The following is a 56941-nucleotide window of genomic DNA, read 5'->3' on the forward strand; positions in this document are numbered from 1 at the left end:
CGCGGGCCATCAGGTCCAGTCCCTGGCCGCCGCACGTGACCGAGCGGCGGCGGGCTCGCTCTGCCGCGCCGCGCTCGGTGCGCCCCGGATCGACAGCATCCAGGAGTCGGTGCGCGTGTTCCTGGAGGCGGCGGGTCGTGCACTTTTCGGCGGCCAGGGCGATCAGCTGCGCTTCCAAGTGTGCGCGCGCCTCGTCGTCGTAGTCGTCGGGCAGGGCGGCCAGGGCGGTGTTGATGATCCTGAGGTGTCCGGCGGACAGGGCGCCGGCGGCGGTGGCGCGCATGCGGGCGGTGTCGGCGATGGCGGAGTCGTCGAGTCGGCCGCGCGCTTCCCCGGGGGCCAGGCCCAGGCCGCCGGTGAGCATCTGTCGCTCGTTGACGAACCCGATCTGCCGGGCGGTACCCGAGGTGCGGGCGGCGGCCAAGACGCGGGCCCGCGTGGCCCGGATGCGGCGTTGGGCCTGTTCGAGGGCGACCAGTTCGGCATGCAGCTCCGCCGGTGACACCTCCGCCCAGTCGCGCTCAAGGTGGGCATCGAGCGCGGACAGCACGACGGCCAGCTCCCTGCTGGCCGTGGCTCCCATCCCGGTGTCGCTCATGTGTTCGATTAGATCACCTGGGTACGACACAAACCCGTCGTCTCAGTTCACGCCGATGAAAGAGGACCGCAGCCGCGACCGTCCCGACCCCGGCGGGCGGTCAGAACTTGCGGAACGTGTGCCCGAGCAGCTTCTTGCCGCCCTCGGTCAGCTTGCCGGCCCTGGCCGCGGTCGGGATCAGCGACAGCGCGTTGAGCCGCGAGGTGACGTGCAGGCGCGCGGCACGCTCGGCGCTCTTCCAGCCGCGGGCGGCGAACGCGTCGGCCTCACCGGCGAAGAAGCGGGCCTCTTCGTCGAACCGCCGACCGTCGAGGGCGCGGACCGACGAGTCCGACGCCGAGTGCCGGCGGTAGAGGAACGCCAGCGTGGGGTCGTAGATCATGTGGCCGCCCCCGGTGATGACGTCGACCAGCAGCGCGAGGTCCTGCACCACGTCCAGACCCTCACGGAACCCGATCCGCTTGACCCACTCGGAGTTCCACGCCAGCGACGGGAAGTAGGTCCAGTTGCCGTGCATGAGCGAGGTCATGAGCTTCTCGCCGTGCAGCACGGTGCGGCCCTGCGCCTTGGGCTGGGTGAACGCCTTCACCGAGTCGGACAGCCCCCGGACGGGCGCGCCGTGCTCGTCGATGACGCTGACCCCCACCTCCATCACGGCGGCATCCGGCACGGCGGCGAACCCGTCTGCCACGACCTGCAGGTAGTTGGGCAGCATGATGTCGTCGGCGCCCATGATCACCACGGTCGGCGCGGTGACCATGTCCACGCATTTGCGGTAGTTGCCGTTCGCGCCGAGGTTGGTCTCGTTCTTCTCGTAGGTCACCCGCTCGTCGCGCGCGGTGATCTCGCCCATGTAGCGGGCCGGCTCCGGATCCGGGTAGCCGTCGTCCACCACGACCAACCGGAAATCGCGGTAGCTCTGCGCCAGGACACTGTCCACGGCCTTCTTGAAGTGGTCGACGTCCCCGTAGTAGGGGAGCATCACGTCGATGGCCATCAGGGGAACCGCCGTCCTTCTCGTCACCGGATTGTCCGTCCGGTCGCATAGTATCGACCTCCGATGAGCAGTGACAGTGAGCAGCACCCAGGCGACGACTCGGCGGGCCGGAACGAGGACGTCCGAAACCACGACGTGTGGCTGATCGTCCCGTGCTTCAACGAGGGCACCGTGATCGAGGAGGTGCTCCGTTCGGCGCGTGGGACGTTCCCCAACATCGTGGCGGTGGACGACGGTTCGGCGGACAATTCGGCCGCGGCGATCCACCGCGCGGGTGCGCACCTGGTCCGCCACCCGGTGAACCTGGGCCAGGGCGCGGCCATCCAGACCGGCGTGGAGTATGCCCGCGCCCAGCCGGGGGCCCGGTACTTCGTCACCTTCGACGCCGACGGGCAGCACCAGGTCAAGGACGTGCTGGCCATGGTGGAGCGGGTGCGCTCCGAGCCGGTGGACATCGTGGTGGGCACGCGCTTCGGTCGCCCCCGCCGCGACGACGACCAGGTGCCGCTGATCAAGCGCCTCGTGCTGCGGACCGTGGTGCTGCTGAGTCCGCGCACCCGGCGGCTGGGTCTGACCGACGCCCACAACGGTCTGCGCGTGTTCAACCGTCGCGTCGCGGAGGACCTCAACCTGCGGATGAACGGGATGAGCCACGCCAGCGAGTTCGTCGAGCTCATGGACAGTCGCGGCTGGCGGGTGGCCGAGCAGCCGGTCGACATCCTCTACACCGAGTACTCGATGTCCAAGGGCCAGTCGCTGCTCAACGGCATCAACATCCTCTCCGACGGGTTCGTGGGAAAGAGGCTGCCCCGATGATCAAGGTCCTGCTCCTGCTGGCCGGCGCCGCGCTGGTCGTGTTCTTCCTGGCCAACCGCCGCAAGGCGCGTGCGAAGGCCGGTGTGAAGATCGGCTTCGTGCTGTTCGTCGTGTTCATGGTCTACGCCGTGATCCGGCCCGACGACCTCACCGTGGTCGCCAACGCGCTCGGGGTCCAGCGCGGCACCGACCTGGTGCTGTACGCGCTGGTCATGGGCTTCGCGTTCGTGACGGTGTCCACCTATGTGCGTTTCCGCGAGCAGGAACTGCGGTACTCGCGCCTGGCGCGAACGATCGCGTTGCGCAGCGCGGTGCGGCCCGACGACAAGGTCGACGCGGTGGTCATGAAGCCGGCCCCGGACGACGACGACCCGATGCGGTCCTGACCGCAGCCGTGGACGAGGGCGCGAACGAGGACGTCCGCGGCGAGGCCGCGCGCCTGCGACGCCGCCTCGGGGTGGCGCGCGGACGACTCGACGCGGTCCTCCATGCCGGTGACGACCCCGGAACGGGCGAGGTGGGTGACGCCGCCGGTGGGGACACCGGGGCGCGCGGGGTCTCAAGGATCGACGACGACGACGAGGTCCGCGCCCTCCTGCGCCCCGCCTCCGATCGGATCGCGCGCCTGCTCGAGCTGGCCGACGGTCTCGCGGAGGGCACGCTGTCCGAGGCGGCTGTCCGGGACGCGGCCCGGGCCGTCGCCGACACCCAGCCGTTCCGGCGGCCGCGGTGACCGGCGCACTGCCGGAGACCCCGCCGCCGGCCCGGGTGATCCGGTTACTCGACCTGGCCGCCGGCCTCGTCTCGGCGAGGGACTCCCTGGCGACCGCCCGCGACGCGCTCCTCACCTCCACGATCCACTCCCCCGCCCTGGACGCGCTGGCCGACGCCGTCGGCGGTGAAGCCCGCGGCCTGACCGAGATCCTGGCGGGCGTGTACCGGCTGGTCGAGCTCGCCGAGGACTCCTGGGACGACCTCGACGGGCCGGACCCGCTTCCCGAGCCCGGGCGCGCGGCCCTGAGGGCGACGCTGGACCGGGCGGCGGACAACGCGCTGGCCGACCTGGCCAGGCTCGCCGGGGTCGCGGCGGTCGGCCCGGGCGCGGCGGGCGGGCCGGGCATGGCGGGTGGGCCGGGCATGGCGGGTGGGCCGGGCGTGGCGAGTGGGCCGGGCGGAATCGGCGGGCTCGACACCGCCGCGATCATCGCCGCCTGGGACCCGGACCCGGCCGAACCCGATCCTGCCGACCCCTCCGATGTGTACGCGACGGTCGAGCACATGCCCGTCGCCGACCGGCGACTCCTCGCACTGGCCGAGCCGGAGGCCGTGGGCGGGACGTACGGCGTGCCCTGGCCGGTGCGGGCCCGCGCCAACGCGGTGGCCGTGCGCGCCGCGCTCCACCGCGAACAGCTGGCGGGTACGCCGTGGAGTCCGCGCATCGGGCGTCTGGAGACGATGGCGCGGCGTGATGCTCGTCGTCGTCGTCGTTCCTTCCCGGCGTTCTCACCGCGCCGCGGTGGGCGGATGATCGAGGTGGTGGGCGAGCTCGGCCCGGACACCGAGGCGGTGGCGGTGTACGTGCCCGGCACCGGCACCAACCTGGACATGTCCCACGTCAACACCGACGTCGCGGTGGACCTCGTCGAGTCCGGCGGCGGGCGACTGGCCGTGGTGACGTTCCTCGACGGCGAGTTCCCGCAGGACATCATGGCCGACGCCGGCGACCCCCGGTTCGCCGACGCCATGGCGCCGCGCCTGGTCCGCTTCTGTCGCGAGGTGGACAGGGTCATGGAGATCGAGTGCCCCGGCGCGGCGCTGACGGTGGTGGGTCACTCGTACGGCGGGCGGATCGTGGGCACCGCCGAACGGCTCGGCCTGCGCGCCGACCGGGTGATCTACGCCGAGTCGCCCGATCTCGGGGTGGGCGTCGCGGGGCCGTCGGACTGGCGCGCCCCCGGCCCGGTGCGCAGGTACTCCCTCACCGCACCGGGCGACCCCGTGGAACTACTGCAGATCCGGTTCGGCCTACGACAGCGCGGGTCGCACTCCGACCTGGGCGGCGGCGCCGTCCGACTCGACACCGGCTACTTCGCCGACGGCACGCCCGTCTACGGCACGCGCGGTCACGGCGGCGTGTTCGACCGGGACTGCGGGGCGTTCCGGGCGATGCTCGCCGTGATGCTCGGCGGGCAGGTGCCCCTGTGGCGTGAACGGCGGATCCGGGCGCGCCACACCGGCGTGGACCGCGGTCAGGAGGGGCGCGTCCTGCCCGTCCTGCGCCGACATGCCGTGGGCCTGTTGCTCCGTCGCGATCAGGACCCCTACGGCGAGGCGGCCGTGCTCTGGGAGGGTCCCGAGCGACTGACGACGGTTCCATCGGCGACGCGCGCGGCGAGGGAAGAGGTTGGCGTTCCCACGGACGCTGTCTGATACTGGGGCCCATGGCTTCGCTCGACACCCGGTTCACCCCACCGTCCCTCACCGCCGTGGGGATGGGCGCCCTGGGCGTCCTGTCGGTCGGGCTGATCTCCGCCGGCCTCTGGTACGACTCGCACCGCAGCGCCGAGGCCGTCGAGCGGGCCCGCGCGCAGGTCGAATCCGCGCAGACCACCGGGCCCACCGCCGAGCCGATCGCGAGCACCGAGTCGAGCACCGGGGAACCCACCAGCGAGGAGTCGACCGAGTCGAGCACCGAGGCCCCCGAGGAGACCGAGCCCGCCGACGATCAGGCCGGACCGGCGGTCGCCCCGGTGGCTCCCGCGACCAGTGTGCCGACCGTGGCGCCGGTTCCGCGGGCCGCCGCCGTCCAGCCGGTCCGTCAGGCGCCGGTCGCCCCGGTCGCGCCTGCAGCCCCCGCGCCGGCGGCCCCTGCGGTGCCCGCTGCGCCGGCCGCTCCGGCCGCTCCCGCTGAGGGCACGGATGGCGCCGGTGACGGAGCCGAGGGCGGCACCGCGGGTGACGCCACGGGCGGCGGCGACGCCGGTCAGGGCGAGGGAGAACTCGAGGTCACCGCGCCCGACGGTGCCCGGCCCGCGCCCGGATTCCCGGACCTGCTCCGCCCGTTCCTGCCCCGGCCGAACTTCGCCCCGCAGCAGGACGCCGTCGGCGCCGCGGCCGTGGGCGCCGACGCGGTCGGGGCCGACGGCGCCGCCGAGGCGGACGGCGACGCGGGTGAGGACGGCACCGCTGACGCTGCCGGCGCGGACGGCGGCGCCGGCGCCGAGGCCGGCGAGAACTAGCGCGTCAGCCGCGGAAGGACGTCATTCGCGGAAGTAGTCGACGGTCCGGGCGACGCCCTCGCGGATCGTCACCCGCGGCGTCCAGCCGAGCACCTCGGCGGCGCGCTCGGCGTCGAGGGCCGAGCGGGCGACATCCCCCAGGCGGGCGGGGGCGTACTCGGGATCATCCGTCGCTCCCGCGGCCTCGGCGACCAGGGTGTGCAGCCCACGGTCGGTGGTCTCCACGCCGGTGCCCACGTTGAAACGCAGCCCCGCCGCGGCCGGGACCTCGGCGGCGCGGACGAAGGCGTCCACCACGTCGTCGACGAACACATAGTCGCGCGTGTTGCCGCCGTCGCCGAACACGCGCGTGGGCTGACCGGCCAGCAGCCGCTGGGAGAAGATCGCCACCACCCCGGCCTCGCCGTGCGGGTCCTGCCGCGGCCCGTACACGTTCGCCGGCGCCACGCCCGCCCACTCGATCCCGTACAGGCGCGAGAACATCTCCAGGTAGATCTCACCGGCTACCTTGCCGGCGGCGTACGGGCTCAGCGGGTCCACCGGTCGGGTCTCGGCGACGGGCAGCTCGGTCACGGGCCCGTAGATGGACCCGCCGGAGGAGGTGAAGACGATCCTGCGCACCCCGACCTTGCGGGCCGCCTCGGCCAGCCGGACGGTGCCGACGACGTTGACCTCGGCGTCGTGGACCGGATCCTCCACCGACAGGCGCACGTCGATCTGCGCGGCCAGGTGGAAGATGACCTCGGGCCGGGCGGCGGCCACCACGTCCTCGATGGCGGGGTCGGTCAGGTCGAGCTCCCGGAACTCGAACCGGTCACCGGCCTCACGGGCCGCCGCCAGGTTCTCGAGCCGCCCCCGGGACAGGTTGTCCACCACGGTCACGTCATGGCCCTCACCCAGCAGCCTGTCCACCAGGGTCGACCCGATGAACCCGGCCCCTCCCGTCACCAACGCGCGCATGTGATGCCCTCCCCTCGTCTGCGACGACACCGCCGCGGCTCCCTCACCTTCAGGCCCGTGCACAGGATACGACCGTGGGACCGGTGGCGAGGTCACTCCGGCCCGTATGTCCCGGTCGCCCGGGTGAGCGGGGACCGTCGCTCGGGCGGGAACGGGGAGTCCTCCACAATCTGCGCCAGTTCGGCGTCGGTGAACGCGTCCCGCACCGCGTAGATCCGTACCTGCGACTCGGCGTACACCTTGGCCAGGCCGGGCGTGCCGTCGAGGCGCAACAGGTGCTCGTTGGGCTTCTGGAACCCCCAGTAGTTGGGCGGGCTCACGTACACGTACGTCACACCGAGCTCCGCCAACGCGCGGTCGACTCGCGGGTTCACCCCGGCCTCGTCCATCTGGGAGAACAGATAGGTCGTCAGCGGGGTCGTGGAACCGGGTTGGAGGTAGTGCCGCGAGGTCGAGGGCAACCCGTCGGTGGCGTACATCCAGCCCGAGCCCTCGTCGGGATTGGTGTAGATGAGACCCGAGTAGGCCTGCGGCTGCTCGGACAGCCACCGGAAGGCGCGCAGGTCGTGCTCGTCGACCATGCGGTTCCACCGCTGGTTCACCCCGGCCGCGACCGCGTACTCGGGCGAGGCCTGCACCACCCAGGACCCCACCCCCACCAGGGCGGCCAGCGCCACGGCCACCCGGGCGAGCCGGACGCCGCCACCGTCCGGGTCGGTGAGGGGATCGACCAGCCTGCCCAACCATCCCGCCAGCGCCTGGACGGTCGCCCCGACGCCCACACCCACCGCCGCGGCCACGACCACGGCCAGCACCACCCCGATCCGGCGGGGGTCGTTGTAGTAGATGCTGCCGATCCCGCGGAGCACACCGCCGGTCCAGTTGCCGAACACGCTCATCGAGTTGACGCACACCACCAACAGCCCGCCCCACAGCAGCAGCGGCCAGAACACCCTGCGGCGCAGCATCACCACCAGGCCCAGCGCGGCCAGGGACAGCAGCACCCACCGCACGCCCCAGTCCTCGACGTGGCGCACCTGCAGTGCTACCGCCTTGCCCCAGGTGGCGGCGCGGTCGGCGTCGATCTGGAACTCGAAGGCCGAGATGTCGTCGGCCTCCTCGGACACCGTGAGCACCTGCGGCAACAGCGTGAGCACCCCGGCGAGCCCGATGCCGGCCAACACCACGAAGTCGCGCACGCGACCGCGGACCGGCCGCCACAGCCCGTCGAACAGCCACCAGAACAGCACGAACACGGCCGCGGTGACCATGGCCGACGGATGGACGCCGCCGATGCCGACCAGCCCGAGCGCGGCGGCGGGGATGAGCCGCCGATCGGCCAGGGCCGCCACCACCACCGCGGCACCGAGGCCGGCCATGCCGTTGGCCACGGCCGACGGGGTCGCAGCGACCATCACCTCGACGAACGGCAGCCCCGGGAACAGCGGCGTGGCCATCGCGGCCACGGCCGCCGAGGTGGCCACCACGGGCCGGGAGAACCGGCGGTGGGTGATCAACCACGCCAAGGCCGCCACGCCCAGCGGGAACACGAGGGCGACACTGCCGATCTGCACGAGGTTGTACGTCTCGACGGCGCCGATCCCGCGCAGGCCCATGACCAGGGCGGCGATCGAGTGCCACGTGCTCGGGTAGTAGAGGGTCGCGCCGTTCTCCGGGTAGCGCAGCTCCCCGGCGAGGTCGGGCGACGCCACGCCGAGGTCATGGATGAAGCGGATGTAGTTGGCGTGCCAGTGGGCATCCCAGCCCTGGAAGATGTTCGCCGTGCCGCCGGGGGTCGCCGAGAGCTCGGTGAGGATCATCTGGCCGATCAGCCAGGCGCTCGTCAGGATCGCCGCGCCCGGCAGCAGCCACCACCACGAGCGCCGCCCGGGCCGACCGTCCACCCGGCCGGGGCGCTCGACCCCGGCGGTTCCGCGAACCCGGCGGAGTCGGCCGACCCGGCCGGTTCGGCGGAGCCGGCGACGGCGTCGCCCGTCCGCCGGCGTGGCGTCGCGACTCCGTCGTCGTCGTCGCCACACCCACGTCGCCCCGGTGATCAGCAGCCCCACCACGCCGACCACCGCGGCGGTCGCGGCCGTGGCGACCACGTACCCGCCGAGCGACCACGGCACCCCGACCCGGCCGTAGACGTAACCGGCGATCGCGGCGATCCCGAACGAGACCGGGATCGACGTGCCCAGCGCGAGACGCAGGGGCAGTTGCGCGGCGGCGCCCACGATCGCGCCGGGCACCACCAGGAGCGCGGTGAGGGTCATCATGACCAACGCGATGTCGATGACCCGCCTCCGTTCCTAGTCCTGTCCGTGTTCTGGCCCTGTCCGTGTCCGTGTCCCTCTCGGCGTCCGTGGGCCCGCCGTCCGACCCGCCCATTATGGTCCACCGGGCCGTGAAACCTCAGCGCGGCACCAGCACGCCGACCGGTCCGCTGCCCACGCACAGCTGGGAGGCGCCCCCGCCCGGGGAGATGGTCAGGCCCGTCCCCCCGCCCTCGAGGCGGACGTACACCGTCCCCGGCCCGGCCTGGACGGGAGCCGTCACCTCGTCGCCGTCGTCGAGGCGGACCGCGACGTGACCGTCCGCGTCCGCGAGGAGGTGGAGCCGCACCACCCAGTCGCGCCCGATCAGCGGCCCGTCCAGGGCGATCCGGGCGCCGTCCGGACCGACCCGGTGGCCGCACCCGGGCACCGGCCCCTGCGGGATGGTGCGGCCCGGGACCACGTCAGCGGGATGCAGGGCCCCGTGCGCGTCGATCGCCACCGGGTCGCGGGTCCACGCCCCCACCGCCGGAACCCCCGGCACCCCGGCGAGCAGCGCGGACAGCCGGTTCGCGGGCGTCGTCAGGGGCAGCAGCACCTCGAGCGGGACCTCCTTGTCGAGCAGGGGCTCGGACCGCTCGCGCAGTGCGGTCAACAGCGGCTCGGTGTAGTCGCGGGACGGCTGCTCGGACCACACTTGGCGGTACGAGACGGTCGAGACGGCGGAGGAGGCGAGCAGCGCGACCAGGCCGACCGCGCCCGCCGCCGGCAGCCACCTGCCCGCGCGGCCGATCCGCGGTGCGGGGTCCCCCTCGGGCGCGGCGTCCGGCCGGCGCGGTGCGGCGATCGCCAGAGCGGCGGCCGCCGCCAGCACCACCGGCAGTTCGGAGTGGTACCGGAGGGTCTGCACGATCTCCGTCGCGGTGTCCGGCCCCGTGCGCCCCACCGCGACCAGGACCACCGTCACCAGCGGGTACAGCGCCGCGGCCGCCCAGATCGCACCGGTGCGCCGCCGGGTGAGGAGGGACCACGCCAGGACCGCCGCGACAGCCAGGGCGCCCACGACCACGGCGAGCGTCGGCGGGTCGGCCATCGGGGGCCCCGGGTGCCAGCGCTCCCAGCTCCACGGTCCCCCGCCCAGCGTCGGCACCACCGCCAGCCGGTAGGTGTGGTCCACCAGGTCGACGAATCCGGGCCCCGGGCTCCCGGCGCCGGTGCCGCCGGTGTCGTCCCCGACCCCGGTGCCGGCCGGGAACCCGGCCGACGACCCCCCGCCCAGACGGCCGACGACGACGAGGAACACCGCCCCCCACACCACCGCGATCGCGGCCAGTGCCGACCAGGCCCAGCGGGTCCGACGCCACAGGGTCCGCAGCTCACCGCGTGTTCCGCCGCCCGTCCACCACGACCCCAGCAGCACCACGGCGGCCACCACCGGGATGATGAGGGCTTTCTCCACGAACAGCAGCCCCAGAGCCGTGGCCACGGTCGCACCCACGGCGTGGCGTCGGCGGCCCGACCGGGCGAGCAGGACCATCGACGCCACCGTCCACGCCATCGCGGCGGCGAGCGGCAGCGCGTTGAGGGCGGCCGCCCACCACGTGGCCGACGGCAGGCCGAGCGGGATCGCGAGCGTGGCCACGAGTGGGACCAGCAGGATCGCCCGGCCCGCCAGCAGGACCCACAGCATCCGGGCGAGGGCGGCACCCGCGACCAGCTGGAGCAGGGCGATCTGCACCAGCGGCACGCGGAAGTCCAGCGGCGCGACGTGCGCCGCGACCCAGGTCAGGGCCATCGCGCCGGGCATGAGGTGGCCGTCGTGGTCCGCGAACAGGAACGCGGGGTCCGGCAGCGGGTGCGCGGCTGCCCTGCCGTGGAGGAGGAGATCGTCCCAGTAGAACCAGCCCGCCGCGGCGACCCAGGTGCGCACCGCCGTGGCCGCCACCACCACCAGCGCGCAGGCCGCCAGGACGAGCCGTCCGCGATCCGTCGGCCGGGCCCGCGCGGGAACGTCGGGCGTGCCCGGGGCGCGGTCGTCGGGCGTGCCCGGGGCGGGTCGGCGGCTGGACGTGGCGGGGGGCATCGCGGGCCACGCTAGTCGGCCCGGCGGGAGCGCACGTGCACTCCCCTGAGTGGCAGGGCGCTCGGGAACGATGGCCGCTACGCCTGCGCCTCGCGCCCCCGCCTACCCGGCATCGCCGCATCCCCGCGCATCCCCGCATCGCCGCGCATCCGCTCGCGCCCCGCGCATCCGCTCCCGCGCCTGGCGTCTCGCTCGCGCGGCTGTACGTGACAGCATGCACGCTCCTGAAGATGGCGTCTCGCCTGCGCATCGGTACACGCGAGACGCCATGTTCGCGTGCGGCTGTGGCAGAACAGGTGAACTCGCGGAGGATCGGGATCGTCTTCACCCGGCCAGTACCCACCCGGCCAGCGCCCACCCGACCTGGCGTTCACCGGGCCCCGGCATCCGCGCGTGCCCATGCAACGACGCCCGCGGTCTCGGCGTCTCGCGTGCGCAGCGGTGCGAGCGAGAGTTCATTTCCGGGAGCGGCTGCGATGCAGGTGAACGGGCGCCACGACGATCAGGGGTACGGGCGCGCCCGCAGATGCGCTCGTACCCGCGTCGATGCTCGGCCGCGGGCGGGGATGTCGGAGGCCCTCGATAGGGTGCCCCGCATGAGTTCCGGAACCCCTCGAGCAATCGGTGCCGTCGTCCTCGGGGTGGCCGTGCTGGCCGGGATCGGCTGGTGCGCCGAACCCGAGGAGGGCGCCCCGGGCACGGTCCGCGCTCCGGGCACGGTCGGCACTCCCCCGACGTCGGCGGTCGCCCCGGAGGGGAACACCTCGCCGTCGTCGCCGGTGGAACCCCCGCCCGTCGACGCGCAGCCGGCGCCCCCCGCCGAGCCCGCGCCCCCGGTCGACCCCGACGCCGGCGAGCCCGTAGATCCCCTGGTCGCGGCAGCCCGCGGGGCCCTGCCGCAACTCGAGGTCAAGGGCCGGGCGCCCAAGACGGGGTACGACCGCGACCTGTTCGGGCAGTCGTGGACCGACGACGTGTCCGTGGAGTTCGGCCGCAACGGCTGCGACACCCGCAACGACATCCTCCAGCGCGACCTCCGGGACATCACCTTCCGGCCCGGCACGCGGGACTGCGTGGTCCTCACCGGCGTCCTGGAAGGGCCGTACACCGGGGAGCGGATCGACTTCGTCCGCGGGCAGGACACGTCATCGGAGGTCCAGATCGACCACGTGGTGGCGATGTCGGACGCGTGGCAGAAGGGCGCACAGCAGCTCACCGAGGAGCAGCGGCGTGACTTCGCCAACGACCCGCTCAACCTGCTGGCCGTGGCCGGGTGGGCGAATCAGCAGAAGGGCGACGGCGACACCGCCACCTGGCTCCCGCCCCGTCGCGAGTTCCGGTGCTCGTACGTCTCGCGCCAGGTGCTGGTCAAGGACCGGTACGGCCTGTGGGTGACGCAGGCCGAGCGCGACGCGATGGACCGAGTCCTGACCGGCTGCTGAGCAGCCGCGGACGGCCCACGGTCAACCGCGGCCCGGTCAGAAGTCGAAGAATCCGCCGCCGTCGCCGCCGAACAGGCCACCGTCGAAGAAACCGCCGCCGCCGTCTCCCCCGCCGTCGCCGCCGAACAGGCCACCGTCGAAGAATCCGCCGCCGTCGCCTCCGCCATCGCCGCCGTCCCCGCCCATCAGTCCGCCGTCGAGGAAACCCTCGCCGCCGTCGCCGCCGCCCATGTCACTGACGTCGGCGCCGCCCTCGCCCACCCCGGACGCGAAGTCCTCACCGGAGTACCCGATGCCCGACATCCCGGCGAACATCATGTTGAACATCATCATCGAGCCCATCATCCACACGCCCGTGGTCAGGGCCGACGCCCACCAGGGCTCCGAGTACCAGCCGGCGGGGACCGGTCGACCGGCCACGACGCCGCCCGGATAGTAGTGCGGGGTCTCGTCGCTCGGATCGGTCGCGGCCTTCATGGTCCGGCCCTCGACCTCGACCTCGCGGTCCTCCGTCACGCGGCCGGCGCGGTCCTGGCCGGGGGTCTTGGGCAGCTCGGGGCCCGGGTCCAGGCCCATCGCCGAGCGGGCGGCACGCACGTAGTACAGACCCTCCAGCGCGGTGTCCTTGGCCAGCTGCGCCTGTACCGGGGTGCGGGCATTCTCCAACTCGGAGACCGCCGCCGTGTAGCGCTCCGACGCGTCGGCCATGGCCTGTTTGGACGCCTCGTCGGTGCCATCCAGGTTGAACACCTGGCCCCCGAGCCGCTCGACCCATCGGGCCGCCTCGGCCCGGTGGTCGGCGAGGTGGTGATTGTGCTGCGCCTCCAGCTGGGTCTGGCCCTTGTTCTGGCTGCGGGAGACCACGGCGACGGCCACCGCGATCACTGCGGCGATGAGGAGGAATTCCACGACACGACCTTTCTCGGTACTGGTGTCGAGGGTACCGAGATCGCGGCCCGTGGCGCGCGGTGCGGCGGGGTCAGGAACGGTCGTCCGCGCCGCTCACCACGTCCGCCTCCCGTAGGCGGGCCACCTCGGCCGGGCCGATCCCGAACCCGGCCAGCACCGCATCGGTGTCCGCTCCGCGGGGGCGCGGTCCGAAGCGTACGGATCCGGGCGTGTCGGACAAGGTGACGGGGATCCCGACACCGCGGTATCCCTCCCGCTCGACCACCATGCCCCGATGCATGACCTGCGGCATCGCGAGCGCCTCCCCCACATCGTTGACCGCGCCGGAGGGAACCCCCGCCGAACGGAGGCGGTCCGCCAGGTCGGCGCGATCGATGCCGCCGACGAGCTCCCCGAGGAGCGACCGGAGTTCTCCGGCGTGCGCGAGACGGTCCGAGTTGGTGAGGAACCGCGGATCCTCGGCCAGTGCGCGTTCACCCAGCGCGACGGCGAGGGAGCGGAACTGCCCGTCGTTGCCCGCGCCGATGAAGAAGGGGCCGTCTGAGCAGGTGAAGGTCTCGTAGGGGCAGATCGTCGGGTGGGCGACGCCTGTCCTGGCCGGGGGCTCGCCCGTGGCGAACCACTTCCCGGCGTGTGGGTGCAGGATCGACACGGCGTTATCGAGCAGGGCGAGGTCGACGAGCTGCCCGCGCCCGGTGGTTTCTCTGACGTGCAACGCCATGAGGATGCCGGTCATCGCGTTGAGGCTGGTGACGATGTCCACCAGGGGGATACCAATGCGCATGGCCGGCCCGTCGGGCTCCCCGTTGATGCTCATGAGCCCCGACAGCGCCTGGAGGACGGCGTCATAACCGGGTGCGCCGCCCAGCGGACCGTCGACGCCGTACCCGGTGATGCGGCAGTGGACCAGGCGGGGGAACCGCACGGCGAGCTCGGCGTCGCCGAATCCCCACGCTTCCAGGGTCCCGGCTTTGAAGTTCTCGATGACGACGTCCGCCTCCGCGAGCATCCTCGCCAGGAGTGACTGCCCCTCCTCACTGCGCAGGTCGATGCTGATGTTCCGCTTGTTGCGGTTCAGACCGTCGAAGTAGGCGCTGTGGTCCTCCCGCACGAACGGCGGACCCCAGCCCCGGGTCTCGTCCCCGCCCGGTGGCTCCACCTTGACGACATCAGCACCGTGGTCGGCGAGCATCTGACCACACAGAGGTCCGGCCAGGACCCGGGACAGGTCCACGACACGGATGTCGGTGAGAGCCCCGGTCCGCGGCGTATCCGCGTACGGCGTGGCGGCCACGACTCAGGGGCCCGTCACACGGTCGAGCCAACCGGCGGCCGCACCCTCGACCCGAGCGCCCTCGACGACCATGGGCCATGCCCCGTCCATCCCGCCCGCGAGTGCGACGTCGGTGAGTCGGCTCTCCCAGAACGCCGCGGAGCCGAACTCACCGCGCCACTGCAGAGCGGGCAGGGTGAGGCGGTGCAAGGTGTGCTCGTGCGTGGTGCCGATGGCGCCGTGCACCTGATGGGTGTTGCGCACGGCGACGGCGACGGTCTGCGAGGCCACGCTGCGGGCCACGGCCACGCGGAATCCCGACAGCGGCCCCCCGAGGTCGGTGTCGAGCGCGTCGGCGACCGCTTGGTCGACCGCCGCGCGGGCGAGGACGGTCTCGGCCGCGATGTCGACGACGAGGTTCTGCACCGACTGGAACTCGGCCAGCGCCCGACCGAACTGGTTGCGCTCGGTGCTGTGGGCGATCGCCGCGTCGAGCATCCCCTCGGCGGCGCCCACGGACTGGACGGCCCGGGCGAGGGCGCCTCGGAGCACCGCCGCTTCGACGGGAGCGGCGTCGACCGGGGTCCACGCGGCGTCGTCGGGCGCGCTGAGGTCGCCCAGTGCCACCGCGGAGGTCCCGTCGACGGGTGTGACCGCCGCCCGGTCGGTCGGGATGTCCGCGACCTCGAAGCGGGGTCGCCCGTCGTCGTCGGCGGCGGACCGGCGTACGAACAGCACGGAATCGGTGGCCCCGGCCCAGGCCACGCGCCGGGCGCGGGAGTCGGACCCGAGGACGGCGAGGGTCGCCGTCCCCGGGGCGGAGTCGTCCAGGCCGACCGCGCGGCGCAGCGGCCCGACGACGAGGTCGGTCTCCGCATACGGGACCGCGACCCCGGCGGCGGCGGCCAATCTCAGCAGCGTGGCGGCCTCCGCCCAGCCCGCCCCGCTGCCCCCGGTCTCCTCCGGGCCGGTGAGCCGACCGATCCCCACCTCGGACAGGGCCCGCCACACCGCAGTCGCGTCGGGGTCGACGGTGGGCCCGGAGAACTGCGCCAGGACACCCGCCATCATCGACTCGAGGTCCTCGTCAACGGCCAGGTCGACGGCCTCGATGGTCCGGTCGGAAGCGGTGCGCCCGTTCATCTCATCCCCATTCCCCGCGCGATCACGCCGCGCAGAATCTCGTTGGTCCCGCCGCGCAGCGTGAAGCCGGGGCGTTGATGGAGTCCGGCACGGAGCAGATCCGTGAGTTCGGACGCGGCCGCGTCCGCCTCGCCCGGCGCGAACTCGTCGCCGAGCCTGGCGGAGACCACGTCGACGATGTCGCCCTCGGTGGTGGTTCCGAGGAGCTTGACCAGTGCCGCGGCGTTGTCGGCGGGCTCGCCGCGCTGCAGCGCCCCGGCGATGTTCTGGCTCAGGGCGTGAAGCCCCGCCATCCGCGCGACCGAGCGGCCGAGGTCGGTGCGGGCGGGCAATGTCCCCTCGGCGATCGCGCCGATCTCGGCGGCGAACAGGCGGAAAGAGGAGAGGAACCGCTCGGGGCCGCTGCGCTCGAAGGCCAGCTCGGAATTGACCTGCTCCCAGCCCCGGCCCAGGGAACCGAACACGCGGGCATCGGGGACGAACACCTCGTCGAGCACGACCTCGTTGAAGTGGTGGTCGCCGGACAGGGAGACGATCGGGCGGATGGTGACGCCCTCGCTGCGCAGGTCGACGATGAACTGGCTCAGCCCCGCGTGCCGGTGGGCGGTGTCCAGCGGCTCGGTGCGGGCGAGGGCGATGAACGCCTCCGCGTGCTGGGCACCGGAGGTCCACACCTTGGTGCCGGAGACGGCCCAGCCGCCGTCGACCCTCACACCCTTCGTCCGCACACTGGCCAGATCGGAACCCGAGTCCGGTTCACTCATCCCGATGCCGAAACAGCACTCTCCCGCCGCGATGCGCGGCAGGTACTCGCGCTTTTGCTCCTCTGTGCCGTACCGCAGGAGCGAGGGGGCGATCTGCCGATCGGCGACCCACTGCGCGGCCACGGGCGCCCCGACAGCGAGGAGTTCCTCGGTGACGACGAAGCGCTCCAGGTGCGTGCGTCCTCGGCCGCCGTACTCGGTGGGGATCGCCATGCCGACCCAGCCGCGCTCGGCGAGACGACGGGTGAAGTCCTCGTCCCACCGGGTCAGCCAGGTGTCGATCCACGGCGTGAGACGGCCGGCGGCGATCTCGCCGCCGAGGAAGTCGCGGACCTCCGCCCGTAGGGCGTCCATGTCCGCCGACGCCAGGGTGGTCGGTGGTGCGAGTGCGGACCTCATCGGGCCTCCTCGAAGGGGATTGGGGTGTCGGCTGCCGGATCGGGGCCGAAGGGTGACCCGGACCACGTGTTCGAGAATCGCACGGTCGGCGCTTTTACGCAATAGGGGATTCCACTACGCTCTCTCGTATTCGCCCGGTCGTCCCGCAGGGGCGGATAGTCTTACCCCATGACGCAAGCGGACGTGGGAGGCGACGGGGCGGTGGACGTGCCCCGCATGGACAAGGTCCCCGAGCGTCCCCGGCACCGGATGGTCGACCGGGTCGCGGCGATCATGGAACTCGTCGCCCGATCGGGATCCGGCCTGACGCTCACCGCGGTGGCAAAAGCGCTCGAGGCCCCGATCAGCTCCACGCAGGGCCTGCTCAACGGGCTCGTGGCGGTGGGATACCTCGACGAGCGCAACCGCGTATACACCCTGGGTACGGCACCGTATCTACTCAACGTCATCGCTGGTCGCCCGCCCGTGACGTCCGTGTCGCGGGACCAGCTCCTGGCCCTGCACGCGGAGACAGGGCTCACCACCGCCCTGTCGACCGATGTCGGTGACGACTTGTTCTACGTGGACCACGTCTCCAACGACCCGCACTATTCGTACATCGCGGAGAACCGCCTGCGGCGTTCACTGCTGCGGACCTCGTCCGGCTGGCTCTTGCTCGCCGACCGCGAGAAGCGCGACATCTGGGCCTACCTCAACGCCCGCCCGTCCGCGGAATCCGAGTTCGTGGACAGGTTTCTCGATTCCCTGGAGGAACTCCGCGAGACCGGGGTGTGTACCGCCCCCGGCGTGGCGGTCGACGGCGGGGACGGCGTCTCAGTCGCCCTGCGCGAGAGGGGCCGCACGATCGCGACCGTGGGGGTCATCGCCGCGCGCGACCTCATCGTCGAACGCAGCGAGGAACTGGCCCGCATCTGCCTCCGCCACGCGACGGAATGGGGCCTGCGCTGAGCCTGGTCGCATGTCGGAGCCAGACCCAGCCCCGGCCCGGCCGAGAGACGGAGATCAGCGACCTGTGTACTCGCCGGCGCGCTTGTCCCCGAACGCCGCGAGCGCCTCGCGGTGATCCTCGGCGTGGTGCGCCAGCGCCTGCATCGCCGCCGACAGCTCGAGGAGCGACTCGAGCGACTGGTGCTGTGACTCGCGGAGCAGCTTCTTGGCCATGCGCACCGAGTGCGGTGGATTCTTGGCCACCCGCGCGGCGAGAGTGTGGGCCGCCTCCAGCAGCTGATCGGGTTCCACGACCTCGTTCACCAGCCCCCACGCGGCGGCCTGCTCGGCCTTGACCCGGTCGCCGGTGAGCGCCATCTCGGCCGCCCGCGCCGGGCCGATCGCCTTGGTCAGCAGCCATGCACCGCCGTCGCCCGGGATGATCCCCAGCTGGACGAAGCTCTCCGCGAACCACGCCCTCGTCGACGCCACCCGCAGGTCGCACATCACGGCGAGGTCGCATCCCGCACCGACGGCCGGCCCGTTCACCGCGGCGACCACCGGCACCTCGCAGTGATACAGGGCGCGCGGGATCCGCTGGATACCCCGGCGGTACCCGTCACGCAGTTCATACGGGCTGCCGCCGAACATCCCCGCTCTGTCCACCATGTCCTTGACGTTCCCGCCGGCGGAGAACGCGGAACCGGCACCCGTCAGGACCACGGCCCGGACGTCATGATCCCCGTTGACCGTGGCGACCTGATCACACAGCGCGTCGACGATCGCCGGATCGGAGATGGGATTCCGGGAGTCCGGCAGGTTCATCGTCCACGTCTCGATGTGGTCCGCTCGCTCGACGAGCAGGGGCGCAGTGGTCATGGGAGTCCTTTGATCGAGGGGCGAACAGCCGACGATATGCAACTACGTAAACTGTTACCTGACAGTAGCGAGTGATCGTCGTCACCGTCAATGATCGCGAGCGCAGGACATTCGGGCGGGACCCGGGAGCCAGGCATCATGTCGCCCCCGGGAAGCGGACCGGACGACAGAAAACCCCGGACCTGGGAGGGCGGGGGTTGACAGCGTTCGGCGTTCCGATGGAGCCGCGTGTCGGAATCGAACCGACGACCTTTTCATTACGAGTGAAATGCTCTACCGACTGAGCTAACGCGGCGAGCCCTTGTGGGGCGACGCAACTATATCCGACGGACCCCCGTCGCCGGAAAACGACCCGCCCCCGGCCCGGTTGTCAGCCCAGTGCCTCGCGGATCGCGCCCACCATGGCGGACACCGCGAACTTGGGTTTGACGTTGACCTCGATCGCCGCCCGGCACTCCTGGATCGCCTCGATCGCCCGGAGGATCGCCGCGGCCGGGTAGTGGCCACCGAGCCTCGCGGCCTCCTCCGCCTTGTCCGGATGGGCCGGGTCGACCTCGCGGGCGCCGAGCGCCGACATGAGCGCATCCCGGTAGAACCCCGCCAGGTCGACCAGCGCGAGGTCCAGTGAGTCGCGGGTGGACCGGGTCCGTCGCGACTTCTGGGCCTTCTCGAGCTCCTTGACCGCGCCCGTCGCGCCCCGCCCTGCCGACGCGGTGCCCTTGCCGGTTCCGCCCGCCCCCAGCGCGGTGCGCAGCTCCTCGACCTCGCGCTCGTCGGATTCACTGTTGCGGGCCAACGCCTCCTGCTCCGCGGCGCTGACGAGCCGGTCCGCGAGAGGGAACGCCCGGCCGGGATTGTGCATGACCATGGGCAGCTGGAGGACGACATCCCGCCGCTCCCGGGTCGCCTCGTCGGTCGCCAGCCACCGGGCACGACCCACGTGGCCCGAGGAGACCGACGCCGCCCACCGGGCCAGATCGGGGTCTATCGGGTCCCCGCCGGCGAGCAGCGCACGCTCGACCGCCGCCGCGTCCGGCTGACGCAGCGCGACGTTCCGCGAGCGCGAACGCAGGGTCACCATGATGTCCATCGGGTCGGTGGTCGGCGAGCACAGAAGGAACACGGTCCGACTGGGCGGCTCCTCCACCACCTTGAGCAGGGCGTTCCCGGACTGCTCGGTGAGTCTGTCCGCCTCCTCGACCACCACGATCTGCCAGCGCCCGGTGCCGGGGCGGCTCGCCGCGCGGTGGATGGTCTCCTTGACGTCCTTGAGCAGGATGTTGACGCCCTGCGGGGCGAGCAGGTGCACGTCCGCGTGGGTGCCGGCCAACACCGTGTGGCACGCGCGGCACTCCCCGCAGCCCACCACGTCCGGGTCCTCACACTGCAGAGCGGCGGCGAACGCCATGGCCGCCACGCTGCGGCCGCTACCCGGCGGACCGGTGAACAGCCAGGCGTGGACCATCCGGGCGTCCGAGGCATCCCACCCCTGTCCCGGCACGCGGGCACGAGCAGCCGTGGCGGCAGCGGTCAGCTCCGCCACGACGTCGGCCTGTCCGGCCAACCGATCGAACACCCCGGGCATGGCCCCCACCTTATCCCCGCCCACCGACACACCTGCGTTCCCGGCATCACCGGCGCGAACTAGGCTTGGGCCGATGGAACGATGGGTCAGGTTGTTCAGGTGGCTGTGGGCCACCCCCTGGCCCGTCTATGCCCTGACGATGGTGCAGGCGAACATCATCGGCGCGGTCTTCGTGTTCTCGTTCCTGCGCTTCGTCCTGCCGATGGACCGGTTCCTCGACCTCGACCAGTTCCGCTTCCTCAACCAGTACCTGTTCATCGGCTATCTCGTGTTGGCCTTCGTCGGCGGCGTCATCGCCTCGACGCTGCTCCTCCTGCCCGTGTTGCGGGTCGACCGGTCGGGGGCGGACTTCGACGGCGCGATCCGCCGGCGCACCCTGCGCCTACCGTTCCACCAGGCGCTCATCTCCGGCGCCATGTGGGTGACCGGGACGCTGCTGTTCGTCGCCGTCAACGTGGGCCACTCCCCCAGGTTGGCTCTCATCGTGGCGGTGACCAGCCTGCTCGGCGGCAGCACCACCTGCCTGATCTCCTACCTGCAGGCCGAGCGGATCATGCGACCGATCACGGTCCGCGCCCTGTCCAGGGGGGTGCCGGAGAGCCGCCATGTCCCCGGCGTGCGTCGCCGCATCTTCCTCGGCTGGTCACTGACCACGGTCATCCCCATCGCCGGCATCCTGCTCATCCTCACCGGACACTGGTTCGGCCTGTTCGGCGACGACCCCGGTCTGATCCTCGTCGCCCTCGCGGTGCTGGCGAGTGTCGCCGTGATCGCCGGCGCGATCGGCATGGGGCTGGTCTCGGACTCGATCGCCGACCCGGTGCGCGAGATGCAGGCGGGCGTCAGTCGCGTCAAGCAGGGCGATCTCGAGACCCGCGTGACGATCTACGACAGCTCGGAGATCGGCCAGCTCGCCCAGGGGTTCAACGAGATGGTCACCGGCCTGCAGGAACGCGAGGCCATCCAGGACCTCTTCGGTCGCTACGTGGGCGAGGACGTCGCACGCAACGCGCTCGAGCGGGGCACCGAACTGGGCGGGCAGGAGCGCCAGGTCGCGGTGCTGTTCGTCGACCTCACCGGTTCGACGGAGTTCGCTGCGGCCCACGAGCCGGCCGAGGTGGTCTCCGTGCTCAACGACTTCTTCCGGATCGCCGTCGAATCCGTCGACACCAACGGCGGGTACATCAACAAGTTCCAGGGCGACGCCCTGCTCGCGGTCTTCGGGGCGCCGCTGGAGGTGGACAACGAGGCCGGCCGTGCGCTGCGGGCCGCGCGTGCACTGCAGAGCAGACTCGCCGACCTGGCCCCGCTCACGGCGGGGATCGGCGTCTCCTACGGCACCGTCATCGCCGGACACATCGGCCACGCCAAGCGGTTCGAGTACACGGTCATCGGCGACCCGGTCAACGAGGCCGCCCGCCTCACCACGCTGGCCAAGATGGAGCAGGGACACGTTCTGGCGTCGGCGGCCACGATCCACCGGGCCGACGCACCCGAGGCGGCCAGGTGGGTGCTGGGCCGCAGCGTCGAACTGCGCGGCCGGGGCATCATGACCCAGCTCGCCCGACCCCTGCGCCCCACCCTCGCGGACCGGTGGCAGGCCGGCTCCGTGGCGTTGCGCCCGGCCGACGACCCGGCGCGCTGACCGCGGGCCTCAGCGGCGCGACGCCGCCGTCTTCTTCGCGGGCGACTTGCGGGCCGGGGCCTTCTTCGCGGGGGCCTTCTTCGGCGGCGACTTGGCGCGCCGCTCGGAGAGCAACTCGGAGGCGCGCGCGTCGGTGAGGCTCTCCACCGTGTCGCCCTTGCGGAGCGAGGCGTTGGACTCGCCGTCGGTCACGTACGGGCCGAAGCGGCCGTCCTTGACCAGCATCTGCTTGCCGGAGACCTCGTCGACCCCCATCTCCCGCAGGGCCTTGGGGGCGGCGGCCTGCCGGCCCCGACGCTTGGGCTCGGAGTAGATCTTCACCGCGTCCTCGAGCGTCACCGTGAACACCGCGTCCTCGGAGTCGAGCGTCCGTGAGTCGGTGCCCTTCTTGAGGTACGGCCCGTAGCGACCGAGCTGGGCGGTGATCTCCTCGCCACTCGTGGGGTCCACACCCACCACGCGGGGCAGCGACAGGAGCTTGAGCGCGTCCTCCAGCGTGACCGTCGCCGGCTCCATGGACTGCATCAACGACCCGGTCCGGGGCTTCGGCCCGGTGGGGCTGTCGGCCTCCTTCTTCGCCCGGCGGGTCACGGCGGCCTTGGCCTTGGTCGCGGCCTTCTTGGCCTCGGCCTTGGCGTCGTCGTCCTTCGCGGCGGCGATCGCGGCGTCGCGCTCGGCGTCGATCCGCTTCTTCTCCGCATCCGCGTCGGCGAGCACCTTCTTGGCCCAGACCGCCTTCTCGGCGTCGGTGGCCTCGGGGAGCTTCTCGGTGACGTAGGGGCCGTAGCGCCCGTCCTTGACGACGATCTCGTGCCCGGTCTCGGGGTCCACGCCCAGCGGGCGACCGTCCTGGGGGGTCGAGAAGAGCTTCTCGGCCACCTCGAGCGTGAGCTCGTCCGGGCTCATCCCCTCGGGCAGGTTGGCCCGCTGGGACTCCTCGGCGCCGTCCTCGCCTGCGACCATGCGCTCGAGATACGGACCGTAGCGACCGACCCGGACGTGCACCGGGCGGCCCTCGGAGTCGTCGAACACCCTGATCGAGTTGATGCTGCGGGCGTCGATCGCCTCGAGGTTGACGTCGACGAGGTTCTTCAGCCCCACGGCGTAGTTGGCCTTGTCCTCGTCGCCGGAGCCCTCGGCTGCACCGAAGTAGAAGCGCCGAAGCCAGTCGTCGCGGTTCTCGCGGCCCTCGGCGATCGCGTCGAGTTCGTCCTCCATCAGCGAGGTGAAGTCGTAGTCGACGAGCCGGCCGAAGTTCTGCTCCAACAGCCCGACCACGGCGAACGCGACCCAGCTGGGGACCAGCGCGTTGCCGCGGACGTAGACGTATCCCCGGTCCTGGATGGTGCGGATGATGCTGGCGTAGGTCGACGGGCGGCCGATGCCCATCTCCTCCATCGCCTTGACCAGGCTCGCCTCGGTGTAGCGGGCGGGTGGGCTGGTGGTGTGCCCGTCGGGGACCAGGTCGGTGCCGGTGAGCTGCTGTCCCTCGTCGAGGCGGGGCAGGCGCCGCTCGGCGTCGTCCGCCATCTGCTTCTCCGAGCCCTCGGCCGGGTCATCGGTCGCCTCGACGTAGGCCTTGAGGAAGCCGGGGAACGTGATGGTGCGGCCCGAGGCGGCGAAGGTGGCGCGCTCGTAGCCGGAGGCGTTGTCGCCGGCGTCACCGCTGATGCGGATGCTGACGGTCGTGCCGCGCGCGTCGGCCATCTGGGAGGCGACCGTGCGCTGCCAGATGAGCTCGTAGAGCCGGTATTCCTCGGCGTCGAGGGCACTGTGGAGCTGCCCGGGGGTGGCGAAGGTCTCGCCGGCGGGCCGGATGGCCTCGTGGGCCTCCTGCGAGTTCTTGACCTTCCGGGTGTACTGCCTCGGCGTGGGTGAGACGTAGTCGCTGCCGTACAGCTCCGTGGCCTGCGCGCGGGCGGCTGCGATGCCGCCCTCGGACAGGGTCGTGGAGTCGGTACGCATGTAGGTGATGTAGCCGTTCTCGTACAGTCGCTGCGCGATCCGCATGGTGCGCTCGGACGTGTACCGCAGTTTGCGGCCGGCCTCCTGCTGGAGGGTGGAGGTCATGAACGGCGCGTAGGGGCGCCGTGTGTACGGCTTGGACTCGACGGAGTCGACGACGAAGTCGGCTCCGGTCAGCGCGGCGGCCAGCGCCCGGGCCGCCGGTTCGGCGAGGACGACGGAGTCCTTGGCCGCGCCGGTGGACTTCAGACGCCCGTCCTGGCCGAAGTCGCGGCCCTGCGCGACCCGGGCGCCGTCGACGGCGGAGAGGCGGGCGGTGAAGCTGCGGGGTTCACCGGCGTCCCCGCCGGCGGATCCCTTCGTTGCCAGGGTCGCGGTGATGTCCCAGTAGTCCGCGGCGACGAACGCCATGCGCTCGCGCTCACGCTCGACGATCACGCGGGTGGCCACCGACTGCACGCGGCCGGCGGACAGCCGCGGCATGACCTTCTTCCACAGCACCGGGGAGACCTCGTAGCCGTAGAGACGGTCGAGGATCCGGCGGGTCTCCTGGGCGTCGACGAGGTCGGTGTCGAGCTCGCGCGTGTTCTCGGCGGCGGCGAGGATGGCGGGCTTGGTGATCTCGTGGAACACCATCCGCTTGACCGGGACCTTGGGTTTGAGGACCTCGAGCAGGTGCCAGGCGATCGCCTCGCCCTCACGGTCGGGGTCTGTCGCCAGCAGGAGCTGGTCCACGCCGGCGAGTTCCTTCTTGAGCTCGGCGACCTTCTTCTTCTTGTCGGCGCTGACGACGTAGATGGGTTCGAAGTCGTCGTCCGGGTTCACCCCGAGCCGCGCCCACGGCTCCTTCTTGTACTTGGTCGGGATGTCGGCCGCGCCCTTGGGCAGGTCGCGGATGTGTCCGACCGACGCCTCGACCACGTAGTCGGACCCCAGGTAGGGCTGGATCTTGCGTGCCTTGGTGGCGGACTCGACGATCACCAGGCTCCGCTTGCCGCCCGATGCTGCCTTCTTGCTCGCCACTGGAGTGCTCCCAACCTGCGCTGATTCCGTCGTCGACGCCCTTCACCGACCACCGGTCCCGGCTACGGTACGCGTGCCGGGGCCCTTCTATAGGAATTCATACCAGGCGGGATGCCCTCCACGAGAACCGTCGAGTCACCCCTCCGGCACCCACGGTGGGCTTCCCGGCGCGGGGCGCGGGGTGTCCAGATACTGCCCGGGTTCCGCCTGACCGGTCTCGAGATACCGCAGGACGATCTCGTCGACCGCCTCGTTGCCGGTGTCGAAATGGCAGTGCACGGTGCCCCGGATCCGGACGAGCGTGCCTCCCGTCGCGTCGGCGGTGGTCGGACCGAACATGCCCGGAGTGTTGGGGTCGTGGTCGGCCTGGAGGATCAGCGGCGGCGCGGCCATCTCGCGTGCCTCGATGCGCGGCGGGACCGCCGAGGGCGGGTAGAGGCAGTATCGGGTCTGCTCGGTCAACGCCCACACGTCCTCGCCGGTGCTACCCGCCGGGTCGCTGCTGCCGATCAGGGCCGGGGCCGCCAGGTTCGTCCGGGGCGGCGCGGTCTCGTTGCAGTTGATGATCTTCAGGTAGGTGGCCTGGTCGGACGTCACCGGGGGCCGGCCGGTGCGCTCCTCGGCCTCCTCCTCGATCCGCTCGTCCAGCTCCTCCGGTGTCTCGACGTCGGGCGCCGTGCCGTGCACCTTCGCCGAGATCGCCCAGGCGATGTCGGGCCAGGCGTCGGGGGACCGGCTGTAGAAGTCGAGGACCCGGAAGTAGCCCACGGCGTCGTCCGGCGTCGAGTCGAACCCGCCGGTGGACGCGACGGCGGCGTTCTCCGCCCGCACCGACCCGGTGTTGAGGGCGTCGAGGGAGCCCGCCGCCAGCGATCCGGTGGGAACCGACCCCGGGGCGTCATCGCCCGGCACGGCGGGGGGCGGAAGGAACCGGCCCGCGGCCGCCCCCTCCGACAGGTCGAGCTCGTGGATCCGCCGGTACACCTTCAGGGCGGTGTCCCCCAACGCGTAGACGTCGTCGTACTCGGCGATCCACGCGAGGACGTAGTCGCGCGCCCGGTGCCGATTCTCCGCCTGCCGCTGGTGGAACTCGTACCACCACGTCTCGGACGGTCCGACCGAGGAGTCCAGCACCATCCGGTCGAGGCTCTGCGGGAACAGGGTCTGGTACATCATCCCGATCGCGGTGCCGTAGGAGTACCCGAGGAAGGAGATGCGCTCCAGGCCCATGCGTTCGCGGACCACCTCGTGGTCGCGCACGACGTTCTCCGTGGTGATGGACCGCACGAACTCCGGGTCGGTGGCCATGCACCGCGCGGCCAGCTCGTTGAGGTCGTCGTCGTCGTCGGGGTCGGAACGGTCCGGGGCCTCCACCTCCGGCCCGGGGAGACACTCGAGCGCGCCCGATCCCGCCAGGCCCCGGGGCTGCACGATCACCAGATCGTGGGTGCGACGGATCTCGTCGACGGCGGAGTCGTCGTCCCTGTCGAGTGCGGTGTACCAGAGGGTGCGGGCGTCGCCTCCCGGCCCGCCGGGGTTGGAGAACAGTGCCCCCTGACGGTCGCCCGTGGCGGTGATCCTGCGGACCTCGATCCCCACGGTGCGACCGTCGGGGTCGGTGTGGTCGACGGGGACCGTGACGGAGGCGCACAGGACGTCGGGGCGGGGCAGGCGGTGGAGGACGTCGGCCGCCGACTCCGCGGGGCACGGGGTCCAGGTCACGACGTCAACCCCGGTCAGGGTGGAGGTGGGTGCGGGCGTGGCCGGGGCGACGGGTGGTAGTACGACGACGACGAGGGCTGCGGTCGCGGACGCGACCAGGCGTCGTGAGAAGTGGGGCATGATGACGAGTTTTTCATCTCCGCTGCGTTCCGGGGGGTTTTCCTGCGGGGGGACCGCCCGACTGGCAGCAATAGACAGATCGGTCTAGGGTGAGGGAAGAAGCCACGTCGCCGAACTGGAACCTGTTACAGTCCCGGTCACACGGTCGTGGCCGCGGGCTGCGCCGGAATCGGCGTACCGTCGAGGGCTGAACGGGAGCCGCGACAAGCCTCGATTCATCACGACTTTCTGGAGGTCAGCACCGGTGGGCAACGCGTCCAAGACCAAGCTGGACAAGGTGGTCATCCGCATCGCGGGTGACTCGGGCGACGGCATGCAGCTCGCCGGTGACCAGTTCACCTCCGAGGCCGCTGCCTTTGGCAACGACCTGGCGACCCAGCCCAACTACCCCGCCGAGATCCGGGCCCCACAGGGCACGATCCACGGGGTCTCGAGCTTCCAGATCCAGATCGCGGACTACGACATCCTCACCGCCGGTGACCGTCCCGACGTGCTGGTGGCGATGAACCCGGCGGCGCTCAAGGCGAACATCGAGGACCTGCCCTCCGGCGGAATCCTCATCGTCAACTCCGACGAGTTCACCAAGCGCAACCTCACCAAGGTCGGGTACGAGTCCAACCCCCTCGGGTCGCCGGCCTTCGAGGCGTTCCAGGTGCACGAGGTCGCGATGAGCACCCTGACGATCGGTGCCGTCGAGTCGGTCGACCTCGGCAAGAAGGACGCCGAGCGCTGCAAGAACATGTTCGCCCTGGGGCTGCTCACGTGGATGTACGGGCGCACGGTCGACTCGATCGAGAACTTCCTCAAGGACAAGTTCGGCAAGAAGCCGACCATTCTCGAGGCCAACATCCTCGCCCTGCACGCGGGCTGGAACTACGGCGAGACCACCGAGGCCTTCGCCTCGGAGTACGAGATCGCCCCGGCCAAGCTGCCCGAGGGCCGCTACCGTCAGGTCACCGGCAACACGGCGATGGCCTACGGCCTGGTCACCGCGGGCCGGTCCGCCGACATGCCCGTCTTCCTGGGCACCTACCCCATCACCCCGGCCTCGGACATCCTGCACGAGCTGAGCAAGCTCAAGCAGTTCGACGTCACGACCTTCCAGGCCGAGGACGAGATCGCCGGCGTCGCCGCGGCACTGGGCGCCTCCTACGGCGGAACCCTCGGGGTCACGTCCACCTCCGGTCCCGGTCTGGCCCTCAAGTCCGAGGCCATCGGCCTGGCCGTGATGACCGAGCTGCCGCTGGTGGTCATCGACGTCCAGCGTGGCGGCCCCTCGACGGGCCTGCCGACCAAGACCGAGCAGTCCGACCTGCTGCAGGCCCTGTTCGGCCGCAACGGCGAGTCCCCCGTCGCGGTGATCGCCCCGCAGTCCCCCGCGGACTGCTTCGAGATCGCCCGCGAGGCGGCCCGGATCGCGGTCACCTACCGCACCCCGGTCATCGTGCTGTCCGACGGCGCGATCGCCAACGGCTCCGAGCCGTGGCTGCTGCCCGACGTCGCCGCCCTGCCGGCGATCGAGAAGAACCTCGCCACGGCACCCGAGGCCGAGGGCGAGGGCGACGACGGCAAGCCCGCCTCCGAGTACCTCCCCTACGCCCGTGACCCGGAGACCCTGGCGCGCGACTGGGCCATCCCGGGCGAGCCCGGCCTCGAGCACCGCATCGGCGGACTGGAAAAGGCCAACGGCACCGGCAACATCTCCTACACCGCCGACAACCACGACCTCATGACCCGGACCAGGGCCCTGAAGATCGCCCTCATCGACGTGCCCGACCTCGAGGTCGACGACCCGTCCGGTGAGGCCGACGTCCTGGTGGTGGGCTGGGGTTCGTCCTACGGGCCCATCGGCGAGGCCGTCCGCCGCGCCCGCGCGAACGGCCACCGCGTGGCCCGTGCCCACGTGCGTCACCTCAACCCGCTGCCGCACAACATCGGTGAGGTGCTCGAGCAGTACCGCCGGATCCTGGTCCCGGAGATGAACCTGGGACAGCTCGCCATGCTGCTCAAGGCCCGCTTCCCCGCCGACATCCAGCCCATCACCAAGGTGCACGGTATGGCGTTCTCGGCCGAGGAGCTGCAGACCGCCATCGAGTCCGAGTTCGCCGGCCGCCTCACCCACACCGAGCACGACAAGTACCGCCTGGCGCTCGACGGGGTCATCACCACCACCGGCGAGCCCGCGGCCCGCAACCGGCGGATCGGGCACACCGCCACCGGCACCACCACCGCCAACCGAACCCGCTGACCTGCGAGCGAGGAGAGGAACCCCATGACCACCACCGAATCCGGCCTCGTCGGCAGCGCACTGCCGCTCGACGCGTTGGCGTCCGTGCCCAAGACGGATGCTCCGCAGAAGCCCAAGGACTACACCTCCGACCAGGAGGTGCGCTGGTGCCCCGGCTGCGGCGACTACGTCATCCTGGCCACCATCCGCGCCCTGCTGCCCAAGCTCGGGCTCAAGCGGGAGAACATCACCTTCATCTCCGGCATCGGCTGCTCGAGCCGTTTCCCGTACTACCTCGAGACGTACGGGATGCACTCGATCCACGGCCGCGCCCCGGCCATCGCGACCGGCCTGGCCACCGCACGCCCCGACCAGTCGGTCTGGGTCGTCACCGGTGACGGCGACGCCATGTCCATCGGCGGCAACCACCTGATCCACACGCTGCGCCGCAACGTGAACCTGAACATCCTCATGTTCAACAACCGGATCTACGGGCTGACCAAGGGCCAGTACTCGCCCACCTCCGAGCCCGGCAAGGTCACCAAGTCCAGCCCGATGGGGTCGCTGGACCACCCGTTCAACACCCTGTCGCTGGCGATCGGCGCCCAGGGCACCTTCATCGCCCGCGCCCTGGACTCGGACCGCAAGGGCCTGACCGAGGTCCTCGACGCGGCCGCACGCCACCGCGGCACGAGCTTCGTGGAGATCCTGCAGGACTGCCCGATCTTCAACGACGGTTCCTTCGACCTGCTCCGCAAGGAGGACGCCGGCGACCACCTGATCCCGGTGCGCCACGGCGAGAAGATCATCTTCGGTGACGACGGCCAGCACTGCGTCGTGCGCCGCGGTTTCTCCCTCGCGGTGGCCGCGACCGCCGACGTGGACGAGGCCGACATCGTCGTCCACGACGCCCACGCCGACGACCCGACCTACGCCCACGCCCTGGCCAACCTGTCCAGCCAGGACCTCGAGTACACGGTCACCGGCATCATCCGGCAGGTCCGCCGCGACACCTACGACGACCTCGCCCGCGGCCAGGTCGCCGCCGCCAAGGAGACCTCACCCACGGACCTGCAGGCACTGCTCGACGGCAGCAACACCTGGACCGTCGGCTAGGACCGAAGGCACCACCCGCGCCGCGTCAGCGGCGTCGGAACAACCGTCCACGGGGACGGTCACCGGCTCAGATGCGCCTGGTGACCGTCCCCGTGATGCGTCCTCGGGCGTCCCACGTGCGCTCGACCACGTCGGCCACCCCGTGCTGGTCGATGCGCACGGCGGTGGTCGACCGGGTGCCGTACCGCCGGCCGATGCGGACGAACCTCGACGACAGCCGCCACTCGTGCGTCAGCGGCACGCCCGTGCGCGGCATCGTCCACGGTGCCGCCGGGCGACGATCGGCCAACACGTCCAGCAGCGTCCCGGACCAGTCCGGGCCCGTCATGACGTCGGTGCCCATGAGCGCTCTGACGTCGCGGACCGCGCCCACCACCTTGGGCCAGGGGGTGTCCAACGAGGCGTTCGACAGCCCGTGGACGCCGGTGCCGAGCGCCACCGGGCCGCGGGTGGAGCGGTTGGACGCCCACCACATCCGGTCGAGGTCGCCGGCCAGGAGGTTGACGCCCCCGTAGCGATCGAGGTCGTCGACGACGTGGTGGGCGAACTCCGCGACGGGCACCGGCCCGGTGAGCGCGTCGATGGGCAGCTCGCCGCGGGAGGCGGCTGCGGGGAGCACCGGTCCGGGCTCGCGCACGTTGGTCACCGCCGAGAACCGACCGCCCGGGGCCACCGCGAGCCAGGTCCCGCCCGCGGTGACGTCCCGGCCGGCGACGATGCCGCCTGCTCCACCGGCGTCGGCTGTCCACTCGTGCAACGGCTCGGTGGGCCGGCTCAGGACCTCGTCCCGGTTGGCCACCACGATCAGCGGGTAGTGGGGGTGGACCCGACGGGCGACGACCAGCATGCACATACCCCCACGGTACTTCGGGCGGCGTCCGCGCAGCGCAGGGCCGACGTCCGGCGCGACGGCGCCAACTATGAGGTCCAGCTAGCCGGGCCAGTGCTGCGGCGGGACCCCGGCGGGCGCGGGCCCGATGCTCTGCGCCAGACGCGTGCGAGCCCGGGCCGTCCCGAGCCGCAGCAGCGGCCCGCCACCCTTGGAGCCGACGTAGGTGGTCCGGATTCCGACGCGGTCCAGCGCCGCGCGCAGGGCGTCCCGTCGAGGCGCATGGTGTTCCATCGCGGCGTCGATGCCCAGCTCGACCGCTCCCCCGTCGGTGACGTGGCCGGCGGTGAGCACCCAGACGCGCAGCGCACCGGCGGAGGGCGTCCACCCCTCGGGCACCGCGGTGACCGCGCCCCGCCGCCAGCGGCGCACCACCGGTACCAGGGCCGGGGTCCGCGCGGTCGACACCGTGCAGCGGCCGTCCGGGCCCGCCTCCGAGCGGATCGGATCGAGTCCCGCCTCCGCCAGGAGGGACTCCAGCGCGTCCGCCCGCCAGGCCGCGTCGAGGGCCACAGAGACCTGCGCGAGCTCGCCGGCGAGGGTGGACTGACCCCGGGCGGCCAGCGCCCCCTCCAGGTCCGAGGGCTCGGGGACGTGGTCGTCCGCGGCGAAGAACGACAGCTGCGTCACGGACCAGAGCCTACGGTCGACCCCCGACACATCGCGAGGCCCCCACCGCGCGTGCGGTGGGGGCCTCGCCGTGATCGAGCGGAGCGCCTCAGATGGCGCGGACCTCCTGGGCCTGCGGCCCCTTCTGGCCCTCGCCGACCTCGAACTCGACGCGCTGGTTCTCCTCGAGCGACTTGAAGCCCGAGCCCTCGATGGAGGAGTAGTGGACGAAGAGGTCGGCCGAACCGTCCTCAGGGGCGATGAAACCGTAGCCCTTCTCCGCGTTGAACCACTTGACGGTGCCCTGTGCCATTTTGATGTGTTCCTTATCCGTACTGCCAGGTGCGACTCGCGGGATGGCCACGCGTGTCGGGCCGGCGCCCCCGACCACGGGGTTCCCGTGGACGATGGTGACGACCGGGTCCAGTACATCACGACCGCGGCGCGAGGAGAACAGATCCGGGGCAGGCCGATCCGGCGCACGGGGTGATCAGCCCTCTACGGTCGAGGGGTGACGACCTACGGACGCGAACTCCTCGGCCACCTGCTCGAGCAGCTGCCGGCCGGGGCGTCGCCTCTCACGCACGCCGTCGACCTGCCGGCGCGCGAGGCCCGGCACGCCGACTGGCCGGCCTGGGCGCACCCCGGTCTGGTGGACGAGCTGCGTGGCCGCGGGGTCGAGCGCCCGTGGGCCCACCAGGTGGCCACCGCCGAGCACGCGCACGCGGGCCGGAACGTGGTGGTCGCGACGGGGACGGCGTCCGGCAAGTCCCTCGGCTACCAGCTGCCCGCACTCAGCGCGCTCGCCGCGGACCCGGGCGCCTGCGTGCTCTACCTGGCCCCGACCAAGGCACTCGGGCAGGACCAGCTGTCGTCCGTCATCTCGCTGGTGGACGCCGTGCCCGAGCTCTCCCACGTGGCACCTGCGTCCTACGACGGCGACACCCCGACCGACGCCCGGCCGTGGATCCGGGAGAATTCCCGGTGGATCGTCACCAATCCCGACATGCTCCACCTGTCACTTCTCGGCCGGGCCCGCCAGTGGACACGGATCCTGCGGGGGCTCCGCTTCGTCGTCGTCGACGAGTGTCACTCCTACCGGGGGGTGTTCGGCTCCAACGTCGCCCTGGTCCTGCGCCGGCTCGACCGTCTCGCGCGGGCGCTCGGCGCCGCACCGACCTACGTCCTGGCCTCCGCCACCACCTCCGACGCCGGCGTCGCCGCGACCACGCTGGTCGGGCGCGAGTGCGTGGAGGTCACCGAGGACGCCTCCCCGCAGGGCGGACGGACCGTCGCACTGTGGGAGCCACCGCTGATGGAGGGCCTGTCCGGGGAGCACGGCGCGCCGGTCCGGCGGCCCGCCCCGGTCGAGGCCTCGACCCTCATGGCCTCCCTCGTCGCGGAGGGTGCGCGGACCTTGACCTTCGTCCGGTCGCGGGCCGGTGCCGAGTCGACCGCGTTGCGGGCCCGCGAGCGGCTCGCCTCCGAGCACGGGGAACGCGGCCGCGAGCTGGCCGGACGGATCGCCGCCTACCGTGCCGGCTACCTGGCCGACGACCGCCGCGAACTAGAACGCGGCCTCGCCGAGGGCGAGCTGGTGGGCGTGGCCTCGACCTCGGCGCTCGAACTGGGCGTGGACATCTCCGGGCTCGACGCCGTGGTCAGCGCCGGCTTCCCGGGCACGATCGCCTCGTTCTGGCAGCAGGCCGGCCGCGCCGGACGCCGAGGACAGGGCGCCCTGGTGATGCTGGTCGCGCGCGACGACCCGCTCGACACCTACCTCGTCCACCACCCCGACGCGCTGCTCGGCCGCCCGGTCGAGGCCACCGTCACCGACCCGCGCAACCCCGTCCTGCTGGCCGGGCAGCTCAGGTGCGCCGTGAGCGAGCGGCCCATGCCGCACGACGAGGCCCGCGCGTGGGGTGCGACCGACGTGCTGGAACGGCTCGCCGCCGACGGGTTGGTGCGGCGCCGACCGGCCGGCTGGTACCCGGCCGCCGACGACCACACCCCGCACGCCGAGGTCGACATTCGCGGCACCGGCGGGGCGGAGGTGGTGATCGTGGACGCGGTCGACGGCCGCATGCTCGGCACGATCGACTCCGTCCGGGCCCGCTCCCAGGTCCACCCGGGAGCGCTCTACCTGCACCAGGGTGAGTCGTTCGTCGTGGACGAGCTGAACCTCGAGGACGGCCTGGCACTGTGCCACCCCGAGGTGCCGGAGTGGACGTCCAGCGCACGTGAGCAGGTGTCGATCGACCTGGTCGAGACCCTGGAGTCGGTACCCGCCGGTCCCGTCACCCTCTCGCTGGCCGACGTGGAGGTGACCACCCGCGTGACCGGCTACCAGCGGCGGCTGCGTGGCGGCGAGATCCTCGACGTCACCCCACTGGACCTGCCCGAGACCACACTGGCCACGCGCGCCGTGGTCTACACGCTCACCCCGCAGTTGCTGCGGGTCGCCGGGCTGGAGGAGGCGGACTGGCCGGGGGCGCTGCACGCGGCCGAGCACGCGGCGATCGGGCTGCTGCCGCTGGTCGCGACGTGCGACCGCTGGGACATCGGCGGCGTGTCGACCGCCCTGCACCCGGACACCGGGCTGCCCACGGTGTTCGTCTACGACGGCTACTCCGGCGGGGCGGGCTTCGCCGAACGCGGGTTCCGGCGCGCCTCCGCATGGCTCGGCGCGACGCTGGCCGCGATCCGCTCCTGCGAATGCGAATCCGGGTGCCCGTCCTGCATCCAGTCCCCCAAGTGCGGCAACGGCAACGACCCACTGTCCAAGCCGGGCGCGATCGCGCTGCTCACCGAGGTTGTGGGACAGCTGGGTGACGTGGGTGCCGGGGAGCCCGCGCCGGCCGGGCCCGCCGCCGGTCCCCGCTGACCCGTCAGGCCGGCCCCGCCCGGGCCACCGCCGAGCCCGACCGCACGCCGAACACCCCGAGATCCACGCGCACCTCGGCGCGGGCCACGACGTCGTGGCCGTCGACCCGGCAGACCGACAACTCCGCACTGTTGGCGGCCGCGATCCCGGCCGCCGCGGCACACGCGTCCTGCCCCGCGCGCAGGGCGTGCGCGCCGGCCAACGCGGCCAGGTCCGCGGCGGCCCGGGCCGCATGCGCGGCCACCGCGGCCCGTCCCACCAGGAGAACCGCCACCGTCAGTGCCAGAACCGCGGCGACGGCGAAGGCGGTCATGACGGTCATGGCGCCCTCGTCGTCGTCGACCACCCGCCGCCACCCCGGCGAACGGGGCACGGCCGCACCGGATCGGTCAGGTACGAGTCGCGTCATCCCACCACCCCCGGCTCGGTCCGCGCGACCGCCCGGCCACGGAGCTCCACACCGGGCAGGCCCCGCGCCGGGACCACGACCACGGCCGTGACGAACGACCCGCCGCCGTCCACCGACACCTCCGCCCCGGGAGCCACCGCCCGTCCGGCCGCGACCCCGTCGCCCGGGCCCGCCATCGCCGCCACCCGGGCGGCCTCCCGCGCCGCGTCGACCACCCGGATCTGAGTGAGCGCCGCGCCGGCCCCGGCGGCGGCGACGCCGAACACCGCCACCAGGGAGGCGATGCCGAGGGCCGCCTCCACGGTCACCGACCCCTCGTCGCGGGCCGACGCGGTCCGGAGCCGCCGCAGCACCATCACACCGAGGTGTTGAGGGCCTGTTCGATGATCCCGCTGAGCGCGTCGGGAATCGAGTCGCCGCTGACCACGGTGTAGAGCACTGCGCCGAACGCGGCGGCGGCGATCGTCCCCACGGCGTATTCGACCGTCGACATGCCGGCGTCCGGGGTGGTCACGGCACTGAACCGTCGGGCCAGGGCGGCACGGGCCCGGGCTATCGGCGCGCCGGAGACCGCTGGCGTGCGGGCGGCGTTCCGGGCGATGGGGTGGGTGGTGAGGTGGGTGTTCATCTGGGTTCTCCTTCTTCGGTGACCGGGGCGGCGTCTCCGTCCCGGAATCGGTGTGGCCGGCGAGTCCGCTCACGGCAGGACTCCCGGCAGCATCCCGTCGGCCAGGCCCACGACGACGGGGAGGACTCCCAGGCAGACGAACGCCGGGAGGAAGCACAGGCCGAGCGGGCCGGCGACCATGACGGCGGCCCGCTCGGCCCGGGCGGTGGCGTCGGCATCCGCCTCGGAGCGCAACCGGTCGGCGGCGTGTCCGAGCGCGGCCAGTACCGACCCGCCCCCGTCGGTCGCGCGGGCCAGAACCGGCGCGATCGGGGCCAGCCGGGCGGCGTCCGGGACCTCCCGCCACGCCTCGGCCGGTGCGGCCCCCAGCCGCATCCGCGCCGCGGCCGCCCGCAACGGACGCGCCGACGCGGGCTCGGAGTGGTCGACGGCGTCGGCGACCGCGGCCAGTGCGTCGGGCACGGGCAGACCGGACTGCAACGCAACCGCCAGCAGGTCGACCAGCTGGGCCAGGGCTCCGGTGTCGGCGCTGGTGGGGCCGCGGCGCGTGATCGTGGCCAGGGCGCGGGCGGTCGCCTTCGAGGGGAGCCTGCCGCCGGGTCGATCGCTGTCGCGCGTCCGGGGTGTCGATCCCTCGGCACCGACCGGGAGGGCGTCCGCCCTGACGGCGGCCCGCGGGCGCCACGGCGCCACGCACAGCGCGGCGGCGAGCAGGAGGACGGTCGCGGTCATCGGGCGGCACCGCCCGCGATGCGGTCGGTCCACAGCAGTCCGGCCGACAGCAGGACCGCCCCTGCCAGGCACAACCCGCCGCCCAGCGCGCCGTTGCCCAGTACCCCCAGCGGGTCGGCGCCGAAGCCGGAGCCCAGGAGCACGCCCAGTCCGGGGAGCGCGGTGAGGATGACGGAGGTGGCTCGGGGTCCGGCGAGGGTGGCGTCCACGCGCAGCGCCCGCTGCCGCCGCGAGGCCACGTCGGCCCGCAGTCCGTCCACGACGTCGGCCAGCACCACCCCGTGTCGGGTGGCGAGGAGCCAGGCGCCGGCGAGCTCCCCGGCGACCCGGTCCCCGTCCGGGCCGTCGCCGTCCGATCCGTCGCCTCCGGCGGGGCGCAGGGCTGCCGCGACGTCGCCGCCCAGGCGGGCGTGCGACCCCGCCGCGGCGAGGATCCCGGCCACCCGCGGGTCGTGCGCGGCCGCGGCGTCGGCGGCCTGCCCGAGGGCGCCTCCCGGCCCGGCACCGGCGCGCAGGGCCGAGGAGGTGTCGTCGAGCGCGCGCTCCCACGCCCCCAGTCGCGAGAGACGCTGTCGGCGTTCGGTGGCCCGCCCGTGCAGGTCGGCCGCGGTGCCGCCCAGCACGGCGGCCGCGCAGGCGTGGATCGGGCCCGCCGCCACGAGCGCCACGGTGCCCGCGGCGACGGGCCACAGCACGCCGGTCGGCACCTGCGCGAGGGCGTACCGCAGCCGGGCCACGCCCGCGCCGCCCGCCTGCCCCGCACCACCGGGATGCCGCGCACCGCCGACCCCGAGCGCGCGTACCCGGCCGGCCGCGATCCCGCCCGGCCACACCAGTAGCGCGGCGGCGAGGAGCACCGCGGCCGTCATGAGACCCTCGCCCCGAGCACCGCGTCCAGGCCCGCGCGGCCGGGAACCGCCCCACCGTCGGCGCGCCAGGCCGGGTCCACGACGATCCCGTGCGCCTCGCGCCGCACCACCCCGATGGAGTCGACGCCCCGCCGCCCGTCGGGCAGCCGGCGCATCCCCACCACCACCCGCAGGGACGCCGCGACCTGTGCGGACAGGGCCGCCCTGTCGAGTCCGCCCAGCGCGCCGAGCGCCTCCAGCCGGGCGGGCAGCTCCGTGGGCGAGTTGGCGTGGACGGTGCCGGCGCTGCCGTCGTGGCCGGTGTTCAGCGCGGCCAGCAGGTCGGCGACCTCGCCGCCACGCACCTCCCCCACCGCGATCCGGTCCGGTCGCATGCGCAGTGCCTGCCGGACCAGGTCGGCCATGGTCACCTGTCCGGCGCCCTCGACGTTGCCGTGCCGCACCACCAGTCGCACCACGTGCGGGTGCGCGGGCCGCAGCTCGGGGGAATCCTCGACGCACAGCAGCCGCTCGGTCGCCGGGACCAGCCCCAACAGCGCCGCGAGCATGGTGGTCTTTCCGGAGCCGGTGCCACCCACCACGAGGTAGCCCACCCGGGCGTCGACGAGCCCCCGCAGCAGCGGCTCCGCGGAGGCATGCACCGTCCCCGCCTCCACCAACCGGTCGAAGGTCACCTGGGCCGGACGCGACACGCGCAGCGACAGGCAGGTCCCGTCCACGGCCACCGGCGGCAGCACCGCGTGCAGTCGCCACGCCATCCCGTCGCGGGAGCGGACCACGCCGTCGGCCCAGGGTCGGGCGTCGTCGAGTCGCTGACCCGCCCGCCCGGCAAGGCGGACCGCGAGCGCCCGCAGCTCGGCCTCGGTGGGTACGACGACGTCCGTCTCCTCCAGGCCGCGTCCGCGGTCCACCAGTGCCGGCCCCGGCCCGTCGACCACGACGTCGGTGACGCCGGGGCTCGCGAGAAGCGCCTCGAGCGGCCCGGCCCCGGCCAGGTGCTCGCGGACCAATCGCGCTGTCCGCAGCAGGTCCAGGTGGCCGTGCAGCACCCCGGACTCGGCCCGCACCGCGCGGACCACCTCGTCCGGCTCGGGCTCCACGCCCAGGCCGGCGAGCCGCGCGCGCACCCTGTCGACGAGGTCGGCCGGCGGTGCGACCACCGCCGAATCGTCACCGTTCATCGAGGTCCACCCGCTCCAGCAAGGCGTCGGCGAGCGCGGCCAGCCGTCGCACCCGGCCCGCCCGTCCGCGATGGAGCGCGGCCGCCAGCTCACCGGCGCCCGCCGCACGGCGGACCGCCCGGATCTCCGGCAGGACGTGCCAGTTCCTCGCCCCGGCCACGTCGGCGACGTCGGCGGCGTGCAGGGGGTCGCCGCGTCCGGTCCTGATGACCAGGACCACGCCCGGGTGGTCGCGCACCGCGTTCCCGGCGGCGACAGCGCCCTGGAGGTCGGCCCTGGTGACGACGACGACGAGGTCCGCACCGGCGAACACCGGCCCGCCGTCGGCGAGCCCACCGCGATCGCTCACCACGAGTCCCCCGGCCGACCGGTGGGCCTGCTCCGCTCCCGGGGCGCCGTCGAGGGCGCGGACAGGGTCGGCCACGACCGGTCCACTCCTGGACCGCGCCAGGACGCCGAGTCCGGGAAGGGCCTCGGGGACCGCACCCCACAGGGCCTCCGGATCAGGTCCGCCCAGGTCGGCGCGCACGTCCTCGACCCGTAGCCCGGGCCGCTCCTCGACGCCCAGCACCAGATCGACGCCGGTGCCGTGCGGGTCCGCCTCGACCAGCAGGGTCCGGAGAGACGGCGCAGCCCGAACCGCCAGCGCCGCCGCGAGGGTGCTGGCCCCGCAGCCGCCCACCGCGCCGGCGACCACGATCAGCGGGCCCGACCGCGTACGCACCGGTGCGAGCAGCGCACCCACGAGATCGCCGGTGCCGGACGGCAGGCGGACCACCTCGTCGTCGTCGCCCCGATCGCGGTCGGATCCCACCCGCACGACGCGTGAACCACCGGAACTCACGGCGGCGTCCGCGCGATCGGTGACCACCACCTCGGAGTGGTTCCCGCCCAGGGGGCCCGTGTCCAGGGCGAGGGCGGCCAGCACGGCGCGCACGTCGGCGTCCAGATCGGGGTCGGCGACGTCCACCGCGACGGACCGCGCTCTCGTAGTCGTGTTCACGAGGCTCAGCCTCGCGCACCCACCCGCCCTCCGGCCGCTCCGCGAAGGCTCACGGCGGTCCGCCTGTGGAGGGGGACGGGGCTGTGGACAACGTGCCGCGGAGTACGCCGCGCGGTGAGTTCGCCGCGCGGGGGGTTCGACGCGCGGGGGGTCGCCTGTCGCCTGTCCGGCCCGCTCTCGGCGCGTCCGACCCCAGCGGCCGCCGGACCACCGCCGCCGTTTGACCGCAGCGGCCGACCGCAGCGGCTGACCGCAGCGGCTGACCGCAGCGGCTGACCGTTCACAGCCGCTCGCGGGCATGGCGTCTCGCACCGACCGCTGCGCAGGCGAGACGCCATGGCGGCGGGCGGCGACGGCCGTGGTGTGCAACCGCGGGAGCGAGACGCCGGGCGGGGGAGCGAATGCGCGGCGACGATCGACGCGGAAGCGGGTCCAAGAGGGCGCCGAAGCGAGAGGGCGAGCTGGCCGAGGGACCCGCTAAATGCGAGAGACCGCGGCAGGGGGTGCCGCGGTCTCTCAGAAGTGTCAGTTCTCGGGGGGATGAACTGAGCACCTTAGGGGGATGCCCATCACGGGCACCGTCAGTATTGCCCATCTGCATGGCCAGCACAAGAACCGTATCGTTGGGGCGTGTCCGCCCCACGCCCACCGGGCCCCAGGATGTCGCACCGGCCTCGTCGGGTCGCTGCGTTCTTCGACCTGGACAAGACGATCATCGCGACCTCCTCGGTGTTCGCGTTCAACAAGTCGTTCCTCGGCGAGGGACTGCTGTCGCGACGGTCGGTGATCGATCTGGCCTACACGCAGCTGGCGTTCAGCCTGTCCGACGCCGACGACGAGCAGATGCAGAAGGTGCGCCAGGCCATGGCGACCGCCACCAAGGGGTGGTCTCCCGAGCAGGTCGAGCGGATCGTCACCGAGGGACTCAAGGAGACCGTCTCCCCGACCGTGTACGCCGAGGCCCAGGACCTGCTCGCCGAGCACCGCGCGCTGGGCCACGACCTGGTGATCGTGTCCGCCTCGGGCGAGGAGTTGGTGGCGCCGATCGCCCGGATGCTCGGCGTGGACCACTACGCCGGCACGCGGATGAACCGGGACGCCGACGGCCGCTACGGCGGATCGATCGAGTTCTACTGCCAGGGCCCGGGCAAGGCGGAGGCGATCAGCGCGTTCGCCGAGCGCTACGGCTACGACCTCGAGGCGAGCTACGCCTACTCGGACTCCTCCACCGACCTGCCCATGCTCGACATGGTCGGCCACCCGACGGTCATCAACCCCGACCGCGCACTGCGGCGCGAGGCGCTGGAGCGGGGCTGGCCGATCCTGACGTTCGAGAACCCCACTCCGCTGCTGCCCACGTTCGAACGGGCGACCGGGCCGATCGTCGGGGTGGCGGCCATCGTCCTGGCCGTGGGTTCCGCCACCGTGTCGTTCGTCCGGGCCGCGCGACACGCTGGGCGGTAGCGCGGCCCATCGGGTGCGCGTGGCGATGGGGCGGACCCGTACGGTGCGTCGCCAACACCTCATCATCGGCGTCGGCGACGGGCACGGGCGATAGCCGGACTCCCCCACGAGTTCCGGTGTTCCTTGTGCGATCCCACCATCGCCCCGGGCCGGTCGCAGGCGGCATGCTCAGGGCACGGTGTTGAAGACGCCAGGACCGGGACGGAAGAGAAGTCACGGCCCCCCGCCCTCCTCACCGTCATCGACATTCGGAAACCCACGCGACGGATAACGCCCGAGAGGCAACACCAGCCGTGGGTCCGCGCCAGCCGTCACCGACGGTTGTCCCGGGCCGGCGACACGGCGGACCACAGGACGCTTGGTACCCGGATCTCTCGATGGACCGCAGTGAATTGGCGGGTCGGCTCCGGCCGACCCGCCATTCGCGCGCGCCCGGCCCGTTCGGCCACCGGCGCGCTCCGCTTAGCCCCCGGCTGCGTCGGCGATCGACGTCGCCTCGCGCGCGCCGGCCTCGAGGGCTCTACAGCAATGGAGGAGCCATTCGGTCACGCCCTCCTCTGTTCCGCTCATGTAGCCCTGCAGGGCGGCCCCGTGCGCCTCCGGGTCCCGATAGAAGGTCACCTCGGGCACGCCCAGGCCATGGGGGTCGAGCCCGGTCGACACCCCGACCAGGCGGAACGCCGCCCGGGCGACGATCCCGTCCGCGGACCCGAACGGTCGCAGGCCCGAGAGTTCGCCGAGGACGACCGCGGCGAGGACGGGCGCCGGCGCGCGGGTGCCTCCGGTGACCAACTCGGCGAGGCCCTGGAGACGCTCGGCGACTCCCTCCTCCGGGCGTGGCCGACCGAGACCCTGCGGGTCCACCCCGGGCCCGGACGCCGCGAGGAGGTGCAGATGGGCGAGTTCCTGGAGGGGCGAGCGGGTCCACACGGACACGGCGCGGTCGAGCGACTCGCCCGTCAGTTCCCCGGCCACGCGCAGCGCTGCCGAGAGCACCTCGTCCTGCTCGCCGTCGGTGTCCAGGCGGACGGACGCGCCTTCGACGCCGGCCGATGCGCGGGCACCGCGCAACACCGATTCGGCGGCGGTGGTGGGCCATCCGCGGCGGTTGGCGGGGTGTCGGTGCACCGAGGCGAGGGCTGCCCGGGCGGCGTCCGCGGCCTCGGCCACACCGGGCAGGGCGAGGAGCGGGGCGAGCGGGTCGGGGGCGGTGGAGGTCACGGGTCGAGGTTACCGACCCGGCGCGAATCGGCCGACACAGGTGATTTTCAGCTGCCTCAACCGGTGTCGAGCTGGTGTAATCAGCCCAATCCGTCGGGGCACGCGCCCGGCTCAGCCCCTACACCTCGATCCCGGAGGCCCTCGTGAATCTCAAGGACCAGCTCGACGCGCTGCTCGACGCGACCGCCTTCGACTCGACCGGGGCCAAGGTCGGCGCCGTGCGCCAGATCTACGTGGACGATGCCAGCGGCAAGGCCACGTTCGCGACCGTCGCCACCGGGATCTTCTCCGCCGACGCGATCGTCCCGCTCCACGGCGCGCGACTCCTCGACGACGAACTCCATGTCGACCACACCCGCGCCGTCATCCGCGATTCCCCGCGCCCCGACAACACCGAGGACGCCCTCACGCCGGAGCAGGAGGCCAGGTTGCTGGAGTACTACGGCATCGAGACCCCCACGCGGCTTCGCGGAACCGCCGCGTCCGAGCCCGGGACGGCGACCGGGGAGTCGGCGCCGAGCGGCGGAAAGGAGCCGAGCGCGGGCAAGACGGCAGGCGCCGGGAAGGCGCCGAGCGCCGGGAAGGCCGAGGGCACCGGTAAGACGGCCGTCGCCGACAAGACAGCCGTCGCCGACAAGACGGACACGCCGTCGGGTGCGGGCAAGACGGACAGCGCCCGGACGACCAGCGGCACGCCGGCGAGCGGGGGCGGGGCCGCGGTCGGAGCCAGCGCAGAGGGAACGAGCACGTCGCCTGGCACCGGCGCAGCACGCCGTCCGGCTACCCCACCCGCATCGACCGGGGCCACGGCGCCGACGGGCGCGACGTCGGGGGGCGGGAACAAGCCGACGACGACGAACTCCGCCTCGTCGACCGACACCCCGGAGCCCGCGAAGTCCTCCGGCCCGGGGCCCGCCACACCCGCCGGGCCACCGTCCGACGGCGGCTCCACGAAGGGCGAGAACACCCCTCGCGAGTGAACGGGATCGGGCAGGCCTCCCCCGACCTCCCCCCGCCGGGCCAGATCCCGAACACGGTGCGGCGCATGTGACTACGCTCACATGCATCGGTCCGGTCGCTTCCGCCGTGACGATCCCGGCCGTCCGTGAAATCTGATCCCGAGAGAGAGCCGCTGATGACCGCTCCCGAGCACGACCAGTCCTTCGCTCCCGACCCCGACTTCGCCGCGCAGGCCAATGCGCAGGCCGACCTCTACGACAGCGCCTCGAGCGACCGTCTCGCCTTCTGGGAGGAGCAGGCTCGCCGACTCGACTGGGACACCGAGTGGACCGAGGTGCTGGACTGGTCCGACGCCCCGGTCGCCAAGTGGTTCGTGGGCGGCAAGCTCAACGTGGCCTACAACTGCGTCGACCGCCACGTGGAGGCCGGCAACGGCGATCGTGTGGCCATCCACTGGATCGGTGAGCCCGGCGACGACGCACGCGACATCACCTACGCCGAACTCAAGGACGAGGTCAGCCGGGCGGCCAACTACCTCAGCTCGCTCGGCCTCGTCGCCGGCGACCGCGTGGCCATCTACATGCCCCTGCTGCCCGAGGTCTACATCGCGATGCTCGCGTGTGCCCGCCTGGGCCTGACCCACTCCGTGGTGTTCGCCGGATTCTCACCGAACGCGCTGCGCTCCCGCATCGACGACGCGGAGGCCAAGCTCGTCATCACCGCCGACGGACAGTTCCGGCGCGGTAAGCCCGCACCGCTGAAGGCCGGGGTCGACGACGCGCTCTCCGGAAACGGCGTCGATGCCGACGGCGACGCCGAGTCCGTGCAGAACGTGCTCGTGGTCCGCCGGACCGGTCTCGATGTGGACTGGACCGACGGCCGTGACGTCTGGTGGGACGAGGCGATGTCCGAGCAGTCCACCGAGCACACGCCGGAGGCTTTCGACTCGGAGCACCCGCTGTTCCTGCTCTACACCTCCGGCACGACCGGCAAGCCCAAGGGCATCGTCCACACCTCGGGCGGGTACCTCACCCAGTCCGCGTACACCCACCACAACGTCTTCGACCACAAGCCCGGCGAGGACGTCTACTGGTGCACGGCGGACGTCGGCTGGGTCACGGGCCACACCTACGGCGTGTACGCCCCGCTGGCCAACGGCGCCGAGTGCATCGTCTACGAGGGAACCCCGAACTCGCCCGACGAGCACCGTCACTTCCAGATCATCGAGAAGTACGGCGTCACCATCTACTACTCCGCGCCGACCCTGATCCGGACGTTCATGAAGTGGGGCAACGAGATCCCGGCCGCGCACGACCTGTCCTCGATCCGCCTGCTCGGTTCGGTCGGCGAGCCGATCAACCCGGAGGCGTGGCGCTGGTACCGCGAGAACATCGGCGGCGGCAAGGCTCCCATCGTCGACACCTGGTGGCAGACCGAGACCGGCGCGATCATGATCTCCCCGCTCCCGGGCGTCACCGAGACCAAGCCCGGTTCCGCCATGCGGCCGCTGCCCGGTATCGAGGTCGCCATCGTGGACGGCGACGCCAAGGAGGTCGCGACGGACGAGCAGGGCTTCCTCGTGATCACCGAGCCGTGGCCGGCCATGCTCCGCGGCATCTGGGGCGACATGGAGCGCTATCGCGACACCTACTGGTCCCGGTTCGCCGAGGAGGGCTACTACTTCGCCGGTGACGGCGCCAAGTGGGACGCCGACGGCGCACTGTGGGTGCTCGGTCGCGTCGACGACGTCATGAACATCTCCGGTCACCGCATCTCGACCTCCGAGGTCGAATCGGCCCTCGTCGGTCACCGCGCGGTCGCCGAGGCCGCGGTCGTCGGCGCCAACGACGAGACCACCGGCCAGGCGATCGTCGCGTACGTGATCCTGCGGGGCAACGTGGACGCCGAGGAGGATCGTCAGAAGCTCATCGACGAGCTGCGGGCCGAGGTGTCGCGGGAGATCTCCCCGATCGCCAAGCCCCGCGACATCACGATCGTGCCCGAGCTGCCCAAGACGCGGTCCGGCAAGATCATGCGTCGCCTGCTCAAGGACATGGCCGAGGGCCGCGACGGCGGCGACACCTCGACCCTGTCGGATCCGACGATCATGGACCAGATCCGCGAGAAGGGCACGCGCGGCTGACCGGGTAGCGGGTGAACACCGCCACGTGACGTGGCACGATGGACGACGGTGCATCCGTCGCCGGACTATGGAGGAACAACCGTGAGCCACGCCCAGGGAACGCACAAGCCGACCGAGGCCTCGATCCCCCTGCATGACGCTGACTCGATCGGCCGTGGCGACGCCAGTATCGGCACCCTGGTCAAGAACGCCACGACGCAGGTGTCGACACTGGTCCGTGCCGAGATCGAACTGGCGAAGACCGAGGTCACCGAGCAGGTGAAGAAGGCCGCGACCGGGTCCGGCTTCTTCGTCGCGGCCCTCGTCCTGCTGCTGATGTCCTTCTTCCCGTTCGTGTTCATGTGGGCCAAGCTCATCTCGATGTGGTTCGGCACCAAGACCTGGGACTGGATGGGCTTCCTCATCGTGTTCGTCGTCCTGGTCCTGCTCGCGGCGGTGTTCGGGCTACTCGGCTACCGCAAGGTCAAGAAGATCCGGAAGCCGCAGCGCACCATCGACTCGGTGTCGGACCTGAAGCTGGCCATGCCCAAGGGCAACGAGCCCCGGCCCGGCACGGTGCGTGTCACCGAGACGCCCTTGCCCGCGTCGAAATCCTGAGAACTCCCGCTCACCGGCCGCCCGACCCGTCGATCGTCAGGATCGACGGGTCGTGGCGGCATCGTGACGTCTCGGCCAACGGCATCCGCCTGCACATCGCCGAGGCGCTGCCGGCTGACACCCCGCCGGGCCGACTCCCCCCTCTGGTCCTCCTGATCCACGGTCTCAGTGGAATCTGGTGGACGATGCGGGCGCCCATGCTCGCGCTGGCCGACGCCGGGTTCCATGCCGTTGCCGTCGATCTCCGGGGCCACGGCGACTCGGACAAGCCGCCGCGCGGTTACGACGGGTGGACCCTGGCCGCGGACATGACCAACCTCATCCGGGCCCTCGGTCACTCCTCGGCGGTGGTCGTCGGCCAGGGCGAGGGCGGATTCATCGCATGGACCGCCGCCTACCGCCGGCCACGCGCGGTGCGGGGCCTCGTCGTCGTCGGCTCTCCCCACCCGGTCGCCACCCGGCGCGCCGCACTGCTCGACCGCTCCCAACGTCGTGCGCTGGTGCCTCGCCTGCTCGCGGACCAGGCGCCGCGGTTGCCCGAGCGGCACCTCACCCGCGACGGCGCCGCAGTGGTCGAGGAGATGCTCCGCAGTCGATCCGGGCCCACGTGGCCCGACACGGAGGACTTCCGCGAATCCGCCGACCTGCTCAGGCGGTCCATGCTCATCCCGAAGGTCGCCCACCTGACCCTGGAGAGCCGCCGCTGGATGGTGCGGAGCCAGTTCCGTCCGGACGGCCGCGACTTCCGCCGCGCGGTCTCGGGCGTCCTGCCGCAGCCCGTGCTGGGGATCAGTGGGACCGAGGACCGGTTCATCCTGCCGGCCACCGTCCGCGCGTCCTCGGCGTGGGCGCGCGACTTCACCACCGAACTGGTCCCGGGGGCCGGGCACTATCCCGCGATGGAGGCCCCGGACGCCACGTCCCGGCTGATCGTGGACTTCGCGCGGCGCGTCACCCCGCTCTGAGCCGCCGGGACTCCGACCCGCCGACCGGGCCCCGCGGTGATCAGCTGGGCAGCCCCACGCACCGCCCCGTCGAGACCGACTCCTGCGCATCGACCGCGAGCTGGAGCTGCGGCAGCACCTGCTCCACGGTCAGCGCGTACCCGGTGTCCGCGGCGTCCATCGCGGCGCCGAACACCACGCCGGCGACCTGCCCCTGCGGGGTGACCAGTGGTCCGCCGGAATTGCCCTCGCGAACGGAGCCCCGCAGGATGTACACCTCGCGCTCGACGGTCTGCTCGCGGTAGATGTCCGGGCCGCGCAGGGTCACACGCTCGCGGATCCGCGCCGCGTCCGGACGGTAGGGCCCGTTGCCCGGGTAGCCAACGACGATCGCGTCGTCGCCGGTGCGGGCACGGTTCTCGGCGAAGGGAAGAACCGGAGCGTCCAGCCCGTCCACGCGCAGCACCGCGATATCCACGCGGGGGTCGTAGACCACCACCTCGGCGTCCAGTTCCTCGTCACCGGACACGACGGTCACCGATCCGGTGCCCGCCACGACGTGGGCGTTGGTCATCACGAGCCCCGGCGCGGCGACGAATCCCGACCCCTCCAGCGCGCGGCTGCAGGACTCTGCCCGGCCGCGGATCTTCAGCACGGACGGCTGTACGCGGGCCACCACCTCGGCACCGGACAGGACCGGATCGGGCGGCGGCACCTCCTGCATCGGGGTCGTGCCGAAGGGCCCGAGGATGTCCGGGAAACCGGTGGTGCCGAGGACCGAGGTGAACGTCGCGGGGATCCGCTGCAGCTGCGCAGGAGCCACGTCGTCGATCTTGGCCAGTACGGACGACCCCCGCACCGCCTTGCCCAGCCCGGGTCCCTCCTGCGCGGCGATGGGCACCGCGACCAGCCAGGCCACGAGCAGCATCGCCGCGGATTGGAGGACGGCCCCCACCGTGCTGTCGAGGAGTCGGGCGCCGGAACCCGAGATGTAGCGCCGGGCTGCGCGGCCGATGGTCACGCCGGCCACCTGCCCGATGACCACCATCACGGCTATGATCGCCAGTCCCGCCGACAACCGGCCCAGTGGGGAGTCGATCTCCCGCACGAGGTGCGGGGCCACCAGCAGCCCTGAGGTCGCGCCGATGCCCACGCCGAGAAGCGCGAAACCCGAGGCTGCGGCGCCGTTGATCCAGCCGGAGATCGCCGCGGCGGCGGCGAGCGCGAACAATGCCAGGTCGAGCCACTGCGAGCCCGTCACCGGTACCCCCTCCGGGGATCGTCCGCGGGCAGGTCGAGCGAATCCTCGCCGTCCCCGGCCAGCCCGCCGTCGGCGGCCGTGGCACCGGCAACGGCGCTGGCGGCGGCGCGCGCGCTCAGCCCGGGGACGCCGGCGACGGTGCGATCGGCCAGTGGGTCCGCGGACTCGCGGCGGGCCTCCTCGGCCGACATGCGGTGCTGCTCCCCGTTCGCGGACGCGGCCAGGGTCTTCTCGAGGTCCCGGATGTCGGACGTGTCCCAGTCCAGGTCCCATCCGGCGGAGTGGAACATCGCGGCGAGGATGCCGGCGGTGAAGCCCCACACGACGAGGTCGTCGTGCTGGAACGCCGGGCCGGTCCACCCGGTGGTGTGCCGGAGCAGGAACCGGTTGGCGGGATCGAGCAGCTCGTCGACCGGCACGGTCATCACGCGCGCGGTCTCCCCCGGGTCCACGACGTCGACCTCCATCGGCTCCCGCCAGTATCCGAGCACCGGTGCGACGGAGTAGTTCGAGACCGGGATGTACAGCTCGGGGAGCACCGCGAGCACGTCCACCCCGTCGGGGTCGAGGCCGGTCTCCTCCCACGCCTCACGCAGTGCGGCCTCCACCGGGCCGCTGTCCGTGTCGTCGACGCCGCCGCCGGGGAACGAGATCTGCCCGGAGTGGTTGCGCAGGGTCGGCGCGCGGTGGGTGAGCAGCACGCGGGCGTCCTCGGGCGGCTGCGGCCCGGGGGCGTCGGGCGAGCCGGAGAGCAGCACCAGCACGGCGGCGTCGCGGTGCGGTCGGCCGGCCTCGTCGGGTCCGCGGTGGGCGGGCGGCTTGCGCTGGGGCAGGAGCCCGTCGAAGCTGCCGTCCGTGCACGCCGACATCAGCGGGTCCATCCACCCGGGATGCGCCACCCCGGTGATGTCGCCGGGGCGTGGCACGGGCCGGTCCGCCGGGTCGTTCGCGGTCGGGCTCACGCGGTCACCCCCAGGTGTTCGGCGACGGCGTCCAGCACGTCCTGTTCGCTGTCCATGGGCTGCACCAGCACGTGGGCGACCGTGCCGTCGGGGCGCACGAACAGCGTGAGCGGCAGCACGGGCGGGGCGCCGAGGACGGTGGGCAGCTCCTCGTCGTGGTCGGAGACCGAGACGAGTTCGTCGATGCCGAGCGCGGCGAGGGTGTCGAAGCCCTTGGTCTCGGACGGGTCGGTGTGGGAGATGACCACCCGCACGTCGTCGCCGAGCGTGGCGGCCGCGTCGCGGATCGCGGGGAGTTCGCGCCGGCACGGTTCGCACCAGTAGGCCCACATGTTGACGACCATGGGCTTGCCGGCCTGGATCTTGCCGAGCGTGGTGGTGGAGCCGTCGTCCATGCACCGCACCATGAGGCCGGCGACGGGCCCGGAGGTGGTGGCGGGTGCGGCGCTGTCGCGGCAGGCGGGCAGGTCGGCGCCGGCGCGGGTGTCGGCGTCCACGACCGTGTGCGGCTCGTCGGCGGCCGGGCCGCCCACGGGGGGCGCGCCGGGGGCGGCGGTCGGGTCGCCGGACCCGTCGGCGGCATCACCGAACGTGGAGAGAAGTGCGACGACGACGCCGATCATCGCCACGAGAGCGACCAGCGACCACCGGGCTGAGGCGCTCACGCGTGGTCCCCCAGTCCGACCAGTTCCAGCAGGTGGTCGCGCTCGGGTCCCGCCACGAGGCGGGCGGCGGCGACCGGGTCGAGCGGGCCGGCCTCGCCCGCGGACGGGCAGTCGTCGGCCAGCACACACGCCCCACAGGCCGCGGTCCGGGCGTGGCACACCCGGCGACCGTGGAAGATGATCCGGTGGCTCGCGTCGGTCCAGGAGGCCCGCGGCAGCATGCGCGACACCTCGCGCTCGATGCGGACGGCGTCCGTGGCCTCAGTCCACTTCCAGCGGTTCACCAACCGGATGAAGTGGGTGTCGACCGGCAGGCCCGGGATCCCGAATGCGTTGCCCAACACCACGTTGGCCGTCTTCCGTCCGAATCCCGGGAGGGTGACCAGGTCCTCGAGCCGCTGCGGCACCTCGCCGTCGTACCTCTCCACGAGCGCCGCGCCCAGGCCCTGGATGCTCCGCGCCTTGTTGCGGTAGAAACCCGTCGGCCGGATGAACTCCTCCAGCTCCTCACGGTCCGCCCCCGCGTAGTCGGCGGCGGTCCGGTAGCGCGCGAACAGTGCCGGCGTGACCTCGTTGACCCGCTTGTCCGTGCACTGTGCGGACAGGATCGTCGCCACGCTCAGCTCGAGCGGATCGGTGAAGTCGAGCTCGCAGTAGACGTTCGGGAACGCCTCCTCGAGGCGACGGAGCATGCGTCTCGCGCGCCGGGTGCGCCCGAGGTCGGTCTCCACCCCCCTCGCGGCCACCCCTCGGCTGCGGCGCTTCACGGCAGGAGCTGGGTCGGGCATGAGTCCACATTACGGCTCGGCGCCCCCGCGGCGCGGAACCGCCGCCCCGGGTGCGTGTGCGTCCCGCGGTCCGGGGGTGGATAATCGGACAGATGCAGGGAATCCTCGTCGTCCTGGTGCCGGTCCTCCTCGCCGGGTTCGCACTACTCATGGACCGTTTCGAGAACGCGATCCTCGACGAACCCGAACAGATCGACGTCTGAACCATCCCGCTGATCGCGCGTCGCCACCACCTCCGACGCGCTTACGACTACAGTGGTTTTCGCCACACGCACGCCATGGCACGGACACGCATGTCCGCGCCCGAACGGAGGGTCACAGACTGTGACGATTGATCGCCGCACGGACCAGTCTGCCGACGACGTCCTCACCAGAGCCGGAATCTTCCAGGGTGTGGAGCCGGCAGCGGTCTCCGCCCTGCGTTCCGACCTGACCAGCGAGGAGTACTCGAAGGGTGACGTGATCATCCGCGAGGGCGAGCAGGGCGACAGCCTGTACATCGTCACCTCCGGCAAGGTGAAGCTCTCCCGGAAGGCCCCCGACGGTCGCGAGAACCTGCTCTCCATCCTCGGGCCGTCCGACATGTTCGGCGAGCTCTCCATCTTCGACCCCGGCCCGCGCACCTCGTCGGCCGTGTGTGTCACCGACGTGTCCGTGCAGGCCATGGACCGCTCGGCCCTCAAGCGCTGGATCGCCGAGCGTCCGGAGATCTCCGACCAGCTGCTGCGCGTGCTGGCCCGCCGCCTGCGCCGCACCAACAACAACCTCGCCGACCTCATCTTCACCGACGTGCCCGGCCGCGTGGCCAAGGCCCTGCTGCAGCTCGCGCAGCGCTTCGGCACGCAGGAGGGCGGCAACATCCGCGTGACGCACGACCTCACGCAGGAGGAGATCGCCCAGCTCGTCGGCGCCTCCCGCGAGACGGTGAACAAGGCGCTGGCCGAGTTCGCGCACCGCGGCTGGCTGCGGCTCGAGGGCAAGAGCGTCATCATCTCCGACACCGAGCGACTGGCCCGCCGCGCCCGCTGACGCCCCGGCCCCCCCCCCCGGCCCCGGCTGCAGACCCAGCCCCCGCCCCCGCCCCCGCCCCGAAATCCGCTACCCGGAATAGGGATCCGCTAGTCCAATCCGACCAGCCGATCCCTATTCCGAGTAGCGGATTCTTGGTTGCCGGCGGGCGACGCTCTTACGCCGCGCGGCCAAGTCCGAGTTGCTCCTGCCGACGCATCGCGTCCTTCACCCGCCGGACGATCACGTCCGGACGCCGCAGGTCATCCCATACCAAGCGAATCACCACGTAGCCGGCATCTTCCAGATCGCGCTGCCTCTGGCGTTCACGGCTCAGTGCTTCCCGTATCTCCTGCGGGCTGTTCCCGTATTTGCCGAAGCCGTCCGCCTCGCCGATGAGCCTCCATTCTCGCCAGTAGAAGTCCACGCGGAACCGCTTGCCGCTCCGGCCCGACAGCCACACCTGCATCTCGGGCTGCGGGAGACCCGCGAACACCAGTATCAGCCGTATCAACGATTCCAGAACCGATTCCGACAACCCGCATGTCAGCTCCGGCAGCGCCCGCGCGCGCCCGACACCCGTGCGCCCCTTCGCCAGACCCGCCTCGTCCTGGAGTTCTGGGCGCGACAACATGCCTCGGCGGATGGCCTGATCGGCAGCAGCCACGCCGCTCTCCAGGCTCACCGTCCGTGCGACGTCGATGATCGTCCTGGCGGGAGAGGTCAACTGGATGCCGTCGACGAGTCTGGTCGCCCCCTCCACGGGCAGGGTGAAGCACACGAGCGCCGAACTGCGCCGCGTTCCGCCGCCCTCGCGTGGCCGGGTGGCGGTGGGCCGGTCCAAAGAGATCCCGTGGAGCGGCAGCCTGTAGAGCGCGAGGGCGGAACCGTGCGACATCACCGTCCCGGGTTCCACCGCGAGCGCGGCCGCCCGAGTTCGTTCGAGGAACTCCCGCTCCCTGCGGACGTAATCGGGCCCGCTCCCGGCGGGCGCCTCCTCCGGCTCGTGGGCGTAGACGCCGGACCGCACCCGCCGTAGCGTTCCGGCGCCGATCCGCCTGTTGATCTCATCGTGGTCCAGGCCGCTGCGGGCGAGCTGCGCGAACGTCGAGAGAAAGGGACTGTCGTGGTCGTCTGTCTTTGATGCACCCATGTTCGGCAGTCTCGCCCACGCCGACACGCGCACTCCCGCTGTAACCCGCGATATGCAGGCCGCCTGTGGAGAAATCCTCCCTGTGGACAATCTCCCCCGCGTCCCCGCGCCCCACCCAAATCCGCTAGCCGGAATCCGGATCGGCGACTCCAATTCGACTAGCCGATCCCTATTCGGACTAGCCGATTTTCGCGAATGGTCGGGCGGGGCGGGCGGGTCGGGCGGGGCGGGTCAGGTCGCGGGCGGGTCAGGCGTTGGCCGCGCTACCCGTGCCCTCCGTGCCCCCTGTATCCAGGCGGTCGAGGTAGCGCAGCGCGACCTTGGTGGACTGCTCGGCCACCTTGAGCAGGAACGGCGTCACGCCGCGGTAGATGTGCTGCGTGATCGCCTCGGCCGAGGCGTCGCGCCCCAACTCGGCCCGGGCGGCGATGATCTGGTCGAGTCGATCGCGCCGGTGCCGACCGAGTACCTGGGCCGCGCGGCCGGTGTTCTCCACGTCGGGCCCGTGCCCCGGGATGCCGATCACCCCGTCGGCCCGCGCCGCGAGGAGATCCATGCTGCCCAGGTAGTCACCGAGATCACCGTCGGTCGAGTCCAGCACCGTCGAATCCCGGCCGAGGATCGTGTCCCCGAGGACCACGCAGTCCGGCGGAGCAGTGAACCCGGTGCCCGCGGCCCGCACCTCGAGACTGATCGAGTCGGCCGTGTGCCCCGGGGTGCCGAGCACGATGATGTCCAGGCCGGCGGCGTGGATCACCTCGTCGTCGTCACCGCCCGTCACCAACGGCGCGGCGTCCCGGCAGAACCGCTCCTCCACGGCCCTGACGGGGGCGGAGGTGAATCCGCGCAGGTGATCGATGCCGTCGGTGTGGTCGCCGTGACGATGGGTGACGACGACGAGCTCGATCTCTCCCACGATGGCCGCGATCCGCTCGGCGTGCGCGAGGTCGTCGGGCCCGGGGTCCACCACCACGCAGGTGTGCGACCCCGGGGCCCGCAGGATGACGGTGTTGGTCCCTTCGAATGTCATCTCGGAGGGGTTGTCGCAGAGGATGACCCCGGACAGCTCCGTGACGGGTCGGAGGGTCTCGTACGCCGGGAAGGTGATCGGGGCCAGGCCTGCGGACATCGCGGCTATCCCTCGACCTCGACCACGAGCTCGACCTCGACGGGTGCGTTCAGCGGCAGCTCGGACACACCGACCGCCGACCGGGCGTGGACGCCGGCGTCGCCGAAGATCTCACCGAGCACGTCGGAGGCGCCGTTGAGGACACCCGGCTGCCCGCTGAAGCCGGGCGCGGAGGCGACGAACCCGACCACCTTGACGACCTTCACCACCGAATCGATCCCGACGAGCCCGTCGACGGCCGCCAGCGCGTTGAGGGCGCAGGTGCGGGCCAGCTCGGCGGCCTGCTCGGCGGTGACCTCGGCCCCCACCTTGCCCGTGGCCGCCAGGGCGCCGTCGACCATGGGCAACTGCCCGGAGGTGTACACGAACGCGCCGGTACGTACTGCCGGGACGTAGTTGGCGACCGGCGGGACGACCGTCGGCAGCTCCAGACCCAGCTGGTCGAGCTTGCGGGTCCAGTAGCCGGCGGTCTCGGTCTCGGGCATCAGAGCTGTCGCTTCATGTAGGCGACGTGCTGCTCACCCGTGGGACCGGGCAGAACGGAGACCAGCTCCCAGCCGTCGCCTCCCCACTGGTCGAGGATCTGCTTGGTGGCGTGCGTCAGCAGCGGGACCGTCACGTACTCGAACCGGGCTGCTCCAGTGGATTCGCTCATGTGCCCCACTCTAGGTAAGTCACGAGCGCCCCGCGCGCGGTGGTGTGAGCGCTTAGTGTGGAACGCATGCCGTCCACGATGAGTCCAGGTACGCGGTCGACACGATCGACCATCGCCGACGAGCTGTCCACCGGGTGGTCCGACAGCTCCGAACGGGCCGAGTTGCACTACGTCTCGGGGAAGGGCGGAACCGGCAAGACGACCGTCGCCACCTCCCTCGCACTGGCGCTGGCCTCCACCGGCAAGCGGGTCCTGCTGGTGGAGGTGGAGGAACGTCAGGGCATCGCCCGGATCTTCGACCGCGCCCCCCTGCCCTACCGCGAGGAACTCGTGGCCAGGGTCGACGGCGGCGGCAAGGTGTTCGCGCTGGCGATCGACATCGAGGCCGCGATGCTCGACTACCTCGACACCTTCTACCGCCTCGGGGTGGTGGGCAAGGTGATGAAGTCGGTCGGTGCGATCGAATTCGCGACCACGATCGCGCCCGGGCTCAAGGACGTCCTGCTCACCGGCAAGATCTATGAGGTCGTCGCGCGCGAGCACGCCAAGCGTGAGGTCGTCTACGACGCCGTGGTGGTCGACGCCCCGCCCACGGGCCGGATCGGCAAGTTCCTCGACGTCACCACCGCGATGGCCGACCTCGCCGGCGGGGGCGGGCCCATCCGTCGCCAGGCGGAGGCCGTGGCCGAGCTGGTCCACTCCACCCGCACGGTCGTGCACCTGGTGACGCTGTTGGAGTCACTGCCGGTGCAGGAGACCATCGAGGCGATCGCCGAACTCAAGAGCCACGGACTGCGGGTCGGCCAGGTGATCATCAACCGCGCCGAGACCCGTCACCTCGACGACGATGCGCTGCGGCGGATCGCCGAGGAGGACATCGACGCCGAGGCGGTCGCGGACGGCCTCGACGCGACCGGCGTGGAGGTCGACGACGAGGGACTGCAGGGCCTGCTGGTGCAGGCGATCGAGCACGCCCGCGTGGCCCGCGGCCAACTCCGCGCCGGCGAGACGCTCACCTCCGCCGCCTGCCCCACCCTCGTGCTGCCGGCGCTGCCCAACGGGGTGGAGGTCGCGGACCTCTACGACCTCGCCTCCGCCCTCGTCGACCAGGGAGTCCACTGACATGACACGCCGCCTCGACATCACCGCCATGCTCACCGACCCCGCCACCCGGGTGGTGGTGTGCACCGGCGCCGGCGGTGTGGGCAAGACGACCACCGCCGCGGCGGTCGCCCTGCGGGCCGCCGAACTCGGCCGCGACACGGTCGTGTTGACCATCGACCCGGCCCGTCGCCTCGCGCAGGCCCTCGGCATCGACGAGTTGTCCAACGAACCCTCCCCCGTGGACCTCGGGCAGGAGAAATCCGCCGCCGGCGGGTCACTGCACGCGATGATGCTGGACATGCGCCGTACGTTCGACGAACTGGTGGTGGCCAACACCACGGAGGCCAAGGCCCGGGACATCCTGGACAACCGCTTCTACAAGACGATGGTCACCTCCTTCGCGGGGACCCAGGAGTACATGGCCATGGAGAAGTTGGGGCAACTTCTCGACGACTCCGCGTGGGACCTCGTCGTCGTCGACACTCCCCCGTCGCGCAACGCACTTGACTTCCTCGACGCACCGCGCCGCCTCGGCGCGTTCCTCGACAGTCGGCTCATGCGGTTGCTCTCCACGCCCGGCCGCGGGGTCGGACGCCTGGTGACCGGCGCGATGAGCACCGCGATGCGCGGCGTGTCCACGGTGGTGGGGTCCTCGATGCTCAAGGACGCCTCCGAGATGGTGGTGGCGCTGGACTCCACGTTCGGCGGGTTCTCCACCCGCGCGTCCCGGACCCAGGCGATCCTGCGCCGCAAGGGCACGGAGTTCCTGGTGGTCTCCTCCGCGGAGCGGCCCGCCCTGCGCGAGGCCGCGTTCTTCGCCGAGCGACTGTCCGAGGAGAAGATGCCGCTGGCGGGGGTCGTGGTCAACCGCACCCATCCGCGACTGACCGACCTGAGCGCCGAACAGGCCTGCGCGGCCGCCGACCGCCTGGCCGGGGAGAACCCGGAGGCCGAGGCGGTGCTGCGCATCCACGCCGACCGGGCGGGCACCGCCAAGCAGGAGGTCCGACTGCTCGAGTCGTTCACCGACACCCACCCGGACGTGCGGATCGTCGGCGTGCCCTCACTGCCGTTCGAGATCTCCAACCTGGAGGCACTGCGGTCGGTGGGCGACCAACTCTGCGGCTGACGGATACGAGCGCGGCCCGCGGCGGGTGCCGCGGGCCGCGCTCGAGGTGTCCGGGCCTCGACTCGCCAGGACTCGGTGGACCTCAGGACTCGGTAGATTTCTGGACTCAGTAGACCGCGGTGTGCCGCTCGATCTGCTGCGCGAAGAAGTCTGCCCAGGAACGGACCTCGGGGTGCTGCTTGAGCAGGGCGCGGCGCTGCCGCTCGGTCATACCGCCCCAGACACCGAACTCGACGCGGTTGTCGAGTGCGTCGGCCCGGCACTGCAGCAGGACCGGGCAGTGCCGGCAGATGGACGCGGCCTTACGCTGCGCCGCGCCGCGGACGAACAGCTCGTCCGGATCGATGTCCTTGCACCGGGCCTGGGCCACCCATTCCTGGCGACCCTCCCCGATGATGATCTCCTCGGAGCCGAGGGGGTTGCCGGCACCGGGGCGGACCCCGTGG

52 protein-coding genes and 1 tRNA gene (1 of these 53 cut by a window edge) are annotated in these 56941 nt (G+C 72.3%); 19 read left to right on the plus strand and 34 right to left on the minus strand.

Annotation, left to right across the window (positions count from 1 at the left end; genetic code table 11):
* Window positions 1-598 (minus strand): DUF222 domain-containing protein (locus NR111_RS13285; RefSeq protein WP_256821053.1); only part of this gene is annotated, 598 nt, incomplete at its 3' end.
* 100 nt (window positions 599-698) lie between these two features.
* On the minus strand, window positions 699-1595 hold the full coding sequence (locus NR111_RS13290) for a glycosyltransferase family 2 protein (protein WP_067711529.1): 897 nt from the start codon (window positions 1593-1595) through the stop codon (window positions 699-701).
* A 63-nt stretch (window positions 1596-1658) separates the two neighbouring features.
* On the opposite strand from NR111_RS13290, the gene NR111_RS13295 reads away from it, so the two are divergent.
* From NR111_RS13295 to NR111_RS13315, 5 genes are read left to right on the plus strand one after another with little or no spacing between them, the layout of a single operon-like run.
* Window positions 1659-2411: a glycosyltransferase family 2 protein gene (locus NR111_RS13295; protein ID WP_256821054.1), complete on the plus strand. Its 753-nt coding sequence runs from the start codon at window positions 1659-1661 to the stop codon at window positions 2409-2411.
* Complete coding sequence (locus tag NR111_RS13300; RefSeq protein ID WP_067711524.1) at window positions 2408-2797, plus strand: DUF2304 domain-containing protein; 390 nt, start codon at window positions 2408-2410, stop codon at window positions 2795-2797. Before NR111_RS13295 ends, NR111_RS13300 begins: the two co-directional genes overlap by 4 nt.
* Window positions 2798-2805: 8 nt before the next feature.
* Window positions 2806-3144, plus strand: a complete 339-nt coding sequence (locus tag NR111_RS13305; protein ID WP_256821055.1) for a hypothetical protein — start codon at window positions 2806-2808, stop codon at window positions 3142-3144.
* Window positions 3141-4841, plus strand: a complete 1701-nt coding sequence (locus NR111_RS13310; protein WP_256821056.1) for an alpha/beta hydrolase — start codon at window positions 3141-3143, stop codon at window positions 4839-4841. Before NR111_RS13305 ends, NR111_RS13310 begins: the two co-directional genes overlap by 4 nt.
* A gap of 11 nt (window positions 4842-4852) precedes the next feature.
* Window positions 4853-5650, plus strand: coding sequence for a hypothetical protein (locus tag NR111_RS13315; RefSeq protein ID WP_256821057.1), 798 nt, complete (start codon window positions 4853-4855; stop codon window positions 5648-5650).
* 21 nt (window positions 5651-5671) lie between these two features.
* Here the strand turns inward: NR111_RS13315 and NR111_RS13320 are convergent, their stop codons facing one another.
* The 3 genes from NR111_RS13320 to NR111_RS13330 all read right to left on the minus strand — a co-directional run bounded on the left by NR111_RS13320 (window position 5672) and on the right by NR111_RS13330 (window position 10969).
* A complete protein-coding gene (locus NR111_RS13320; protein ID WP_256821108.1) occupies window positions 5672-6610 on the minus strand; it encodes an SDR family NAD(P)-dependent oxidoreductase in 939 nt (312 codons plus the stop codon).
* 92 nt (window positions 6611-6702) lie between these two features.
* Window positions 6703-8889: a DUF6541 family protein gene (locus NR111_RS13325; RefSeq protein ID WP_256821058.1), complete on the minus strand. Its 2187-nt coding sequence runs from the start codon at window positions 8887-8889 to the stop codon at window positions 6703-6705.
* Between the two features lie 136 nt (window positions 8890-9025).
* Window positions 9026-10969, minus strand: a complete 1944-nt coding sequence (locus tag NR111_RS13330) for a hypothetical protein (RefSeq protein WP_256821059.1) — start codon at window positions 10967-10969, stop codon at window positions 9026-9028.
* A gap of 596 nt (window positions 10970-11565) precedes the next feature.
* On the opposite strand from NR111_RS13330, the gene NR111_RS13335 reads away from it, so the two are divergent.
* Window positions 11566-12411: an HNH endonuclease family protein gene (locus NR111_RS13335; RefSeq protein WP_256821060.1), complete on the plus strand. Its 846-nt coding sequence runs from the start codon at window positions 11566-11568 to the stop codon at window positions 12409-12411.
* Window positions 12412-12447: 36 nt separating this feature from the next.
* On the opposite strand, the gene NR111_RS13340 is transcribed toward NR111_RS13335, so the two are convergent.
* The 4 genes from NR111_RS13340 to NR111_RS13355 form a co-directional block, all read right to left on the minus strand.
* Window positions 12448-13320, minus strand: coding sequence for a DUF1542 domain-containing protein (locus NR111_RS13340; protein ID WP_120284720.1), 873 nt, complete (start codon window positions 13318-13320; stop codon window positions 12448-12450).
* A gap of 70 nt (window positions 13321-13390) precedes the next feature.
* Window positions 13391-14614, minus strand: coding sequence for a CaiB/BaiF CoA-transferase family protein (locus NR111_RS13345; protein WP_120284722.1), 1224 nt, complete (start codon window positions 14612-14614; stop codon window positions 13391-13393).
* A gap of 3 nt (window positions 14615-14617) precedes the next feature.
* On the minus strand, window positions 14618-15736 hold the full coding sequence (locus NR111_RS13350; protein ID WP_120284724.1) for an acyl-CoA dehydrogenase family protein: 1119 nt from the start codon (window positions 15734-15736) through the stop codon (window positions 14618-14620).
* Entirely contained in the window at window positions 15733-16899 is a 1167-nt protein-coding gene (locus tag NR111_RS13355; RefSeq protein WP_120284726.1) for an acyl-CoA dehydrogenase family protein, read from the minus strand. Before NR111_RS13355 ends, NR111_RS13350 begins: the two co-directional genes overlap by 4 nt.
* A gap of 249 nt (window positions 16900-17148) precedes the next feature.
* Between NR111_RS13355 and NR111_RS13360 the strand changes: the two genes are divergently transcribed.
* Entirely contained in the window at window positions 17149-17847 is a 699-nt protein-coding gene (locus tag NR111_RS13360) for an IclR family transcriptional regulator (RefSeq protein ID WP_120285184.1), read from the plus strand.
* A gap of 54 nt (window positions 17848-17901) precedes the next feature.
* On the opposite strand, the gene NR111_RS13365 is transcribed toward NR111_RS13360, so the two are convergent.
* The 3 genes from NR111_RS13365 to NR111_RS13375 all read right to left on the minus strand — a co-directional run bounded on the left by NR111_RS13365 (window position 17902) and on the right by NR111_RS13375 (window position 20290).
* Entirely contained in the window at window positions 17902-18705 is an 804-nt protein-coding gene (locus tag NR111_RS13365) for a crotonase/enoyl-CoA hydratase family protein (protein WP_120284728.1), read from the minus strand.
* Window positions 18706-18924: 219 nt separating this feature from the next.
* A tRNA-Thr gene (locus NR111_RS13370) sits at window positions 18925-19000 on the minus strand.
* Window positions 19001-19075: 75 nt separating this feature from the next.
* Entirely contained in the window at window positions 19076-20290 is a 1215-nt protein-coding gene (locus NR111_RS13375) for a DNA polymerase III subunit delta' (protein ID WP_256821061.1), read from the minus strand.
* A 73-nt stretch (window positions 20291-20363) separates the two neighbouring features.
* Between NR111_RS13375 and NR111_RS13380 the strand changes: the two genes are divergently transcribed.
* A complete protein-coding gene (locus NR111_RS13380; protein ID WP_067711467.1) occupies window positions 20364-21935 on the plus strand; it encodes an adenylate/guanylate cyclase domain-containing protein in 1572 nt (523 codons plus the stop codon).
* A gap of 9 nt (window positions 21936-21944) precedes the next feature.
* Here NR111_RS13380 and topA read toward each other — a convergent pair whose 3' ends face one another.
* Both topA and NR111_RS13390 read right to left on the minus strand, forming a co-directional pair.
* Window positions 21945-24923: a type I DNA topoisomerase gene (gene topA / locus NR111_RS13385; RefSeq protein WP_256821062.1), complete on the minus strand. Its 2979-nt coding sequence runs from the start codon at window positions 24921-24923 to the stop codon at window positions 21945-21947.
* A gap of 135 nt (window positions 24924-25058) precedes the next feature.
* Entirely contained in the window at window positions 25059-26765 is a 1707-nt protein-coding gene (locus NR111_RS13390; RefSeq protein ID WP_256821063.1) for an alpha/beta fold hydrolase, read from the minus strand.
* Between the two features lie 244 nt (window positions 26766-27009).
* Between NR111_RS13390 and NR111_RS13395 the strand changes: the two genes are divergently transcribed.
* Window positions 27010-29013: a 2-oxoacid:acceptor oxidoreductase subunit alpha gene (locus tag NR111_RS13395; protein ID WP_256821064.1), complete on the plus strand. Its 2004-nt coding sequence runs from the start codon at window positions 27010-27012 to the stop codon at window positions 29011-29013.
* Between the two features lie 24 nt (window positions 29014-29037).
* Window positions 29038-30108 (plus strand): 2-oxoacid:ferredoxin oxidoreductase subunit beta, encoded by a 1071-nt coding sequence (locus NR111_RS13400; protein WP_069388588.1) that lies wholly within the window; start codon window positions 29038-29040, stop codon window positions 30106-30108.
* Window positions 30109-30175: 67 nt separating this feature from the next.
* Here the strand turns inward: NR111_RS13400 and NR111_RS13405 are convergent, their stop codons facing one another.
* The 3 genes from NR111_RS13405 to NR111_RS13415 all read right to left on the minus strand — a co-directional run bounded on the left by NR111_RS13405 (window position 30176) and on the right by NR111_RS13415 (window position 31919).
* The gene (locus NR111_RS13405) at window positions 30176-30961 is read right to left on the minus strand and encodes an NRDE family protein (RefSeq protein WP_256821065.1); all 786 of its coding nucleotides are present in this window, start codon (window positions 30959-30961) and stop codon (window positions 30176-30178) included.
* A gap of 78 nt (window positions 30962-31039) precedes the next feature.
* On the minus strand, window positions 31040-31627 hold the full coding sequence (locus NR111_RS13410; RefSeq protein ID WP_067712074.1) for a hypothetical protein: 588 nt from the start codon (window positions 31625-31627) through the stop codon (window positions 31040-31042).
* 88 nt (window positions 31628-31715) lie between these two features.
* The gene (locus tag NR111_RS13415; protein WP_067711447.1) at window positions 31716-31919 is read right to left on the minus strand and encodes a cold-shock protein; all 204 of its coding nucleotides are present in this window, start codon (window positions 31917-31919) and stop codon (window positions 31716-31718) included.
* Between the two features lie 198 nt (window positions 31920-32117).
* On the opposite strand from NR111_RS13415, the gene NR111_RS13420 reads away from it, so the two are divergent.
* Entirely contained in the window at window positions 32118-34490 is a 2373-nt protein-coding gene (locus NR111_RS13420; RefSeq protein ID WP_256821066.1) for a DEAD/DEAH box helicase, read from the plus strand.
* Window positions 34491-34494: 4 nt separating this feature from the next.
* On the opposite strand, the gene NR111_RS13425 is transcribed toward NR111_RS13420, so the two are convergent.
* The 7 genes from NR111_RS13425 to NR111_RS13455 all read right to left on the minus strand — a co-directional run bounded on the left by NR111_RS13425 (window position 34495) and on the right by NR111_RS13455 (window position 39312).
* On the minus strand, window positions 34495-34863 hold the full coding sequence (locus tag NR111_RS13425; RefSeq protein WP_346010019.1) for an Rv3654c family TadE-like protein: 369 nt from the start codon (window positions 34861-34863) through the stop codon (window positions 34495-34497).
* A gap of 32 nt (window positions 34864-34895) precedes the next feature.
* Window positions 34896-35255 (minus strand): TadE family type IV pilus minor pilin, encoded by a 360-nt coding sequence (locus NR111_RS13430; protein WP_256821067.1) that lies wholly within the window; start codon window positions 35253-35255, stop codon window positions 34896-34898.
* The gene (locus NR111_RS13435; RefSeq protein ID WP_374210732.1) at window positions 35255-35527 is read right to left on the minus strand and encodes a DUF4244 domain-containing protein; all 273 of its coding nucleotides are present in this window, start codon (window positions 35525-35527) and stop codon (window positions 35255-35257) included. Before NR111_RS13435 ends, NR111_RS13430 begins: the two co-directional genes overlap by 1 nt.
* A gap of 69 nt (window positions 35528-35596) precedes the next feature.
* A complete protein-coding gene (locus tag NR111_RS13440) occupies window positions 35597-36259 on the minus strand; it encodes a type II secretion system F family protein (protein WP_256821068.1) in 663 nt (220 codons plus the stop codon).
* Window positions 36256-37128 (minus strand): type II secretion system F family protein, encoded by an 873-nt coding sequence (locus NR111_RS13445; protein WP_256821069.1) that lies wholly within the window; start codon window positions 37126-37128, stop codon window positions 36256-36258. The genes NR111_RS13440 and NR111_RS13445 overlap by 4 nt, the downstream gene beginning before the upstream one ends.
* Window positions 37125-38309 carry a TadA family conjugal transfer-associated ATPase gene (locus NR111_RS13450; protein ID WP_256821070.1) on the minus strand — a complete coding sequence of 395 codons (1185 nt, stop codon included), beginning with the start codon at window positions 38307-38309 and terminating at the stop codon, window positions 37125-37127. The genes NR111_RS13445 and NR111_RS13450 overlap by 4 nt, the downstream gene beginning before the upstream one ends.
* Window positions 38299-39312 carry a chromosome partitioning protein gene (locus NR111_RS13455; RefSeq protein ID WP_256821071.1) on the minus strand — a complete coding sequence of 338 codons (1014 nt, stop codon included), beginning with the start codon at window positions 39310-39312 and terminating at the stop codon, window positions 38299-38301. Before NR111_RS13455 ends, NR111_RS13450 begins: the two co-directional genes overlap by 11 nt.
* A gap of 630 nt (window positions 39313-39942) precedes the next feature.
* Here NR111_RS13455 and NR111_RS13460 point away from each other — a divergent pair.
* Window positions 39943-40776, plus strand: a complete 834-nt coding sequence (locus NR111_RS13460; protein WP_256821072.1) for an HAD family phosphatase — start codon at window positions 39943-39945, stop codon at window positions 40774-40776.
* Between the two features lie 462 nt (window positions 40777-41238).
* On the opposite strand, the gene NR111_RS13465 is transcribed toward NR111_RS13460, so the two are convergent.
* A complete protein-coding gene (locus NR111_RS13465) occupies window positions 41239-41997 on the minus strand; it encodes an oxidoreductase (RefSeq protein WP_256821073.1) in 759 nt (252 codons plus the stop codon).
* Between the two features lie 143 nt (window positions 41998-42140).
* Here NR111_RS13465 and NR111_RS13470 point away from each other — a divergent pair, with 143 nt between their 5' ends.
* The 4 genes from NR111_RS13470 to NR111_RS13485 all read left to right on the plus strand — a co-directional run bounded on the left by NR111_RS13470 (window position 42141) and on the right by NR111_RS13485 (window position 46662).
* Window positions 42141-42977 carry a PRC-barrel domain-containing protein gene (locus NR111_RS13470; protein WP_256821074.1) on the plus strand — a complete coding sequence of 279 codons (837 nt, stop codon included), beginning with the start codon at window positions 42141-42143 and terminating at the stop codon, window positions 42975-42977.
* Between the two features lie 155 nt (window positions 42978-43132).
* Complete coding sequence (gene acs, locus NR111_RS13475; RefSeq protein WP_119193268.1) at window positions 43133-45100, plus strand: acetate--CoA ligase; 1968 nt, start codon at window positions 43133-43135, stop codon at window positions 45098-45100.
* An 81-nt stretch (window positions 45101-45181) separates the two neighbouring features.
* A complete protein-coding gene (locus tag NR111_RS13480) occupies window positions 45182-45697 on the plus strand; it encodes a phage holin family protein (protein ID WP_067711418.1) in 516 nt (171 codons plus the stop codon).
* Window positions 45698-45792: 95 nt separating this feature from the next.
* Complete coding sequence (locus NR111_RS13485) at window positions 45793-46662, plus strand: alpha/beta hydrolase (protein ID WP_120285186.1); 870 nt, start codon at window positions 45793-45795, stop codon at window positions 46660-46662.
* 40 nt (window positions 46663-46702) lie between these two features.
* On the opposite strand, the gene NR111_RS13490 is transcribed toward NR111_RS13485, so the two are convergent.
* Genes NR111_RS13490 through nth form a run of 4 tightly spaced genes read right to left on the minus strand, consistent with a single transcriptional unit; the run spans window position 46703 to window position 50317 of the window.
* Window positions 46703-47902 carry a MarP family serine protease gene (locus NR111_RS13490; protein WP_256821075.1) on the minus strand — a complete coding sequence of 400 codons (1200 nt, stop codon included), beginning with the start codon at window positions 47900-47902 and terminating at the stop codon, window positions 46703-46705.
* Window positions 47899-48864, minus strand: coding sequence for a CoA pyrophosphatase (locus tag NR111_RS13495; RefSeq protein WP_256821076.1), 966 nt, complete (start codon window positions 48862-48864; stop codon window positions 47899-47901). The genes NR111_RS13490 and NR111_RS13495 overlap by 4 nt, the downstream gene beginning before the upstream one ends.
* Entirely contained in the window at window positions 48861-49529 is a 669-nt protein-coding gene (locus NR111_RS13500) for a redoxin family protein (protein ID WP_256821077.1), read from the minus strand. The genes NR111_RS13495 and NR111_RS13500 overlap by 4 nt, the downstream gene beginning before the upstream one ends.
* On the minus strand, window positions 49526-50317 hold the full coding sequence (gene nth / locus NR111_RS13505; RefSeq protein ID WP_256821078.1) for an endonuclease III: 792 nt from the start codon (window positions 50315-50317) through the stop codon (window positions 49526-49528). The genes NR111_RS13500 and nth overlap by 4 nt, the downstream gene beginning before the upstream one ends.
* Before the next feature lie 324 nt (window positions 50318-50641).
* On the opposite strand from nth, the gene NR111_RS13510 reads away from it, so the two are divergent.
* Entirely contained in the window at window positions 50642-51346 is a 705-nt protein-coding gene (locus NR111_RS13510; protein WP_096906152.1) for a Crp/Fnr family transcriptional regulator, read from the plus strand.
* 157 nt (window positions 51347-51503) lie between these two features.
* Here NR111_RS13510 and NR111_RS13515 read toward each other — a convergent pair whose 3' ends face one another.
* The 4 genes from NR111_RS13515 to NR111_RS13530 form a co-directional block, all read right to left on the minus strand.
* Complete coding sequence (locus NR111_RS13515) at window positions 51504-52478, minus strand: endonuclease domain-containing protein (protein ID WP_256821079.1); 975 nt, start codon at window positions 52476-52478, stop codon at window positions 51504-51506.
* A 247-nt stretch (window positions 52479-52725) separates the two neighbouring features.
* Window positions 52726-53607: an MBL fold metallo-hydrolase gene (locus tag NR111_RS13520; protein ID WP_256821080.1), complete on the minus strand. Its 882-nt coding sequence runs from the start codon at window positions 53605-53607 to the stop codon at window positions 52726-52728.
* A gap of 5 nt (window positions 53608-53612) precedes the next feature.
* On the minus strand, window positions 53613-54092 hold the full coding sequence (locus NR111_RS13525) for a RidA family protein (protein ID WP_096906155.1): 480 nt from the start codon (window positions 54090-54092) through the stop codon (window positions 53613-53615).
* Complete coding sequence (locus tag NR111_RS13530; RefSeq protein ID WP_096906156.1) at window positions 54092-54262, minus strand: DUF4177 domain-containing protein; 171 nt, start codon at window positions 54260-54262, stop codon at window positions 54092-54094. Before NR111_RS13530 ends, NR111_RS13525 begins: the two co-directional genes overlap by 1 nt.
* 66 nt (window positions 54263-54328) lie before the next feature.
* On the opposite strand from NR111_RS13530, the gene NR111_RS13535 reads away from it, so the two are divergent.
* Both NR111_RS13535 and NR111_RS13540 read left to right on the plus strand, forming a co-directional pair.
* The gene (locus NR111_RS13535) at window positions 54329-55384 is read left to right on the plus strand and encodes an ArsA-related P-loop ATPase (protein ID WP_154829133.1); all 1056 of its coding nucleotides are present in this window, start codon (window positions 54329-54331) and stop codon (window positions 55382-55384) included.
* A 1-nt stretch (window position 55385) separates the two neighbouring features.
* The gene (locus NR111_RS13540; RefSeq protein ID WP_067716252.1) at window positions 55386-56495 is read left to right on the plus strand and encodes an ArsA-related P-loop ATPase; all 1110 of its coding nucleotides are present in this window, start codon (window positions 55386-55388) and stop codon (window positions 56493-56495) included.
* Between the two features lie 106 nt (window positions 56496-56601).
* Here the strand turns inward: NR111_RS13540 and NR111_RS13545 are convergent, their stop codons facing one another.
* Window positions 56602-56941, minus strand: partial view of a WhiB family transcriptional regulator gene (locus NR111_RS13545; protein ID WP_187352252.1) — the 3' portion only. Its footprint extends 38 nt past the window's final position; 340 of the gene's 378 nt are visible here — the last part of the coding sequence; its start codon lies beyond the right edge, outside the window; it ends in the stop codon at window positions 56602-56604.

The sequence above is a fragment of the Dietzia sp. Die43 genome (genome assembly GCF_024519835.1).
Classification (GTDB): domain Bacteria; phylum Actinomycetota; class Actinomycetes; order Mycobacteriales; family Mycobacteriaceae; genus Dietzia; species Dietzia kunjamensis.

What these genes read in the sequence shown, in the direction of transcription:
- NR111_RS13290 (WP_067711529.1), bottom strand. Translation starts at nt 1,595, where the DNA reads ATGGCCATCGACGTGATGCTCCCCTACTACGGGGACGTCGACCACTTC.
- NR111_RS13295 (WP_256821054.1), top strand. Translation starts at nt 1,659, where the DNA reads ATGAGCAGTGACAGTGAGCAGCACCCAGGCGACGACTCGGCGGGCCGG.
- NR111_RS13300 (WP_067711524.1), top strand. Translation starts at nt 2,408, where the DNA reads ATGATCAAGGTCCTGCTCCTGCTGGCCGGCGCCGCGCTGGTCGTGTTC.
- NR111_RS13315 (WP_256821057.1), top strand. Translation starts at nt 4,853, where the DNA reads ATGGCTTCGCTCGACACCCGGTTCACCCCACCGTCCCTCACCGCCGTG.
- NR111_RS13320 (WP_256821108.1), bottom strand. Translation starts at nt 6,610, where the DNA reads ATGCGCGCGTTGGTGACGGGAGGGGCCGGGTTCATCGGGTCGACCCTG.
- NR111_RS13325 (WP_256821058.1), bottom strand. Translation starts at nt 8,889, where the DNA reads ATGATGACCCTCACCGCGCTCCTGGTGGTGCCCGGCGCGATCGTGGGC.
- NR111_RS13330 (WP_256821059.1), bottom strand. Translation starts at nt 10,969, where the DNA reads ATGCCCCCCGCCACGTCCAGCCGCCGACCCGCCCCGGGCACGCCCGAC.
- NR111_RS13335 (WP_256821060.1), top strand. Translation starts at nt 11,566, where the DNA reads ATGAGTTCCGGAACCCCTCGAGCAATCGGTGCCGTCGTCCTCGGGGTG.
- NR111_RS13350 (WP_120284724.1), bottom strand. Translation starts at nt 15,736, where the DNA reads ATGAACGGGCGCACCGCTTCCGACCGGACCATCGAGGCCGTCGACCTG.
- NR111_RS13355 (WP_120284726.1), bottom strand. Translation starts at nt 16,899, where the DNA reads ATGAGGTCCGCACTCGCACCACCGACCACCCTGGCGTCGGCGGACATG.
- NR111_RS13360 (WP_120285184.1), top strand. Translation starts at nt 17,149, where the DNA reads ATGGTCGACCGGGTCGCGGCGATCATGGAACTCGTCGCCCGATCGGGA.
- NR111_RS13365 (WP_120284728.1), bottom strand. Translation starts at nt 18,705, where the DNA reads ATGACCACTGCGCCCCTGCTCGTCGAGCGAGCGGACCACATCGAGACG.
- NR111_RS13375 (WP_256821061.1), bottom strand. Translation starts at nt 20,290, where the DNA reads ATGCCCGGGGTGTTCGATCGGTTGGCCGGACAGGCCGACGTCGTGGCG.
- NR111_RS13380 (WP_067711467.1), top strand. Translation starts at nt 20,364, where the DNA reads ATGGAACGATGGGTCAGGTTGTTCAGGTGGCTGTGGGCCACCCCCTGG.
- NR111_RS13390 (WP_256821063.1), bottom strand. Translation starts at nt 26,765, where the DNA reads ATGCCCCACTTCTCACGACGCCTGGTCGCGTCCGCGACCGCAGCCCTC.
- NR111_RS13400 (WP_069388588.1), top strand. Translation starts at nt 29,038, where the DNA reads ATGACCACCACCGAATCCGGCCTCGTCGGCAGCGCACTGCCGCTCGAC.
- NR111_RS13405 (WP_256821065.1), bottom strand. Translation starts at nt 30,961, where the DNA reads ATGTGCATGCTGGTCGTCGCCCGTCGGGTCCACCCCCACTACCCGCTG.
- NR111_RS13415 (WP_067711447.1), bottom strand. Translation starts at nt 31,919, where the DNA reads ATGGCACAGGGCACCGTCAAGTGGTTCAACGCGGAGAAGGGCTACGGT.
- NR111_RS13430 (WP_256821067.1), bottom strand. Translation starts at nt 35,255, where the DNA reads ATGGTGCTGCGGCGGCTCCGGACCGCGTCGGCCCGCGACGAGGGGTCG.
- NR111_RS13435 (WP_374210732.1), bottom strand. Translation starts at nt 35,527, where the DNA reads ATGAACACCCACCTCACCACCCACCCCATCGCCCGGAACGCCGCCCGC.
- NR111_RS13440 (WP_256821068.1), bottom strand. Translation starts at nt 36,259, where the DNA reads ATGACCGCGACCGTCCTCCTGCTCGCCGCCGCGCTGTGCGTGGCGCCG.
- NR111_RS13445 (WP_256821069.1), bottom strand. Translation starts at nt 37,128, where the DNA reads ATGACGGCCGCGGTGCTCCTCGCCGCCGCGCTACTGGTGTGGCCGGGC.
- NR111_RS13450 (WP_256821070.1), bottom strand. Translation starts at nt 38,309, where the DNA reads ATGAACGGTGACGATTCGGCGGTGGTCGCACCGCCGGCCGACCTCGTC.
- acs (WP_119193268.1), top strand. Translation starts at nt 43,133, where the DNA reads ATGACCGCTCCCGAGCACGACCAGTCCTTCGCTCCCGACCCCGACTTC.
- nth (WP_256821078.1), bottom strand. Translation starts at nt 50,317, where the DNA reads ATGCCCGACCCAGCTCCTGCCGTGAAGCGCCGCAGCCGAGGGGTGGCC.
- NR111_RS13515 (WP_256821079.1), bottom strand. Translation starts at nt 52,478, where the DNA reads ATGGGTGCATCAAAGACAGACGACCACGACAGTCCCTTTCTCTCGACG.
- NR111_RS13520 (WP_256821080.1), bottom strand. Translation starts at nt 53,607, where the DNA reads ATGTCCGCAGGCCTGGCCCCGATCACCTTCCCGGCGTACGAGACCCTC.
- NR111_RS13525 (WP_096906155.1), bottom strand. Translation starts at nt 54,092, where the DNA reads ATGCCCGAGACCGAGACCGCCGGCTACTGGACCCGCAAGCTCGACCAG.
- NR111_RS13530 (WP_096906156.1), bottom strand. Translation starts at nt 54,262, where the DNA reads ATGAGCGAATCCACTGGAGCAGCCCGGTTCGAGTACGTGACGGTCCCG.
- NR111_RS13535 (WP_154829133.1), top strand. Translation starts at nt 54,329, where the DNA reads ATGCCGTCCACGATGAGTCCAGGTACGCGGTCGACACGATCGACCATC.
- NR111_RS13540 (WP_067716252.1), top strand. Translation starts at nt 55,386, where the DNA reads ATGACACGCCGCCTCGACATCACCGCCATGCTCACCGACCCCGCCACC.